Raw genomic sequence first — 57,671 nt, forward strand, 5'->3', positions numbered from 1 at the left:
CAACAGGCATAAGACGAGCCGGCTTGAAGGTTGCTTTTTAACCTTCCAGACGGATTGACTTATGACCCCGAGCCGATGGCACCTGGAGCTAGACACCAAAAATCGAGTTCAAAATTTTTCACAATAGAAAACCCCACCTTTAGTCAGAAACATAAAGGTGGGGTTTTTACTTAATTACATAAATTCTGCTACTAATTTATTAAACTTTTCCTCGCTCAATTCAAGATCTGAATGAACTAGTGGTGTTTCACTGTAGCCATATACGAGTTCTTGATAAGACTTTTGTTCTTTATTCTGATAAATCAAGCCTGTTACAAGCCCATTATGCTCCATTAGCGTTTGCATTGCTTGCATACGGTTATTTGGATCATAATTCTCAACATCACTTAATTTCGTTAGGTTTTCTTTAAACCAATCATATGTGTTTACCTTATTATAAGTAACACAAGGACTGAAGACATTGATTAAAGAGAACCCTTTATGATTGATTCCAGCTTCAATAAGAGCTGTTAAATCCTTTAGGTCTGTAGAGAAACTTTGAGCAACAAATGTTGCACCAGCTGTTAAAGCCATTTCCATTACAGATAAAGAAGCCTCTATTGATCCCTGTGGAGTACTCTTTGTTTTGAACCCTACATCGCTTCGCGGAGAAGTTTGTCCTTTTGTTAAGCCATAGATTTGGTTATCCATAACAATATAGGTAATATCAATATTACGTCTAATCGCATGAATTGTATGACCCATACCAATTGCAAATCCGTCCCCATCTCCACCAGATGCGATAACAGTTAGGTCACGGTTCGCCATTTTCACACCTTGAGCAATCGGTAGTGATCTTCCATGAATTCCATGGAAACCGTATGAGTTAATATAACCAGATATACGTCCAGAACAACCAATTCCTGAAACAACAGCTAAATTATCAGGCTCTAACCCTACATTTGCAGCTGCACGCTGAATTGCGGCTTGTACAGAGAAATCACCACATCCAGGACACCAGTTTGGCTTCACATTATTACGAAAGTCTTTAAATGTTGCCATCTTTAGAACAACTCCTTACACTTTGTGTGAATTTCATGAGGTATGAACGGATTACCATCGTATTTTAAAAGATTGATAATCTTTTCCGCATGACCTACATTCATTTTCATTATGTTAGCGAGCTGACCTGTAGCGTTATTTTCAACAACTACCACCTTTTTTGCTGATTGCATGAGTGGTAAAAGTTCATTTGTCGGGAATGGATGCAATAATCGAATATGTGCGTGGTTGGCTTTTATACCATCCTGCTCTAATCTTGTCATTGCTTCCTCAATTGTTCCACGAGTAGAATTAAAACCTACAATTAATACATCAGCTTCTTCGTATTTCGCATTCTTGTGAACCGGTGTATCAAATTTAATATTATCAAGCTTTCTTAAACGTTTATCCATCTGTGCATTACGATTTGATGCACTCTCAGAAGGCTTACCTGATTCATCATGTTCAACACCAGTTACATGGTAGATTCCATTTTTCGTACCTGGAACAATACGAGTTGAAACACCATCTTCAGTTACTTCAAAACGCTTAAAGTAATCTTTATTTGGGTTGTCTGGCAATTCAGGATTTAAATCTAACTTACCTCTTCGAATTTCAATCTTGCTATAATCCAATGGTTCTACAGTCTGTTTTCCAAGTGAAAGCTGTAGATCTGTTAAAAGGATTACAGGACATTGGAATTCCTCTGCAATATTAAATGCTTCAACTGCATCATAAAATGCTTCTTGAACAGTACTTGGTGCCATAACCACTTTTGGAATTTCACCGTGTGTACCATAGATCATAGCCATCAAATCGGATTGCTCCTGTTTCGTAGGTAAACCTGTACTTGGGCCCCCACGTTGAGTATCGACAATGACAAGTGGAGTTTCAGTAATACCAGAAAGACCAATTGCCTCCATCATTAATGAAAGTCCCGGACCAGCAGATGCAGTCAATGTTCTAACTCCCGCATAATTACCACCGATTGCCATTGTACAGGCAGCAATTTCGTCCTCTGTTTGAATAACAGTTCCACCAAATTCAGGTAACTTTTTAATTAAGTATTCCATAATTTCTGATGCAGGTGTAATAGGATATGCTGGCATAAAACGTGCGCCACCAGCTAAAGCACCCATTGCGATTGCATCATTACCAATCATGAACATACGTTTTTTTCCATCTGCTTTTTCAAGTTGCATCGTTTGAATAGTTTCGCCAAGTTGGTTCTTTAAATAGTCTGCTCCACTTTTAATGGCTTCCATATTTTTGTCAACAACTTGCTGACCTTTGCGGCCAAAAATCTCTTTAACTACTTCTAAGTATACATTGATATCTAAATCTAATAACGCGCTAGAAGCACCTACAGCAACCATGTTTTTCATTAAAGATGTTCCAAGGTCACTGGCGATTTCTGTAAATGGAACCGCATACAAGCTTGCTTTTGAATCGTCTGATATTGAAGGATTGAATTTAGAATCCGCGATGACTACTCCGCCTTCACGTAATTCATGAGAATTAACATCAATTGTTTCTTGGTCAAAAGCTACTAAAATATCAAGGTCGTCTGATATTGAACGAACCTGTGTTGTACTTACTCGAATCTTATTGTTCGTATGTCCACCTTTAATACGTGATGAGAAATGACGGTAACCGTATAAATAATAGCCTAACCGATTAAGTGCAATGGAAAAAATTTCCCCTGTACTTTCAATTCCTTCCCCTTGTTGTCCTCCAACTTTCCATGAAAGTTGATTGATCATGACTTACACCCCTTTGGAATACGTTCATTGTATGGTTTATGTTTTCTACGTATTAAGTGTAGCACTTTTTCAACTAAATCTCTAGAAATTAATCTGAGTAAACTGATGTGTATACTTAAACATCACTTTGCATTGAAATATCTTAAAAGTGATTTGTTGAAGATGTACTAAACGCTTTCAATTCTAGACCTAAAAAGTGAAAAAAGCAACCCTTATCCATCATTTTATGACACTTTCATGAATATTTTTTTGTTTTTTTTGATTTTTATAACTAATTTATTTTTTTATTATTTATAAATACAGCTTTAACAAAAAAAAGTACCAGGTTGTCCTTGTTTGACAACTCGATACTTAAAGATTTAATGGTTGAACCAACAGAAAATATAGTGGTTAAGCAATCATCATTTATCGTGGTTCTACAATAAGCTTTATAGCTGTTCTTTCTTCACCATCGATGAGAATATCCGTAAACGCAGGAATACAAATTAGGTCGACTCCACTGGGTGCTACGAATCCTCTTGCAATCGCTACTGCTTTTACTGCTTGATTCAATGCACCTGCTCCAATCGCTTGGATCTCGGCGTTCCCTCTTTCACGTAACACACCAGCAAGTGCACCAGCTACAGAGTTAGGATTAGATTTTGCTGAAACTTTTAATATTTCCATTCCTAATTTCCTCCTTGTTTTCTACAGTATATAGTGAGTTTGTTGTTATTAGAACCCTAAAAAGTTTAATGATTCCACTCATACTATATTCACTAGGTGTTGGGTGTATTCCTGCTTGTTCCAAATATTTTCCTAAAAATTCAAAATCATTTTCGTTGTTTAATCAAAGAAAGGATTATCATCATTGATTAGGATTCTCTTTATTGAAGTTGCATGACCATTTTTATTATCTATATCGATTATTACACCATTTAGTTGGGCTCTTCCTTCGACAACATCGAACCTGACAGGAAGAGATGTAATAAATCTTTTTAGAACAGCTTCTGGATTCACACCTAAAATACCATCATATGGGCCTGTCATCCCTACATCAGTTATATACGCTGTCCCCTCATCTAATATTCGATTATCCGCCGTTTGTACATGTGTATGGGTTCCTACAACTGCTGAGACACGTCCATTTAAATACCAACCCATTGCTTGCTTTTCGCTTGTCGCTTCAGCATGAAAATCAACAAAGATGAATTGAGTTCTCTTTTTTGCTTCTTCGATGAGTTTGTCTGCTTTCTTAAAAGGGCAATCTATAGGTGATAAAAAGGTTCTTCCTTGTAAGTTAATAATTGCTAGTTCCATCCCATTTTGCTTACAAAACATCATTCCTTGACCTGGTGTTTCCTCGGGGAAGTTCGCTGGCCTTACCATATATTTTGCATCATCAATAAATTCAAAGATTTCCTTCTTATCCCATGTATGGTTTCCAAGTGTTACAGCTTGTGCTCCACTTTCTAAAAACTGTCTATATATTTTTTCGGTGATTCCTTTACCGCTTGCCGCGTTCTCACCGTTAATTATTGTAAAATGTGGCTGATACTTGGCTTTAAGTTTTGGCAAGTACTCTGACACCATATCACGCCCTGGAGAACCTACTACATCTCCTATAAATAGTATTTTCATAAAAAAGCTCCTTTTTAATTTTCTATGCTATAGTTTTACATACTTTTGGTTAATAGGCAATTGTTAGTAACATATGTAAGATTCAATATTTACACAAAAAAAAGGGGGTCATAATGACCACCTTTTATTTTGCATATTCAACAGCTCGCGTTTCACGGATAACTGTTACCTTTATGTGCCCTGGATAGTCGAGTTCTTCCTCTATACGTTTTCGAATATCACGAGCTAAGCGATGTGCTTCTAGATCATCAATCGCATCTGGCTTAACTAATATTCTGACTTCACGTCCAGCCTGAATAGCAAAAGATTTTTCTACGCCTTCATACGACTCAGAAATCTCTTCTAGCTTCTCTAAGCGACGAATATAATTTTCTAAGGTTTCACTTCTTGCACCAGGTCTTGCGGCAGACAAGGCATCTGCTGCAGCCACTAGAACAGCAATGATTGATGTAGGTTCGAAGTCTCCATGATGGGAGGCAATACTATTGATAACAACCGGGTGCTCTTTATATTTTGTTGCGAGCTCAACACCAATTTCAACATGACTACCTTCAACTTCATGGTCTATCGCTTTACCTATATCATGGAGAAGGCCAGCTCGGCGGGCTAATGTTACATCTTCTCCTAGTTCAGCAGCCATTAATCCAGCTAAGAATGCTACTTCTGTTGAATGTTTTAGAACGTTTTGTCCATAACTAGTTCTGAATTTTAATCGTCCTAAGATTTTAATTAAATCTGGATGAAGACCATGTACACCAACTTCAAAAGTTGTTTGTTCACCGACTTCACGGATATACTCATCTACTTCACGTCTTGCTTTTTCAACCATTTCCTCAATACGTGCCGGATGGATACGTCCATCTTGTACAAGCTTATCTAGAGCTATTCTAGCTGTTTCTCGTCTTATTGGATCAAATCCTGAAAGAATTACTGCTTCTGGTGTATCATCGATAATTAAATCAATCCCTGTTAACGTTTCGAGTGTTCGAATATTACGCCCTTCTCTTCCTATAATTCGACCTTTCATCTCATCATTAGGTAAGTTAACAACAGAAACGGTTGTTTCTGCGACATGATCTGCCGCACATCTTTGTATTGCAAGTGAAAGTATTTCCTTCGCCTTTTTATCAGCTTCTTCCTTTGCACGACTTTCAGCATCTTTAACCATATAAGCAACATCATGAGCAAGTTCGTTTTCAACACGCTCAATAATGATTTGTCTCGCTTGTTCACGAGTAAGGCTAGATATTCGTTCTAGTTCAGCCTGTTGCTTGTGTACCATCTCGTCCACTTTGCTTTCCATCTCTTCAATATGCTGTTGTTTTTCGTTAAGAGAATTCTCTCTCTTTTCCAACATGGATTCACGTTTGTCTAGAGTTTCATCTTTACGATCAAGATTCTCTTCTTTTTGCATTAATCGATTTTCTTGTTTTTGGAGTTCGCTTCTGCGATCACGAATGTCTCGTTCTGCCTCTGTACGAAATTTGTGAATTTCATCCTTTGCCTCTAATAATGCTTCTTTCTTTAGTGAATCTGCTTCACGATTTGCATCATCAATGATCTGTTCTGCAGCACCTTTGGCACCAGCAATCTTAGTTTCTGCAATGGATTTACGAACAAAAAAGCCAACAACTGCACCGACGATTAGGCCAAGCAGAGTGGAGATGATTCCTGTAATAATGGTTTCCATCATGTCACCTCCTCTTGCTATGAACTTTTTCTTGCTAGATCAAAATGTCGGCATGTACATTGTTACATCAGTTTCAACATACAGCACAAAGGCTTGTTTAGCGAATAGAAGATGTTATTATGTCTTCTATACGGCAATGGTTTTCGGTACTACCTTCTTATTAGGGAAAAAATTACCGAGATTTCTTTTTACGTTTTAATTCTAACAAAATGTAAAATATACATACTAATTGTAAATGTGTGAAAATTTATTGTCAAGGCCTGTCGCATCCGCTGTTACTTTTATTTGGAAATTAATACATGATAATGAGTTTTATCTAGTATTTTCCCTAAGAAAAGTCGAAGCTGATGGAGCTAGACATCAAAGCTAAGCTACTATTTTTAAAAGGCTGTTTTCGTATAAATTGATGCTTTTAAAGCCGCAGGCTGAATACACTCCGCGTCCGGCGGGTGACCAGTGAGCCCGCAGGAGTCTACGTGTCATCCTGCTTGTATCTACCATTTCAATACTTTATGTCTAAAACAACAAAATTTGCGAAAAGAGCTTTTTAAAAAAAGAGACACGAAAAATCGTGTCTCTTTTGAAATATCAGTCTAGTAAATTTAATTCATCTTGTCCTTCATCAACTGGCTCTGCAACATCTTGATCAAGACCGTGATGTTTGCGGATTTGTTCTTGAATTTCTTTTCTAAGAACAGGATTCTCTTTTAAGAATTGTTTAGCATTTTCACGCCCTTGACCTAAACGCTCTTCATTGTATGAGTACCATGAGCCACTCTTTTGAACGATATCTAAGTCAGAACCAATATCAATGATTTCACCTTCTCTTGATATTCCTTCACCATACATAATGTCCACTTCAGCCACTCTAAACGGAGGAGCAACTTTGTTCTTAACGACTTTAATTTTAGTTTTATTACCAACAATATCGTTTCCTTGCTTAAGCTGTTCCGCACGACGAACTTCCAAACGTACTGATGAGTAGAATTTCAGTGCACGACCACCAGGTGTTGTTTCTGGGTTCCCGAACATAACTCCAACTTTTTCACGAATTTGGTTAATAAAGATTGCGATCGTTTTCGATTTGTTAATCGCACCTGAAAGCTTACGTAGGGCTTGAGACATTAAACGAGCTTGTAATCCAACATGTGAATCACCCATCTCCCCTTCAATTTCAGCCTTTGGCACTAATGCAGCAACTGAGTCAATAACAAGAATATCTACAGCACCACTTCGAACAAGTGCTTCTGCAATTTCAAGAGCTTGCTCTCCTGTGTCAGGCTGTGATAAAAGTAATTCATCTATATTAACTCCAAGCTTTTGTGCATAAACTGGGTCCAATGCATGTTCTGCATCAATAAATGCAGCTTGTCCGCCGTTTTGTTGTACTTCAGCAATCGCATGTAGTGCTACAGTTGTTTTACCAGAGCTTTCTGGGCCATAGATCTCGACCACTCGACCTCTAGGATAACCACCGACTCCTAATGCAACATCCAGTGCTAGTGATCCACTTGGAGATGTTGAGATTTTACGGTCAGTTTGTTCTCCTAGCTTCATGATAGAACCTTTACCAAACTGCTTTTCTATTTGTTTTAAAGCCATTTCTAAGGCTGCTTGACGATCGCTCACTTTATTTCCTCCCTTTTTCTTTGAAACTATTAATACTATAACTTGTTTCGTCTCATTTGCCAAGTAAAAAGTCGAACACTCATTCGTTTTTTTGACCACCAGTTTATGGTTAAATCCAAAGTTTATTCCTTCAAAATTTAATAATAACTGATTACTAGTAGTTAAAAATGATATTTTTAACATTGTCCCAGCTAATGTGAAAGGGACAGAGTTTTATTAGCATCTGTCCCTTCCTCATTAATTTAGTTCTCTTTGAATATAATAGAAGCCGTACTTGACAGAGCGGGATCTAATTCCAGATCTAGTTCCTGCTAATTTTAATGAGAATACTTTAGTTGGCAAATCTTTAATAGCAAGTCCAATATAAACAGTCCCTACAGATTTACCCTCACTCTCATCAGGCCCTGCAACTCCAGTAAAGCTTATCCCAATATCAGAGCCAACAATACTCTTTACATTTTCCGCAAGTGATTTTGCACAGGCCTCGCTAACAGCTCCATCTGTCTCAAGTATTTTTTTGTTTACTTGTAGAACTTTTTCTTTTACTTCGTTAGAATAGCAAACAATTGATCCTGAAAACACTTTAGAAGCGCCCGCTATATTTGTTAGTTCTTGTGAAAATTGACCACCTGTTAGGCTTTCCGCACTTGCAATAGTCAACTTCTTTTCAATCATTATCTTCATTGCTTCCTCGACAAGTGATGAATCCTCATAGCCGTATAGGAATTCTCCAACACGATCCGTAATCTTCTCTTCTAACTGATCCAAAAGTACCTTCGTATGTTCCAATGACTTATGCTTCGCTGTTAATCTTAAAGTCACCTCACCATCTGAAGCTAAAGGTGCGATAGTTGGATTTGTTTGCTGATCAATTAAATCTACGATTTCCGTTTCTAGACTTGACTCACCAATTCCAAAGAACCGAAGGACACGAGAATCGATATGTTCAATTTCTCCAAGCTGCTTTAAAAGATAATCCTGTCCATATGAAATAAACATAGGGTTCATTTCTTTCGGCGGACCAGGAAGTAGCATATAGGTAATGTCATCAACTTGAATTCCCATACCTGGTGCCATTCCATAATCATTTTGAAGTACTGTTGATCCTTCTAAAATTAATGCTTGTTTTTTATTATTTTCTGTCATTACACGGTCCACTTGTTTAAAATATTGTTCAATCCCCTGTAATGCATAATCATCACTAACTAGTCTTTTGTCTAAGAGGTTTGCAATTGTTTCTTTTGTTAAGTCATCTTTTGTTGGGCCTAATCCACCAGTAAAAATGATTAATTCCGATCGCTGTTGAGCAACCTTAATGGCTTGAGTTAAACGATTTGGATTATCACCAACCACTGTATGGTAATAAACATTTACCCCTATTTCTGCAAGCTTCTTTGACAGGAATTGAGCATTGCTATTTACAATCTGTCCAAGAAGCAGTTCAGATCCTACCGCAATAATTTCAGCATTCATAAGTTGCACCTCCCCAGTCGTGCTTTTCTGCTATTTGTGATCTATAAACACATCTTTATTTTTTGCAAAATAATCCCAACCAGATACAACTGTAAAAATAACTGCTATCCAAAGTGCGATTATATCGAAAGGAATAGATAGAAAAGCAAAAGGGAAATTATGAAGAAGCAGGACGGAAATCGCTACTACTTGTGCCCACATCTTAATTTTGCCTAACATTTTCGCAGCTGACACTTCACCTCGTTCTGCAATCAAAAGGCGTAATCCTGTAACAGCAAATTCCCTCGTAATGATAACTATAACCATCCATGCAGGAACAGAACCTAATTCAACAAGAACGATTAGTGCTGCTGAAACTAAAAGTTTGTCGGCTAAAGGATCTAAAAATTTCCCAAGATTAGTCACTAAGTTATATTTGCGCGCAATATAACCATCGACCCAATCAGTTGCAGATGCAAATATAAAGATAATGGCACCGATAAGGTGGGCTAAGGGTATTTGCATCGATGCAATATTTACATCACCCCATGAAAATAAATCGAGCATGACGATGATAAATATAGGAATTAAAAAGATTCTAGCAACCGTTATTTTATTTGGTAAATTCAATTTTACAACCCCCGCGAATACTTGTCTTGAGTTTATTTATATATGTGATAATACACGTAAAAATGAAAAAAAGCCATAAATAGCTATGACTTTTTCTTCATTTATTCTTGTGTAGGAGTAAAAAGGATTGTAATACTTTGCTTTACTTCATCTTTGGGTTCTATTGGATATTTGAATGGCTCACCATTAATCGCTAAAGATGTATCTAATGTTCTTCCAACATTGAATATAACCTGTGACTCATTCGTGAAATCGAATGTTTGAGTTTGTCCGTCTCTCATCATATCATAGTAGAAGCTATTCCCTAGTTGATTTTTAATATCTAACCATGTCTCTCCCCCACTACTAACCGAAACATCAACAGTAAACTTATCTGTGTTCTCTAATTTATAAGTTGCAGCACTTCCTGAAGACTCAACTAAAGAAAGAGTATAAGCTGGAGCTTGATCTACCTTGTCTTCCTCTGTCACTTCTTCTACTTGCTCTGTGTCTTCTTCAGGTGCCTCATCATTTGTCCCCTCATTTGTATCTACTGCGGTTTCGTCAGGAGGTATTTTGTCCGTTTCTTGATACTCTGACTCTTCTCTAGTTGCTAGCTCAGTTTCTTCAGGGGTTTGTGCTACATCATATTTTTGAAATAACCACCATGCTGTAAAAAGGCCACCTACAATGAATAATGACACTAGTAAAACTGGAACCATCTCAAGAATCTTTGAACCTCTTGCAGATATTTGTCTCTTGCTGCGAACCCTTGATAACTGATCTGGAAGTTGTTCATTCGTTGTAGTTGGAATTTCACTCTTATATTCTTCAAAAAGTTCTTCAGGATTTAGGTTTACTGCCTCAGCGTATTGCTTAATGAATGCCCGAACATAAAACTTTCCAGGCATTACTGAGTAGTTACCTTCCTCAATTCCTACTAAGTAACGTTTTTGAATTTTTGTGATTCGTTGTAAGTCCTCTAAACTAAGCTTTTGACTCTCTCTTGTTTCTTTTAACCGTTGCCCTAGTTCCGTCAAATATTAACACCTACCAATACTAAAAATCGAATCCTGAAAAATCTGACCCTGAAAAAAGCTGTTGATCATCTATTAATTCGTATGTGATTTCTTCACCGGGATTATTACGAAGTTCAATAATATAGTCAAAATCCTCTAGCGTATATTCAGAGTTCCTTACAAATACATCTGGATGCTCCACCACTTTTACAGCTGGTAATCTCATGATTTCCCTTACCAATTGCCAATGTTTTTCCGAGGCTCTTTTTGTGGAAACAATTCCATCAATAATAAACAAATTATCTTCATTATATTCATCCTCGATCAGTTGACTTCTAATTGTTTGTTTCAAAAGTGTGGAAGAGACAAATAACCAACGTTTATTTGCACACACGCTTGCTGCAACAACAGATTCGGTTTTACCTACCCTTGGCATTCCTCTAATACCGATGAGCTTATGTCCTTCTTGCTTATAGATTTCAGCCATAAAGTCAACCAATAATCCTAATTCATCACGAACAAACCTAAATGTTTTCTTATCATCCGCATCCCTTTGAATATATCGACCATGCCTTACCGCAAGACGATCTCTTACCTTAGGCTCCCTAATCTTTGTAACAGTTATGTTATCCATTGTATTTAAAATTGATTCAAGTCTTTCAATTTGTTCATTGTTATCACAAAGCAATAATAAACCACGCCTCATATCATCTACACCATTAATTGTAACAATATTGATGGACAACATTCCTAATAACGATGAAATATCACCAAGTAATCCTGGACGGTTTTTATGTATTTCGTATTCTAAGTACCATTCTTTTTTTCCCATAATTTAACCATCCCCTTACTAAGAATAGACAAGAACCTCCAATAATTTACCTATATTTCTATAATAAAACATTTTAAAAGGTAATGAAAGGGTGAAGGGGTATTTAACGTAAAAAAAAGAGAGGGATTACCTCTCCTACTAACTTTAAATTTAGTTCAGGGTATGAAAAGAGGAAAATCCTCCTTACATTCCATTCCCTTCATCTTTAACTAATTTAACCATCATATTTGCAATAGCGTGCTGTTCCTCTTCAGAAGCCACATGCCAAAGGTCTGCAAGTACTTTTTCTTGAGCATTTTTCGGCTCAACTTGAGTAGAAAGGTATTCCCCTAATTGATAAGCTAAATCAGAGATTACGTTTTGATCCATTCCTTCTTTTTGAGCTTGATGCAAACGATCACCTAAAAAATCTTTCCATTGTTCAAAATTATCTAAGACAGACATAAAATGACCCTCCTTTTTTGATAATACAGTGTATAGTTTGCCAAACTCGCTCTAAATTATACTTGTTTTAAATGTGGCATTTTTATTACATTTAACAGTACCAACCACCATTTACTGATATAACTTGACCTGTTATATATGAAGCTTTATCTGAAACGAGAAACCCTACCGATTCAGCAATCTCTTCAGGTCGACCTAGTCTTCCCATTGGAATCTCCTCTTTCAGTGCGTTTTTTTCTTCGCTTGAGAACATATTTAGCATTGATGTGTCAATGGCTCCTGGTGCAATTGCATTTACACGAATTCCGCTTAAAGACACCTCTTTGGCTAAAGCCTTGACAAATGTATTTTGACTTCCTTTAACCATCGAATATAGAACCTCACAAGATGCACCAGTTATTCCCCAAATGGAAGTAATCATGATGATGTTTCCATTTTTGTTTGCAATCATATTGGGTAATAAGCTTTTTATTAAAATAAAAGGACTCGTTGAATGCAAGGTAATCATTCTGTTCACATCGTCATTGGACATATCATTTACAAGTCCAAAAAAACTATTACCCGCATTATTTACAATCGTCGTAATAGGATGTGATATTTGTTCAAGTAGTTGTGACACTCCTTGAATTTTTGATAAATCTGCTTGTACAATATGTATTGATTGATTTTCAGTTTGACAGCTGGCTTCAAACACCTTCAAATCATCCACGTTTGTATGGTAATGGAGATATAAAGAATATCCTTGATTATATAATGTTCTTGCAATACTTATTCCAATTCCACCACTTGCACCTGTAATTAATGCGTACTTTTCCATTGATACATCCATCCTTTATCTTAAAACAAAATAATTGACCTCCTCGAGTATCGAGCAGGCCAATTATCAAGTCTCCTTACTGTTACTGTTTTGGGACAACATGACATTCTGTAAAAAATTGCTCTTCAAAAGACTGATTAGCTACTTCTTGAATTTCTTTTATTGTGAGTTTTTCCAAGACTGGAACAACCTCAAACAAATCCATATCATTAAAGGCATACCTTGTAAATTGGTTCGCGATAAACTCAGGGGAGTTAATTGAGCGCAAGAACGCTCCAATTTTCTTCTTTTTGGCTCGATCTAATTGCTCTTCACTTACATTAAAGGTCTTTGCATCTAGTAAGACTTTCTTTAGTCTAGATGCTAATGCTTCAGGGTCAGATGTGTCTCCTCCTACGATAACAAAACCAAATCCAGATTCTTCGGTATAATCATATGAGAATGTCTCATCAATCAGTCCATCATTATAAAGACCTTCATAGACATCAGAGCTTTTTCCAAATAAAATATCCAAAATAATATTTAACGATAACTCATGTCGCAACAACTCTTCCCCAGATTTGTTCGGGTTGTGAGCCTTAACCCCTACAAGACATTTTGATGACTGAACATTCATTTGTAGAACCTGTTTCTTTTCAGCCACTTCTGCTTGCTCTTCATCAAATTTCCGTTCAATTTCTGACTGTTCTTTATAGTCCTTCTTTTCTTGGTTTGTGCGAACAAACTCCATAATTTTATCTGGTTCAACCGGTCCAACAATAAAGAGAAGCATATTGCTTGGATGATAGAAAGTTTCATAACACTCATAAAGCATATCTTTTGTGATCTTTGAAATTGAGTCAACTGTCCCTGCAATATCGATTTTGACGGGGTGATTTTTAAACATATTCTGTATGACACCAAAATACAGTCTCCAATCAGGATTATCATCATACATATTAATTTCTTGACCAATAATACCCTTTTCCTTTTCAACTGTTTTCTCTGTGAAATATGGACTTTGCACAAAATCAATTAATGTTTCTAAATTTTGTTCAACATTAGATGTGCTTGAAAACAGATATGCTGTTCTCGTGAAGGAGGTAAACGCATTTGCGGATGCCCCTTGTTTACTAAAATCCTGAAAAACATCGCCGTCTTCTTTTTCAAAAAGCTTATGCTCTAAAAAATGAGCAATTCCATCTGGTACCTTAACCATTTCATTTTTTCCGTGCGGAACAAATTGATTGTCAATCGATCCATATTTCGTTGTAAAGGTAGCATATGTTTTATTGAATCCTTTCTTTGGCAGGACATATACATCTAAGCCATTTGGGAGCTTCTCGTAATATAATTCCTCTTGTAATTGTTCAAACGTTATTTTACTCATTATTCAGTTCCCTCCAAACCTGCTAAGAAATAGACTGTATCTAATTCTACCTTTTTAGCTACCTGAACAATCTCTTCTTTTGTGATGGCTTCTATACCAGTTAACCATTCCTCAAGTTCACGTTTTTCCTTTGCTACGACATTATGATAAAGGACTTCAACAATTCCTCTTGAGGTGTCCATTGTTTCTAACAACTGATTCTTTATTACGGCTTTCGTTTGACTGATATCTTCCTCTGAAAAATCTCCCTGTTTCATTGCTTCCATCTGTTCCTTAATAATGGTTACAGCTTTGTTATAATTTTCAAATTCAATTCCAGACATCACCATTAAAATCCCTTTATGACTCTCCACTCGTGATGCTACGTAATAAGCAAGACTCTCCTTCTCACGTACATTAAGGAATAATTTCGAATGAGAAAAACCACCGAAAATGCCATTAAACAGTTGCAGGGCATGATACTCCTTATCATTAAAAGTAACATTTGTACGATAACCAATATTTAATTTTCCTTGTTTAACATCTTCTTTATCGATTACTTCATTTACTTTAGAAATCTGTTTCCTTGTGTGAGAAAATGACCGATCTATATGTTCTCTCTTGGTGAAAGGAAAAGACCTTTCGATTGAAGGAAGGATTTGGTCCACTTTGATGTTACCTACAATATAAATATCTATTTCATCTTCATTTAGCATTTTTTGATAATATTTAAATAATGAAGCAGCACTTATTTCTTCAATATCTTCAATGCGGCCATTCACATGAAGATGGTATGGTTCATCTTTACACATCTCCTGTACAAGACGAAGATTCGAATATCTCATCTTATCATCATAAACGGCTTGAATTCTTTGCTTTAGGCTTCGTTTTTCCTTATCAACAGTTGATTGTTTGAATGTCCCATTTTCTAGAACTGGGGAAAATATTACACCCGAAAGTAAGTCAATTGCCTTATTTAACAATGGGGTTTGATCAGATAAATAAATTTCATTGGCAATTTCCATCTTAAAGGAAATAACATGATACTCACCTTTTTTAGATACATCTACAGAAAGAGATGCTCCATATAATTCGTCTAAATAACTTCTTAATGCAGTGGAGGAAGGATATTTTTCTGTCTCGCTTTCCAATACATATGGAAGCAATGCACGTTGTGTCACATCTTCTTCTTTCAATGGAGCCAAAAATTTAACGATAATTGTATTGGTCTTATACTTTTCAGTTTCAATGGTATGAAGAGTCATGCCATTAAGTACATGTTCATGCTTTGTTAATAACAAACTAATTCCTCCATTTCTAATCTTGGTTATGTATCTATAGCTTTTAACTAATTACAATGAAATAAACCTTTAAAATCACTATAACCTTAGATAAACAATATTATCAAGCAATGGGTACCTTGAGATAAAAAAAAGAACCCTATAGTTAGGGTCCTCTCTTCGTTTATCTTTTTCCTTTAATGTATGGTGTACCAACAGCTTTTGGCGCTTCAGCACGTCCAACAAATCCTGCTAAGGCTAAGATTGTCAAAACATATGGTATGATTGTTAAAATAACATTTGGGAAATCCTGCAAAAATGGAATTTGACCTCCAATTACACTTAGTGATTGTGCTAATCCGAAAAACAAGGCAGCTCCAAGTGCACCAAGTGGATGCCATTTACCAAAGATCATCGCCGCTAATGCTAAGAATCCTTGTCCTGAAATTGTACCTGCAGCAAAGTTTCCGGCGATAGATGTAGCATAAACTCCTCCACCTAAGCCAGCAAAAATACCTGAAATAATGACTCCAGTATAGCGCATTCTAGTTACATTAATACCCATTGTATCAGCAGCCATCGGATGTTCTCCAACAGATCTTAGTCTTAAACCAAATGGGGTCTTATATATAATGTACCAAGCAATAAATGCAATTAAGATTGCAATGAACGAGGTAACTGGTACCATCGTAAAAAACAGTTTTCCTACTACTGGTATATCAGATAAAACAGGTATATTTATTTTGTTAATTCTATAATCAATGAAATCCGTTTGTCCTTTGTTATAGATCTTCTTCACTAGGAAGATCGCAAGTCCTAGTGCTAAAAAGTTAATAGCTACACCACTAACAGTTTGATCTGCTCTTAACGTAACACTTGCAACTGCATGAAAAAGTGAAAATACTCCAGATGCAATAGCAGCAACAAGTATACCAATCCAAGGAGAAGCTGCTCCAACTGTATCTTGGATAAGCAATGTAGTTATAATGCTAGAAAATGCACCAAAGACCATTAAACCTTCTAAACCAATGTTAACTACACCAGAACGTTCACTAAACACTCCTCCTAAAGCTGTTAAAATAAGAGGGGCAGCCGTATACAATGTAGCAGGGATAATAATTGCTAATATAGCCAGTATATCCATATTATTTTCCCTCCTTACGTAAACGAGTTAATAAAACCCTGATGATATAGCTTGATGCAACAAAGAAAATAATTAAAGCTATTACAATGTCAATTAATTCAGGAGGAACATTGGCATTAAAGCTCATTTGAGGAGCTGCCGTATTTAGTCCACCAAATAGGGCTGCTGCTACAATGATTCCAAATGCATTATTTGCTCCGAGTAAAGCTACGGCAATCCCATCAAATCCGGTTCCCGTAAACGAGGAAAGAACGGTCATATTTTGAAAAGTACCCAATCCTTCCATTGCACCTGCTAATCCACCAAACGCTCCCGAGATCACCATTGAAAGAATGATGTTCTTCTTTACACTCATCCCTGAGTAAGCAGAAGCATGTTGATTAAGACCAACTGCGCGCAATTCGAATCCTTTTGTCGTTCTTTCAAGTAAGTACCACATAATAATAGCCGCTATAATTGCAACAATAATTCCATAATGCAAACGAGAATTAGATGTGATACTTGCTAAGAATTCAGAAGCTAATGATGCAGATTCTTGAACCTTAAATGATTTTTCATTCCCTGCATATAGAAATCTTTTAATTAAATCCGCTGTCACATAAAGGGCAATATAATTCATCATGATTGTCACAATTACTTCATGTACTTTAAAGTAAGCTTTTAATAGTCCAGGTACTAGTCCCCATATTGCACCAGCAATCGCAGCAGCAATAATTGCCAAAGGGATATGAATGATTGAAGGAAGATTAAGAGCATATCCAACCCACACAGATGCTAACCAACCTACTAACAGCTGGCCTTCAACTCCAATATTAAATAACCCTGTCTTAAACGCAAATCCAACTGCTAGTCCTGCTAATATAAGGGGTGACATGGCACGAATAGTCTCCCCAATCGCTCTTGGACTTCCAAATACCCCATTCCATAACGCTTCATACCCTTTTACAGGATCATATCCCCCAAGTAGCATAATGATAGCACCCGCTATCATGCCGAGTATTGTGGCTAATACAGGAATGAGGATGTTTATAAATTTGTCATTATGTAAGAGCCTCTGCATTATGACACACCTTCTCTTTCTTTCTTACCGCCGGCCATTAATAAACCGAGCTCTTGCTCATTAGTTGTTTTTGGATCAACGATATCGACGATTTCACCTTCATATATAACGGCAATTCGATCACTAACATTCATTACCTCATCAAGTTCAAGCGACACTAACAGTACTGCTCTTCCTTTATCACGTTCTTCAATTAACTTTGAATGAATAAATTCGATCGCGCCTACATCAAGCCCACGTGTCGGTTGTGCAGCGATTAATAAATCTGGGCTGCGGTCAACCTCTCGGGCAATTATAGCCTTTTGTTGGTTACCACCAGATAAAGCACGAGCATGCGTTTGCTCTGATGGAGTTCTTACATCAAACTCTTTAATCAGTCTTTTAGCTTGTTCGAAAATATTAGAAAAATTTAAAATACCAAATTTTGAAAATGGCTCTTTATAGTAAGTCTGTAAAACGATATTTTCTCCAACTGTAAAATCTAATACTAATCCATGCTTATGACGATCTTGAGGTATATGTCCAACCCCAGCCTCAGTAATTTTTCTTGTTGACTGGTTCATTATTTGCTTATCATTTAATTTAATAGAGCCAGATTTAGCTTTTCGTAACCCTGTAACCGCTTCAATTAATTCAGTTTGTCCGTTTCCATCCACACCTGCAATTCCAAGAATTTCTCCAGCTTTTACTGTTAGTGATAAATTCTTAACACTTGGAATATTCCTAGCATCATGGACAATAAGATTTTCAATAACTAGCACATCTTTACCAGGTTTTGAATCTACTTTTGCAACGCTAAAATTTACTTCTCGGCCCACCATAAGTGATGCCAATTGATCCTCATTAGTTTCAGAAACATTAACTGTACCAATTCCTTCACCCTTACGAATGACCGTACAACGATCACAAACTTCCATTATTTCTTTAAGTTTATGAGTGATTAAAATAATGGATTTACCCTCATTAATTAAACGCTTCATTATTTGAATGAGCTCTTTAATTTCTTGTGGTGTAAGTGCACCAGTAGGTTCATCAAAAATTAAAATTTCGGCTCCGCGATATAATGTTTTCAGAATCTCAACACGTTGTTGCATTCCAACTGATATATCTTCAATTTTCGCATGTGGGTCAACTGCTAATCCATATTTTTTTGATAGCTCTGCAATTTCATTTGCTGCCTTATTAATATTGATCGTACCATTTTTAGTTGGTTCACTACCTAGAATGATATTTTCTGTTACCGTAAAATTTTGTACGAGCATAAAATGTTGATGCACCATTCCAATTCCAAGGTCATTTGCAACATTTGGATCGGTAATCTTTACAGGCTGTCCCTTTACTTTAATTTCCCCTTTTTCTGGCTGATATAGGCCAAAAAGAACATTCATCAAAGTTGACTTTCCTGCTCCATTCTCACCAAGAAGCGCATGAATTTCACCTTTTTGCACTTGCAATGTAATATTATTATTGGCAACAATACCTGGGAATTCTTTACGAATGTTATTCATTTCTATAACATATTCCACTTCAAAATCACTCCTAAAACATAGGTAAAAAGCATTGCATTGCTATTAAAAGCAAAGGCTAGTAGTTTTCCACTAGCCTTTGGCATAAACGAGCCTTACAATGAACCTTCGTATTCAGCGTACTCTTCGTCAGTTTGTGGAACTTCAATTTCGCCGCTTAGTATTTTTTGTTCATATTCTTTAATTTTGTTAATTGTATCTTCAGTTAAGTTGGTCGTTGTTGGAGCAATTCCAACTGCACCTTCTTCAATACCGAATACAGTTTCTTTACCACCAGGGAAGTCTCCACCTAATGTTTGTTGTGCCATTTCATATACAGCAACATCAACACGCTTAATCATTGAAGTTAATGTTACATTTTCAGGCATACCTTCTTCATGTTGGTCACGGTCAACTCCGATTACCCAAACATCTTGTCCATTTGCTTTACGGTTTTTAGCTTCTGTGAATACACCGTTACCAGAACCACCAGCAGCATGGTAAATAATATCAACTTGTTGTTCATACATAGAAGAAGCAATTGTTGTTGCCTTTGCTGCATCGTTGAAATCTTCAACATATTGAGCAACGATTTCGATTTCTGGATTTACAGCTTTAACACCAGCTTTAAAACCACTTTCAAATTTCTTAATTAGCGGAGAATCTACTCCACCAACAAATCCAACTTTATTCGTCTTAGTATGTAAAGCAGCTGCAACACCTACTAAAAACGAACCTTGGTGTTCTTTGAATGTAACGTTTGCAACATTATCTAACCAAACAGTATTCCAATTCTCATCAGATAGTAGGCTATCAATTAGAACAAATTGTGCATCAGGAATTTGCTCAGCTGTTGTTTGAACAGGATCTTCTAATAAGAAACCTGCAGCAATCGTTAAATCAAATCCATTTTCAGCAAATTGAGTTAAGTTAGGAATATACTCAGACTCAGCTCCTGATTGAAGATAGCGATATCCTTCACCTTCAGTAAGACCTCTCTCTTCACCAAACTTCACTAAACCTTCCCAAGCAGATTGGTTGAAAGATTTATCATCAACTCCACCTGTGTCAGTTACAAGACCTGCTTTGAAGTCAACTGTTTCAGCTGGTGTATCGCCACCATTATCAGTACCTGCGTTTTCCTGCTCATCACCTGTACCACATGCTCCAAGAATTGTACTTGCAGCTAAAACAAATGACATTGCAAAACCAAATTTACGTTTTCTCATTTTACTTGCCCCCTAAAAAAATTTAAATTAATGAATTTCTAAAAAGAAGTTACTTAATTTGTTCACCTCCTTAAAATGCACCATTTAACTGATTTTTATTATATTCGTTTTCGAACTACATGAAAATCAAACTTGTCTGCTTTAAAATAGTTCAATGAGTATAATATTGGTTTATCGTCTTGATCAAAGTGCATTTGTTTAAGAACTAATAAAGCCGTTTCTGGTTCACAATCTAGTATAGGTGAAATTTTTTCATGGTAGCCAAGTGGTTCAATATGGGTTATTGCATATGTAATATTTCGGCCAGCCTTTTTGTTAAGATAATCGAGTAAAGACTCTTCCTCATGAGAAAAACTAGTTGGAAGCACATGGCTTAGTATTTTATCGATGCAATAAATAACAGGTTCACCATTTGCTGTTCTAACTCGTTCAACCATGATGATTTCATCTTGGCTGTCACAGGAAAAACGCTTTAAATCTTCATCCGATGCACTATTCACAATAGAGGATAGAAAAATGGTCCCCGGAGTCATACCAGCTTGGAGAATCATATCAGTCACACTATTAAGTTGTTCAATACCTGATGTGAATAAAGGTTTTGCATTCACAAAGGTACCTACTCCATGTCTTCTAACAACAATATTTTCTTCCTCAAGGATTCTCAGAGCTTCTCTTAATGTTGCTCGGCTCACTCCTAGATTTTTGGCTAGATCAAACTCAGAAGGAAGCTTTTCCTTCTCTTTGTAAATTCCGTTGTCAATGTCATTCTTAATTCGATCTATTACTTGTAAATATAAGTGCCTATTGTCTAACTTAATGGACATTTTTCTGTTCCTCCGTATAATTGTAAAAGACATCAGACCTCTGATGTTAGACAAATTATTCCTAATCGAAATTAGCATATCACTTTTTTAGTGAGAAATAAATAAGAATTTCGGAATATGTCGAAAAATAATTATACAACCACTTTTTTTAAAGGCAAAGTTTCAATCTAATAGAGTCTATTAGAGAAAAAAAGAAAAAACAAAATAAGAACAGGGAGTTACCCCTATTCTAGTTATGTTCCAACATCTTCATTTTGTGAGGTTACTAAAACCGTTCTTGGTTTACTACCTTCATATGGGCCAACTATACCTCTTGCCTCCATAGCGTCTATTAATCTAGCTGCCCGAGTATACCCGATTCTAAAGCGTCTTTGTAACATTGATACAGATGCAGTTTGCATTTCAAGAATCAATTGAACTGCCTCTTCAAATAAGTTATCCTCTACTTCTTCAACAACCTCTGAGGTTTCTTGAGGTATCATCTCTTCTTGATATTGTGCTTTTTGCTGAGCGATCACAAAATCAACAATTTCTTCAACTTCATTGTCAGATAGGAATGCACCCTGTACACGAACAGGTTTTGAAGCACCAACAGGAAGAAACAGCATATCCCCTCTTCCTAGGAGTTTCTCAGCACCTCCCATATCCAAGATTGTCCTAGAGTCTGTTTGTGACGAAACACTAAAGGCAATCCTAGAAGGGATATTTGCTTTAATTACACCCGTGATTACATCAACAGATGGTCGCTGTGTAGCAATAATTAGATGAATTCCTGCTGCTCTAGCCATTTGAGCTAAACGAGTAATTGAATCCTCAACATCTGAAGAGGCAACCATCATCAAGTCAGCAAGCTCGTCCACAATAACCACAATATAAGGCAAGGATGGTTGTTTTGCTTCTTCTATTTCATTATGGCGTTTTATATAATCATTATATCCTTCAATATTTCTAGTCCCACTATGAGAAAATAACTCATATCTGCGTTCCATCTCATTCACTACTTTTTTCAATGCTTGAGATGCTTTTTTTGGATCTGTGACAACCGGTGCAAGCAAATGTGGAATCCCATTATACATATTCAATTCAACCATCTTAGGATCAATCATCATCATCTTAACTTCATGAGGTTTCGCCCTCATAAGTACACTTACAATAATTCCATTAATACAAACACTTTTCCCGCTCCCGGTAGCTCCAGCTACTAGTAAGTGAGGCATCTTGTTAAGTTCAGCTAAAACAGCCTCACCAGAAATATCTCTTCCAAGTCCTATTAACAATTTTGAATCAGGTCGATCATTTTCTTTTACATCTAGAACCTCTCTTAACGACACCATTGCCACTTCCATATTTGGCACCTCAATACCTATTGCTGATTTTCCAGGAATAGGTGCCTCAATCCGGATATCTTTTGCAGCTAAGGCAAGTGCAAGGTCATCACTTAAGTTAACAATTTTGCTTACCTTGACACCAACATCTGGATATACCTCATATTTTGTTACCGCAGGTCCTAGATGCACTTTTGTTACCTTTGCTTTTACTCCAAAACTTTGGAATGTTTTTTCTAACTTGCGTGCATTGGCATAAATATTTTCATGCTCTGAACTTTGATTATTTGGCTTAGGTGGGCTCAATAAGTCTATTGGAGGTAATTCATAGGCTGTGTTCTCTACTTCAGTGAAAGTAATCGGCAGTATTTTCTCTGCTGGATCTTTCTCATCTAGAACTTCTTTTTTCTCTACCTCTTTACTAGTTTCATTCTCATATACACGGTCTGCAAAATTAGAGATTATGGGAGGAACAGCCTCAGACTCTTGGAAAGAAATCGTTTCTTCAAACTCCTCAAGTTCTGTGTCATTACTAGCGACTTCTTTTTCTTTAGACGGCTGCTTCGAATCGTTCTTTGTTTTTTTCTCCTTAATCTTTTTCCCAGCATTCACCTTCCAATTCTTCACATCATCGATAAATGAGAACCATTGGTCTCTAACGAAGGTCAGAACTGGTAATGTGATTTTCATGACTGTCTCATTAAGTGATTTCCCAGTAACAAGAATAACTCCTATAACAATCAAAAATACAGAAATCATTTTTGTACCTGCTTCATCAAATAAATAGTAAGAAGCAGCAAAAAGGATTGCTCCAATCATTCCCCCACCAATATCATCAGTACTCGTTTCTCCAGCCTGCTGTTCCCAGAATAAATCAAATGTATTTATTATGACACTAGGCTGAACAAAACTTCCGTCATTGGATAAGAGCTTGAACAATGTAACATGACTTAATAATAGAATGGAGCTTGTAATTAAATAAATCCCTAATAATTGCCTATTAATCAATTTAGGCCACTCGCGCTTCCATATTAGATATAGAGAGATGATTAAAAAGCCTAATAAGCCTAATATTGCCCATTCACCTATAAAAAAACGGAAGAAACTATCAAGAATTTCTCCAACAGTACCCAGCCTAGATAACCCTATGCAGGTTATTGCTAAGAGAACTAAACCTATTAGCTCGAATTTCAATGTACTCTTCCAATTATCTTTTCTTTTATTACTTCTTTTCTTTTGCTTTGCCATTTAATCACCCTGCTTTTAATCATGCTATCTATGTAGATCAATATAAAGAAGAAGAAAGCAGCCAAAGATTTGGCTGCTACTCATGTCTTTTCATTAAATTATATCATATAAACGACAAAAAGTAAGAAGTTATCTTTTAATCAATTGGCAAAGTAATCCTGCACCCTGGTGTGAACTGTTCGCACAAGTAATCCTGAGGGTCACTACTCATTACACGTACAACATAATGTTCACCAGGTGCTTGTTCATTCACTAGAATTGGTACTCCACTCATGTTAATGAGTTTTTGCTTTTGATAATCTTCTTCGTTTGGTGGATAGATTAATTCATCTGGCATGATTGAATATAGGGTCATTGTAGCATCTGCCCACTTTCATTTGTATTACGGGCTTCTATTAATTCATTTAATTTTTTTATGGCCTGTCCTACCCCGCCAACTTCATTCATCAGCCCATATTTCACTGCATCTGAGCCGACTACATTCGTACCTATATCTCTTGTTAGATTTCCTTTGGAAAACATTAATTCCTTAAAACGCTCCTCGGTAATATTCGAATTTTTAGTTACAAAATTCACAACCCTTTCTTGCATCTTATCTAGATATTCAAAAGTTTGTGGCACCCCTATTACAAGACCCGTTAATCGAACAGGATGTATAGTCATCGTTGCGGTTTCTGCTATATAAGAATAATCACATGATACTGCAATTGGTACTCCAATTGAATGCCCTCCGCCTAAAACAATTGAAACGGTCGGCTTAGATAATGATCCTAACATCTCGGATATCGCAAGTCCTGCTTCAACATCTCCACCTACAGTGTTTAATATAACTAATAATCCTTCAATTTTCGGATTTTGTTCAATCGCCACAATCTGCGGAATCACATGTTCATACTTTGTTGTTTTGTTTTGTGGAGGTAATTGAATATGACCCTCAATTTGTCCAACAATTGTTAAACAGTGTATTTTAGTATCTGCAGATAATTGAGGTACATTAGTCTGACCTAACTGTTGAATTTTTTCAATTAGGTTTGATCCTTTGGATTCGTTCCCTTTATCTTGTCCCTCTTCCGTTTGCTCACTCGCTATGTACTGATTTTTATCCATAAGTATCCCCTTTCAAGCGATAGTCTCCTATTATTATTAACGAGTAATCCACTAAACATTCTCTTATACTAAATAACAAAGAAAAAAAGAGTTGATCATTGATCAACTCTTAAAGCTTATTTAGACTATTTGATAATGCATTTCGTTCTTGTTCAGTGAGAGGAATTAACGGAAGTCTTACTGAACCCACATCAAGTCCCTTTAACTGTAGTGCCGTTTTAACCGGTGTAGGACTTGGAGCATTAAATAATGACTTCATAATTGGTAACAAGCGTTGATGCTGTTTTGCAGCCTCTACTACATTGCCTTTTTCATATAATGAGATCATTTCCTGCATCTGATTTCCCATAATGTGCGAAGCAACAGAGACTACCCCTTTCCCACCAATTGAAAGAATTGGTAAAGTTAAGCCATCATCTCCACTATATAATACAAAGTCATCTCCTACATTTGCCAGTATCTCAGTCATTGCATTCAAATCACCACTAGCTTCTTTGACTGCTACAATATTAGGTGATTTTGATAATCTTACGATTACATCTACAGAAATATTAACGACTGATCTACTAGGTATATTATAAATCATTACAGGGAGGGACGTACTCTCAGCAATCAATTTAAAATGCTGATAAAGACCTTCCTGACTTGGTTTATTATAATATGGAGCAACAAGCATAATTGCATCAACACCGGCATCTTGAGCTTTTTTTGTCAATTCAATTGAGGCATATGTGTTATTACTGCCAGTTCCCGCGATTACAGGTATTCTTCCATCTACGACTTGAACCACATGTCGAAAAAGGGCAACTTTTTCTTCAGATGAAAGGGTTGGAGATTCCCCAGTAGTCCCAGCTACCACTAAAGAATCTGTACCATTTTTTATCAGATAATTGACTAATTGTGTAGTTTTAACAAAATCTATATTCCCTTTACTGTCAAATGGGGTTACCATTGCAGTGGATACTCTACCAAACTCGATCATGACACTTACACTCCTAACAATTGATTATCTATTGGGTTGGTTCAACAGGTTTTTCGGAAAGTTGGAATGCTGTATGCAAAGCATTAATTGCTTTATGCATTTCCTTTTGTTTAACTAAAACCCAAATAGTTGTATGGCTATCAGCAGATTGGAGGATCCCGATACCTTCTTTTGAAAGTGCTGAAACAATTTTAGCAGTCACCCCAGGAACTCCATTCATTCCTGCACCCACAGTGGATACTTTTGCACACTCTCTTGTAACGGTTGGCTGATACCCTAAAGCCTCAAGAACATTTATTGCCTTATCTGTTTTATCACCAGCAACAGTATATACTACACTTGTCGGGGTGATATTGAAGAAATCGACACTAATTTGTTCTTTTGCCATGGCTTTAAAAACTTCTGTCTGGACATTATATTGACCTTTTTTGGCTTGAACTTTAATTTGTGAAACATTTGATACATGTGCAATACCAGTAATAATGCGCTCGTTTACATCTGTACCTTTATTTTCATCTTTGGTAAGACTTGTTACAAGTGTACCAACAGAATTAGAATAGGTTGAACGAATTCTAATAGGTACCTTTGCTTTCATCGCAATCTCAACTGCACGGGGATGAATTACTTTAGCCCCTTGATAAGCCATATTACAAATCTCAGTATATGTTACAGAAGTAAGAGGTCTAGCGTCCTTCACAATCCGAGGATCAGCAGTCATTACACCTTCTACATCAGTGAAGATATCGATCCACTCAGCCTGAACAGCAGCTCCAATCGCAGCAGCTGATGTATCACTACCACCACGACCTAATGTCGTCACATCTCCAAATTCATTTACACCTTGGAAACCTGTTACAACAACCACTTCGTGTTCGTCAAGTGCCTGTAATAGTCTTTCACATTTCATTTCAGTAATTTTTGCATTTGTGTAGTCGTTATTTGTTCTAAATCCTGCTTGTGCACCATTAAAAGCTGTGGCACGTATTCCATTCTTGTTTAACAAATTCGTAAAGACTACACTTGAAATTAATTCACCACAAGACATGAGCATATCCATTTCTCTCAAGCTTAATGTTGTTTTATTGGCATCAACAAGACTTAGTAATGTATCTGTTGAATATGGATCACCGTCTCTGCCCATTGCAGAAACGACAACAACTATTTTGTGGCCATCAGCTATCGCTTTTTGAATATGATTCTTTGCTAAATCTCTTGTTTGTTCATCCTTAACAGATGTTCCGCCAAATTTTTGGACGATTATACTCATTTAATTAAACACCCCGTAATAGATGTCATAGATGAATGGCTAGAAAGTAGATGAGTTCCCACTCTCATGCCATTATCTCGTTGTATTCTTAGTTCTTTCACTATGTGATGTTATTTAACTAATCCTAGCTTTATTAAGCTTTCAGCTATTTGTACTGAATTCCATGCAGCACCCTTAAGAAGATTATCTGATACAACCCACATGTGAAATCCTTTATCGTTATCTAAATCTTTTCTTATTCTTCCGACAAATACATCATTTTTACCTACACAATGAGCAGGCATTGGATATACTTGGTTTGCAGGATCATCTTGTAATGTTACACCTGCAGATTCTTTTAATAAGCTCTTTAATTGTTCAGAACTTACTCCATTTTCTAATACCTCGAAATACACAGACTCAGAGTGACCTGTTTCAACCGGTAATCTTACACAAGTAGCTGCTACCTGAAGGTCTGGCATTGACATAATCTTCTTTGTTTCATTAATCATTTTCATTTCCTCAAAGGTAAAACCATTATCCTGAAATTTATCAATTTGTGGAATCGCATTAAAAGCAATTTGATAATGCTTCTTATCCCCTTTGACTGGTAGAATCTCTGGGTTAATTTCCTTACCTTCAAGTATTGCTTTGCTTTGATCTTTCAACTCATTGATAGCTGCTGCTCCAGCTCCAGAAACAGCTTGATAGGTAGAAACAATTACCTTATTCAACCCATAAGATTTTCTAACAGGCTCTAGCGCCACTACCATTTGAATGGTAGAACAATTTGGATTGGCAATTATGCCATTGTGAGAATGAAGTGCATCTTCATTTACTTCAGGAACAACAAGTGGAACGTTCTCATCCATTCGAAAAGCACTGGTATTGTCTACAACAATTGCTCCACGCTTAACAGCCTCTGGTGCCATCTCTTTAGAGATATTACCACCAGCACTAAATAAAGCAATGTCCACGCCTTCAAATTTGTCTGGAGTTGCTACTTCTACAGTAATCTCTTGCCCGTTAAAAGTAACAACCTTCCCTGCAGATCTTTCAGAAGATAAAAGTGTAAGTTTTCCAACAGGAAAACCTCTAGATTCTAATGTACGAATCATTTGTTGACCAACTGCGCCAGTTGCACCAAGCACTGCTACGTGAATACCATTTGTTTTTGCCATGTTATTTTTTACCCCCAATTTATATATCATTTTTAGATTTAATTTTGTACATTACTTCGTAAAGGAGCATTCTTCCTCAGGAGCTTGATTAAATCTAGTTAGAATGAAGAATCTATTATTTTTAAGTAAAATTGAATAACTATTATTTTAACACATTTACGTAGTAAAGAAGAGAAGAATTTTCTCATTTTTCTCCTCTTCTTATTTTATCAGTTGAGAACAGGATTAGCTATCACGAAATTTCTCAATAATTACCGGTTGTATTTGTCTTCCCTCTATAGCTGCAATCACTGTATCTTGTAGCAATTCCATTCTAGCAACCATTGAATTAGGTTTTTTGTCAGGTGCATCTTGACCAAACGGGATAAAATAGACATTTTTTGTAGACATTAGACGCATTAAGTTTACTCCATTTAACCCAAGAGCATCATTCGTGGAAATTCCCAATACAACTGGATTCAAATTACGTAGAGTAGCTTTGGCCGCCATTAACACTGGAGATTCTGTCATAGCATTCGCAAATTTACTCATTGTGTTTCCTGTTAGTGGAGCAATCACCATACAATCTAAAGGCAGTTTAGGACCTAGTGGCTCAGCACCAACAATTGAGTCTATGACTTTATTACCTGTTACCTCTTCGAGCTTCTTAACCCAATCCTCACCTTTACCAAATCTAGTATTTGTAGCTTTTACGGTATGAGATACAACAGGTCTTACATCTGCACCCGCATCTACAAGCTTTTGTATTTCAGGTAAAACCGCATCGTAGGTACAATGAGAACCTGTTAATCCAAAACCAATTCGTTTCCCTTTAAAATCCATTATGCATTCTCCTCTCTATGTTGTAGTAGCTCTAATAGGAGTTGAGACATTACATTTGCAATGATTTGACCTGCTGTTTTCGGTGCGACAATCCCGGGCAAACCAGGAGCTAGTAAAGCTTTAATTCCCCTTTTTTCTGCATATCTAAAATCCGTACCACCTGGTTTTGATGCAAGATCTACAATTAACGTGTGAGGTGGCATTTTCGATATCACAGAAGAGGTTACAATATGATGTGGAATGGTATTAATACACACATCAATGTCACACACTTCTTTATCTAATTCTGAAAGATGGAATGGTGTTAACCCCATTTCTTTAATTCTTGCAATATGTTCTGTTTTTCTAGCCCCAACCTTCACATGTGCACCTAGTGCTGCAAAGGTTCTCGCTACACTCATTCCAACACGACCGAGTCCTAACACAATTACATTAGAATCATGAATGGTGATGTCAGTATGTTGAATGACCATCATAATTGTTCCTTCTACAGTTGGAATCGAATTATAAATAGCCACATCATCTCTTTCAAACAATTTAACTAATTTTCGATTGGTCGAACTCACGATTCCTTCTAGATATGAATTACTAATCCCTGAAAAAACAGTGCAATGTTCTGGTGTATTTGCAAGTATCTCTTCGGATAACAGTACTTTTTCATTTGAAAATATTGTATCTACTAGCCCTTCGGCATTAGTGCCAGGCACTGGTAGAATAATCGCATCTACAGTAGAAAAATCCACTTCATCCATTTGCTCCTTTGAAGCTCCGGTAAAGCCGTGATCTAGTTGATCGAAACCAATTAATGATAATTTTGCATCAAGTTCAATTAACTTCCTAACGACTTCCAATTGGCGTGCATCTCCACCTATAATTGCTACATGCAAACCCGTCAACATTCTATTCACCTTCTTTTTAATAACTTAAAAAGTCACTACTTTATCAAAAAACTAAACGATATTGTTTCATTTTAACTATGTCGAATTAACTCTTACTCTTTCATCATATGTAATGGAATCTAATGGGTGAATAGAAAAAAAAAGACCCTAAACTCAGGATGATTAGGTCAATAAAAAAAGCAATCGAGAAGCTCGACTGCTTTTTTCTAATAGCTGTTTTCATATAGATTGTTGTTTTTAAAGTCGCAGGCCGAATACACTCCGCGTCCGGCGGGTGACCAGTAGCCTCCTCGTCGCTGTTGCTCCTGCGGGGTCTCACTTTGGCCACTGGTCCCGCAGGAGTCTACGTGTATTCAGCCTGCTTGGTACTACCTTTTCAATGCTGTCTAAAACAACAACTTAGATGAAACAGCCTTTCTTATTTATTTGTTTTGTTCTGATGATAATTCCTCTGGAATATCAATTATTATCATGTCTGTGCCTATCTTCTTAATATGACTCCAAGGGACTCGAACTTCGTTTCCTTGTTTTTTTAGACCAAACCACTTTAATGAAGGAATTATTAATGCATTAATTTGTCCAGTCTGCTCATTAATTTCAAGATCGGTTTGTCCTAGTACTCCAAGTCTTTCGGCACGTTTAACATCAACAATTTCCTTACCACCTAACTCACTTAATCTCATGTTACCACTCCTTCACATTCCTTACTACATTGTATGGAGTAGTCCTATAATTAGAAGTGAAATTAGTGTAATAAATTAAATAATAATACTTTTCGGTAATTCCTCGTTCGGACTGATAAGTGCAACTGAATAAGTGTCTGTAAAAATTTGATTTGTAAGCTTATTAACACCTTCCTCATCAACACCATTAATCAAATCAATCATCTCATCTAACGTTCTATGCTTCTTAAGAAGTAGCTCATTTTTACCGTTACGGCTCATTCTACTATTTGTACTTTCCAGACTCAACATTAGATTACCCTTCATTTGCTCTTTACTATTTTTCAACTCTTTCGTCGTGATCCCTTCTTTCTTCAACTGTGAAAGAGTATCCATAATCGTTTCAAAGAGTGTATCTAATTGGTTAGCACCTGTACCGCCATAGATCGTAAGAAGTCCATTATCCTGGAATGATGAGTGGTAAGAAAATACTGAATAAGCTAGACCTCGTTGTTCTCTGACCTCTTGGAAAAGACGGCTGCTCATACTGCCACCTAAAATATTATTAAGTACAATTAAGTTGTAGATATCTTTATCTCCAATTTGCAACCCATTATAGCCAATACACAAATGAGCTTGCTCGGTTTCTTTCTTCTTCATAATATTGTTTTTATGAAATGATGGTGGAGCATATTCCTTCTTAGAATGCTCTGATGAATATGATCCAAAATATTGTTCGATCTCTTTTATAAAGCTTTCATCGATATTACCAGCAACTGAAACGACTACATTATCTGGTGTATAGTACTCATTCATATATTGACGTAAGAGGTCACTGTTAAAAGCATTTAGAGTCTCTTCAGTCCCTAATATCGGATAGCCTAATGGGTGGTTTTCATAACAAGCTTTGCTTAATAAATCGTGAACAATATCATCTGGTGTATCTTCATACATTTTAATTTCTTCAAGAACTACATTTTTTTCTTTAGCCAACTCTTCTTCGACAAATGTTGAATTAAAAAACATATCAGCTAATGTATCTAATGCAAATTTAGAATGCTCATCTAATACCTTTGCATAATAACATGTATACTCTTTAGATGTGAAGGCATTAACTTGGCCTCCAATGCTATCAAATGATTCAGCTATTTCTCGAGCCGTGCGTGTTTTAGTACCTTTAAAAAACATATGTTCAAGAAAGTGTGAAACCCCATTATTGAGCTCATTTTCACTTCTAGATCCAGTACCAATCCAAACCCCTATCGCAACTGAACGAACAGTAGGTATATTTTCTAAAACAACTCTTACACCATTTTGGCATGTATATTTCTTAATCAAAGAGCCTTCCTCCCGTCTTATTTAGCACTCACCATTGATGTTTTAAAATATGAGTAGCTCCCTTTTACTTGTTTATGACACGGTCTTCACTTAATAATGTTGACACATTATGGATAATATATTCTTTTTGTTTAATTGAAAGGATTAGAGTTTCTAACGCTTTTGCAGTTGAAGAGGTTGGATGCATCAAAATAAGAGCACCTGGATGCACCTTACCCATTACTCTCTGAACAAGTACATGGGGTTCAGGACGTTGCCAATCAATGGTATCCACACTCCACATAATTGTTTTCATCCCTTGATTTGCGGCAATTTTCACCACTTCATCTCTATAGTTCCCAGCAGGTGGAGCAAAAAGACTTGGCTTTTCACCAGTTGTAGCTTCAATTACATCATTCGTTTTTGACAATTGATCGACCACCGATGATGATGAAAGGGTTTTTAAATTGGGATGTGTATAAGAATGGTTTCCAACCTCATGTCCCGCTGAAACAATCATTTTGGCTAAGTCTGGATTTTCCTTAACCCATCTCCCCTCAAGAAAGAATGTTGCCTTAACTTTATGCTTTTTTAATGTTTCAAGCATATCTGGTATGTACTCATTTCCCCAGGCAACATTTATTAAGAAGGAAACCATCGGCTTTTCAGGGTTTCCACGGTATATAGCCTCAGGGGGTAAATCATCTAGATGTACTTTTGGTGACACTTGTTTGTAAACAAGTTTATGCTCATCAAATTTGTTCGATTTTTTCATCTTTTTATAAGACGCATCAACATCTACTTTTAGACCGTTATAACCAGGTGTTGCTTTCCATACTTTATTAATTTCAGCATCAATAGGTTCTTTTTCATAGGCCTTAGCTTTCTCATCGATCTCTTTATATAAGGCATCAATTTGCTTTGATACAGTTTCACTATCATCTTTTAAATCACTTATATAATTAGAAGTATATGGATTCTGAGTCGTACTTATAGATATTAAGAAAATAAATAAAAACGCAATAAATTGTATGTATGTTCTTTTCATCACAGCTCCCCCTTTATACTACAATTATGTGTATAAGGGACAAGGTAGAACTCGTTCATGTAAAATCTAAATAGAAATATGTTTCATATTATCGTTTACAGGAGCCGTAATCTTTTACAAGTGCGAAAAAAAAGCCCGGTTGACCAGGCCCTTTCTTTTACTGCTCTTGTTTTTCTTTTTCCTGTTTAAGTACAGCTTTTCTTGATAAATTTACTCGTCCTTGTTTATCAATTTCAGTAACCTTAACTAGTATCTCGTCACCTAGAGAAACAACATCTTCAACTTTTCCGACACGTTCCTCAGCCAATTCAGAAATATGAACTAAACCATCTTTTCCATTAAAGATCTCAACAAATGCACCGAATTTTTCAATTCGTTTTACTTTACCTAGGTACATTTGTCCAACTTCAACTTCTCGAACAATGTCTTCAATGATTTTTTTAGCTTTGCTAATCATCTCTTCATTAATAGATGAAATAAAGACTGTACCATCTTGTTCAATATCAATTTTTACACCAGTCTCTTCGATAATCTTATTGATTTGCTTACCGCTAGGCCCAATAACATCTCTTATCTTGTCTGGATTAATTTTCATTGAAACAATTTTAGGTGCGTACTTAGATAATTGATTTCTAGGATCTTGTATCGTGCTAAGCATTGATTCTAAGATCTCTTTACGGCCAATTTTCGCTTGTTGTAATGCTTCTTCAAGAATCTCTCTTGATAGCCCATCAATTTTAATATCCATTTGTAGTGCAGTAATACCCTTTGAAGTACCTGCCACTTTGAAATCCATATCACCTAGGTGGTCTTCCATTCCTTGGATATCAGTAAGAACTGAATAATGTTCGCCAGATTTCACTAATCCCATTGCAATACCAGCAACAGGAGCCTTAATAGGCACACCAGCATCCATCATTGCAAGAGTACTTGCGCAGATACTAGCTTGTGAAGTTGAACCATTTGACTCTAGTACTTCCGATACTAAACGAATTGTGTAAGGGAAGTCCTTCTCAGACGGGATGATAGGCTCTAATGCTCTCTCACCTAACGCACCATGACCAATTTCACGGCGTCCTGGTCCTCTCATTGGTCCAGTTTCTCCCACACTAAATTGTGGGAAATTATAATGATGCATAAAACGTTTTGATTCTTCAATTCCTAAGCCGTCTAGGATTTGAACATCACCTAACGCACCAAGGGTACAAATACTAAGTGCTTGGGTTTGTCCACGTGTAAATAATCCTGAACCATGTGTTCTTGGTAATAATCCTACTTCAGAAGACAGCTGTCTTATTTGATCAATTTTTCTGCCATCTGGGCGGATCTTTTCGACAGTAATAAGTCTACGAACTTCCTCTTTAACAAGCTTGTACAAAATTTCTTTAACTTGTTTAAGAGTACTATCATCTGCTTCTTGCTCTTCAAACTTCTGAATAACCGCAACTCTTACTTCATTAATAGCAGCTTCTCTAGCATGTTTCTCAACCACCTGAACTGCATCTGTAAGATCTTTTTCAGCCATTTCTCGGATTTGGTTTTCAATATCTTTATCTAATTCATAAAGCTTTATTTCTAACTTTTCTTTGCCAATCTCAGCAACAATTTTTTCCTGGAAGGAAATTAATCGCTTAATTTCTTCATGACCAAACATGATTGCTTCAAGCATCGTTTCTTCTGAAACTTCATCTGCTCCCGCTTCAACCATGTTAATTGCATCCTTTGTGCCAGCAACTACAAGGTGAATATCACTCTTTTCAAGCTGCTCAACTGAGGGATTTATAACAAATTCGTTATCGATTCGACCAACTATTACTCCAGAGATTGGCCCGTCAAAAGGAATATCTGATACGCTTAATGCAAGTGAAGAACCAAACATTGCAGCCATTTCTGAAGAGCAGTTTTGGTCCACACTCATTACAATACTTATAACTTGAACTTCATTACGAAAACCATCCGCAAATAAAGGTCGAATAGGTCGGTCAATAAGACGACTTGCTAAAATTGCTTTTTCACTTGGTCTACCCTCACGCTTAATAAATCCACCAGGGATCTTACCAACTGCATATAATCTTTCCTCATAATTCACTGTTAATGGAAAGAAATCTAAGTTTTTTGGTTCTTTTGAAGCTGTAGCAGTACTTAGAACGACTGTTTCACCATATCGGACCAAGACCGCACCGTTTGCCTGTTTTGCCAGTTGTCCAATTTCAACTGTAAGCTCACGGCCTGCCCAGTTCATGGAAAAATGCTTTTTACCTTGTTGATCCATGTTTTTTCTCCTCTCGTATGTAAAAATTTCAATAGAAATTTATTGTCCATATTCATTAGTATGTATTTTTAGTATGAACTATATTATTTAATGATATCATTAGAATTCGTGTATGTAAAAAATTGCTATAATTTTAATAGATTTTATTGCTAATAAAAAAGCGGGAATTATCCCGCTTTCTGTAAGTTATCTACGTAAACCTAATCTATTAATAAGGTCACGATAACGAGTTACGTCTTTGTTACGTAAGTAAGTAAGTAAGTTACGACGCTTACCAACCATCTTTAAAAGACCACGACGTGAATGATGATCTTTCTTGTGAGTACGTAAATGATCGTTCAAGTTATTAATTGATTCTGTTAGGACAGCGATTTGAACTTCTGGAGATCCAGTGTCGCTCTCGTGAGTTTTAAACTCACTGATTAGTTCATTTTTACGCTCTTGTGTGATTGCCATCCTATTCACCTCCTCTAATATAATCCCCTATTACCGAGCAGACGTTGGTGATTCGTCTTGCCAAGCAATGGTTCTATAACACGTTTATAAGAATAACTCTTTTTATGATAAAAAGCAAGTCTCTTCCCTTATTTTTTCAAAATAGGTGATTGCCTCATCTTTATCTTGTTCGATTCTTTTTATTAAATCAGTGATATTATTAAATTTCTTCTCTGCCCGTATTCTTTTATACCACTCGACGATTACTTCTTCACCATAAATCATTTCACTAAAGTTAAAGATATGAACTTCTATTGATTGAACTTTTTCATCATGATTAAAAGTGGGCTTGTAACCAATATTACACACGCCATTATACCAAGTTGAATTCACACGGATTTTAACTGCGTATACTCCTGTAGTTGGAATGAGGTAATCAGAATTAGGGCGAATGTTTGCCGTTGGAAAACCAATCGTTCTCCCTCTTTTATCACCATCAACAACCACACCTCTGAATGAGTATGGTCTAGCTAATAGGAATGGAAGCTTTTCAACTTCCCCCTTGTTAACTAATTCTCTAATAAAGGATGAGCTAATTTTAACCTCATCAAACACAGTTTGCTTGTTAATCGTCGTTTGAGTGAATTCATTTCGCGAATGAAAAGGCATTGTCTCCATTGATCCTTTACCCATTTTTCCATATGAAAAATCAAAACCAGCACATATATGTTTCACATTTAGTTCAATAATGTATTGATCTACAAATTCTTGAGGTAATAAATTGGCAAACTCTTGAGTGAATTCGACTATATATAATCGTTCCACTCCTAAGTCAGCAATCAGCTGCTGTTTTTCTTCTAGAGGTGTTAGGTAATAATTAATCTTTTTATCCCTCCCAAGCACCACGGAAGGATGGGGGTCAAAAGTCATTACTGCACTTTCGTACCCTTCTGACTTTGCTTTTTCTATTGCTGTTTTTATCACTTGTTGATGGCCTAAATGAACACCGTCAAAATAACCAAGTGCTAGAGAAGTTTCAGGAAGTTCTTCTTTCTTTAATTGATGAGGGTGTCGAATTCGTATTATTTTCATCTATTGTCACCTTTTCTCATGTTTAACGAAGTGCTACTGTGTTGTTACAAGAACCTTTATAGGCTTCATTAAATGAGGTTTTGATTGATGTTGTGCATATATTGCTATACATTTATCATTTTGATCAATGATACAGATTGGTTCATCCAGAACATCCTTTAATTCAGTTGGGATTTCAAGAACTGCACCATTCAAAACTTTTACTGCTAATGTATCATTAATCGCAAATTTCGGCAAATGAAAGAGCGCACTTTCAATTGATTGTAAACTTTCTTCTATGTTAGATCCTTTTATCTTTTCTTCAATTTCTTCAAATGTTAAGCATTGATCAAGAGTATATTTTCCAGAAGCTGTTCTGATTAGACTAGACATGTGGGAAGGATAACCTAATGCTTCACCAATCATGACAGCTAATGTGCGCACATAGGTCCCTTTACTGCATGTTACACGGAATTTAAAAGAAACTTGGTTCCCCTCAAAGGTTTCTCTCTCATCTAATAAAACGAACTCTTTAATAAAAATCGTTCTAGAAGGTCTTTCCACTTCTATCCCTTGTCTCGCATATTCATATAGACGCTTACCATTTACTTTAACTGCAGAGAACATAGGGGGTGTTTGCACAAGCTCACCACACATCGATTGTAAGACCTTTTCGATTTCACTCCTATTTATAACTCTGTCTATATTTTTTTTACTAACAATCTCGCCTGATGCGTCCTCAGTTGTTGTTGAGAACCCAATCGTTACTTCCCCTTCGTATGTTTTTTCTGTAGCCGTTATGTACTCTACAATCTTTGTTGCTCGTCCAATACAAATTGGTAGGACTCCTGTCACATCTGGATCTAGAGTGCCTGTGTGTCCAACTTTTTTCATTTTAATTAACTTTCTAACTTTAAACACACAATCGTGCGAGGTCATTCCTTTTGGTTTGTTTAGTAGTAAAATACCTTCCATTGTTTCATCCCTCCATTAATGATATGTAATATGAAGATGAGGCTGTCCATGGGACAGCCTCACTTTGTTATTCTAGATTTGATTGTCGGTTTAGCTCACTCAGTAAACTTTCTATACGATTACCATAATCTATTGATTCATCAAATTCGAATTGAATTTCTGGAATCTTACGCAAACGGATTCGTTTACCGATTTCAGTACGAATAAAGCCCTTAGCTTTTGCTAAACCCTTTAAAGTATTTTCTCTTTGTTCGTTATCACCAAGTACAGATATAAAAACCTTCGCCTGCTGAAGGTCTCCTGTTACTTCAACATCAGTTACAGTTACAAATCCAATACGTGGATCTTTAATCTTTCGCCCGATGATATCACTAAGTTCTTTCTTCATTTGTTCTCCGACGCGCGTAGGTCGAATACTCATTATCATCACCTCGTTTTAAAGCCACTCAAATTCTGTTACAGCTCTTTCAATTTCAGGAAAAGAATCAATAAGTTTTAAGCAATTATTTAACTCTTTTTCCAATGATTGTCTACTTGAAGAAACTGTAACAATCGCAATTTTGGTGCGTTGCCACGTATCTTGAAAGTCAATTTCAGAAACAGAGACATTGTATCTCTGTTTGAGACGTGTAAGGATTCTTTGAAGAACAGCTCTCTTATCTTTTAAAGAGGCTGCATCATAAATCATGCACTCACACTCAACGAGTCCAATCACTTACGATCAATTTCTTCCATTATGAATGCCTCGATAACGTCCCCTTCTTTAATATCATTAAATTTGGTTATTGTTATACCACATTCGTAATTTTGTGCAACTTCTTTTACATCATCTTTGAATCTCTTCAGTGTATCAATTTCACCTTCAAAAATGACAACACCATCTCTGATAACACGGATTCCACTATCACGAGTAATCTTCCCATCAGTCACATATGAACCAGCAATTGTCCCAATCTTTGATACTTTAAAGGTTGTTCTAACTTCAGCTTGACCGATCACTTTTTCTTGATATTCTGGATCAAGCATCCCTTTCATTGCTGACTCAATTTCTTCGATCACTTTATAGATAATACGATGTAATCTAATGTCTACATCTTCAGCTTCTGCTGTACGTTTAGCATTTACATCTGGACGCACATTAAACCCAATTACAATTCCGTTTGAAGCAGAAGCTAAGATGATATCTGATTCTGTAATAGCACCTACACCAGTATGGATGATCTTAACTTTTACACCTTCGACATCAATTTTTTGTAATGAAGCGGCTAATGCTTCTACAGATCCTTGAACATCGGCTTTGACGATTAAGTTAATCTCTTTCATTTCACCTTGTTTGATATGTTCAAAAAGGTCATCAAGGCTTACTTTAACTTTTTCTCCACGTTGTTCCACAAGTTGTTTTGATGCACGCGCTTCTCCAACTTGACGGGCTTTCTTTTCATCTTCAAATACCATGAAAAGATCTCCTGCATGCGGTACATCATTCAAACCTGTAATTTCAACTGGTGTAGATGGACCAGCTTCTTTCACTCGACGACCCAAATCATTAACCATTGCACGGACACGGCCAAAAGTATTACCTACAACGATTGGATCACCAACTCGTAATGTACCGTTTTGAACTAGAAGTGTAGCTACTGAACCTCTACCCTTATCAAGTTCCGCCTCAATTACAGTACCTGTTGCTTTTCGATTAGGATTTGCCTTATATTCTTCAACTTCGCTAACTAAAAGAATCATCTCAAGAAGTGTGTCAATACCTTCTCCAGTTAATGCTGAAAGTGGAACAAAGATCGCATCCCCACCCCATGCTTCTGGAACTAATCCATGTTCTGTTAATTCCTGCATAACACGATCAGGGTTTGCAGTTGGTTTATCCATCTTATTCACAGCTACTATAATCGGTACTTCAGCTGCTTTAGCATGATTAATTGCTTCAACAGTCTGAGGCATAACACCATCATCTGCAGCAACAACTAGTACAGTTATATCTGTTACTTTTGCTCCTCGAGCTCTCATCGTTGTAAATGCAGCATGACCTGGAGTATCAAGGAATGTAATTTTTTTACCGTTGTCAACAACTTGGTATGCACCAATATGTTGAGTGATTCCACCTGCTTCTCCAGCAGTTACTTTTGTATGACGAATAGAGTCAAGTAATGTTGTTTTACCATGATCAACATGCCCCATGATTGTAACAACTGATGGGCGTTCAACTAAATCTTCTGGATTGTCTTCTGATAAATAACCTTCAAATTGTGTTAGTTCAAATACAATCTCTTCTTCAACAGGCACACCGTATTCACCAGCAATTAATTCAATTGAGTCTTTATCTAACTCTTGATTAATTGTAGCCATCACACCAAGCATAAATAGCTTTTTAATAATTTCAGACGGTTCTTTTCCAAGAGCCTTTGCTAATTCACCAACTGTAAGGGAACCACTAAATGTGATTTTTTCAGGCAATTTTTTTTCAGGCTTTGGTTGTGTAAATTGCTGTTGCTGTTTGTTATTATTTTGCACATTTTTTTGCGGTTTATTTTTCTTATTATTTCTATTTCTGTTATTGTTGTTATTATTGTTGTTTGGATTATTATTGTTAAAGGTCTTTTTTGGTTGATTTTCAGCCGGACCTTTTTTGGCTTCTGTACTTTTAGGTGCATCATTCTTCTTATTATCTTTAGTCACATTATTACCTGCACTTCCACTTACATTTGGCTTTTCTGTTTGAACAGTTTTACTACTATTTTTCTCTAACTTGGCCAGAACATCATCTTCTATTGTTGCCATATGATTTGAAACCTCGATATCCATCTCTTTTAGTCTTGAAATTACTTCCTTACTAGAGATATTGTGTTTTTTTGCAAATTCATAAACGCGCATTTTACTCATATGTTCACCCCCAAATAAATTAATCGAGCAGTAACATCAATTTATTTGCAAAACCGATATCTGTAACAGCAACAACCACCCTGGCATCCTTTCCGATCGCGGACCCAAGTGTATAACGGTCGTTTACAGTTCGCAGCGGTATTTTATAATAGCTGCTTTTATCATTCACTTTTTTTGCAGTATTGTTTGATGCATCTTCAGCTAAGAGAACTAGTTTCGCTTCCCCGTTTCGAATAGCCTTTATAACAAGTTCTTCACCTGAGATGAGCTTTCGTGCTCGATTGGCAAGACCTAAAAACGAAACCCATTGACTTTTATTATTCATGACTGATTCTCTTCACTAGTTAATTGAAGTAATTCCTCGTAAAGTGAATCATCAATTTTAACTTTTAAATGGTTTGCTAAAATGTTTTTCTTTTTAGCTAGCAAAATTAAGTCTTTATCAAGACTTATATATGCGCCCCTGCCCGATTTTTTACCTGTAAGATCAATAGATACTTCTCCTTCTTTTGACCTTACAATTCGAACTAACTCTTTTTTGGGCCTCATATCACCACTAGCAATACACTTTCGCAACGGTATTTTTTTCTGACCTACCATTTAATTCACCTCTCACTCAATTTCTTCTAGGTTCAAATTGAATGACTCTTCTTCTTCATCATCTAAATCATCATAAAAGGTAGAACCTTCTCTTGGATAAATCCCAAGTTGTTCAGCTTCTGTTTGACTTTTTATATCTATTTTCCAACCAGTTAACTTAGCAGCTAATCTAGCATTTTGCCCTCGCTTACCAATTGCAAGTGAAAGTTGATAATCTGGAACAATCACGGTTGTTCCTTTATCATCTTCATTTACGGTAACATCAAGTACTTTAGATGGACTTAAAGCATTCGCAACGAAAACAATTGGATCATCAGACCATTCAACAATGTCAATTTTTTCACCTTTTAATTCATTTACAATTGCTTGTACTCTTTGTCCCTTTGGACCAACACATGATCCGACTGGATCTACTTCAGTGTTATCAGAATGCACAGATATTTTAGATCGATCTCCTGCTTCTCTTGCTACAGACTTTATTTCGACAGTTCCATCATAGATTTCAGGAACTTCTATTTCAAATAATCTCTTTAATAAACCAGGATGTGTTCTAGAAACAAAGATTTGAGGTCCTTTTGTTGTTTTTTCAACTTTTGTTATGTAAACCTTAATCCTGTCATGTGGTTTATATCTTTCATTTGGCATTTGTTCATTTGCAGGTAGAAGGGCTTCAATCTTACCTAAACTAACATAGATAAACTTTGAGTCTAGGCGTTGAACAATACCAGTCATAATATCTTCTTCTCTGTCAATAAATTCCGAATAAATTACGCCTCGTTCTGCCTCTCTAACTCGTTGTGTAACAACTTGCTTAGCAGTTTGAGCTGCAATTCTTCCGAAATCCTTAGGCGTAACTTCAATTTCAATTACGTCATCAACCTGATAATTCGGATTAATTGACCTTGCCTCTTCAACAGAAATTTCAAGTCTTGTATCATATACTTCTTGAACTACATCTTTTCTTGCAAATACACGCATAGTACCTGTAGCAAGGTTTAAGTCAACCCTAACATTTTGTGCTTGATTAAAATTTCGTTTATACGCAGATATTAAAGCAGCTTCTATTGCTTCAATAATAATATCCTTGCTTATTCCTTTTTCTTTTTCAAGCAGTGTTAAAGCATCAAATAATTCACTACTCATTAGTTTTCTAATCCCCCTTTAGACAAAAATATGCATTATATCAGTCTATTTATCATACTTACCATTAATTAAAAGTGACAGCAAGTCTTGCGCTAGCGACCTTTTCATAAGGTATTTCAACCGTTTTTTTTCTCGTTTTGATCATAATAGCGATTTTTATTGCTTTTCCGTCGAATTCAGTTAATTCACCTTCGAATTCTTTTTCTCCATCTATAGGCTCGTATGTTTTAACATACACCTGTTTTCCAATCGCCTTTTCAAAGTCCTTGTCCTTTTTCAAAGGGCGCTCCGCTCCTGGAGATGAAACTTCTAGGAAATAGTTATATGGAATCGGGTCTGTCTCATCAAGTTTTTCACTTAACTTTTCACTTACCGTTCCACAATCTTCAATATCGACTCCAGTTTCAGAGTCAATAAAAACTCGAAGAAACCATTCTTTTCCCTCTTTTACATATTCAACGTCCACCAATTCAAGGTTGAGTGGTTCTAATATAGGTTGAACCATTTCTTCAACAACCTCTGTAACTTTTTTACTCATACTATACCTCCTTACATTTAAGGATCATTTAACATACATCCTTAATATTAATCTTAGTATTAGCACATATGCTAGAGAATTAATCTCTTTAACAACGATCGCAAAGAAAAAAACATCCTTTAGGTAAAAACACCCTGCTTTAAGAGCAGGGGAGAGTGTGTATACTAGCTAATTAAGTATGTATGAATAAGTAACATAAACAAACGATACTAAAAAGACCCCTAATCAAAACGAAAGAGCGGGTTTCCCCACTCTTCACCAACAATTATACATATCATTTCCATAAAAACTATATCATAACCACTATTTTTATGCAAATAAAAAGAATAGTGTAGACTTCTTAACGTGATGTCTAACAAGCAAGTTTTTTATATAAATTGTTTAAATAAATCTGTTCGTAAACTGTGTTACTATTCAACAAACATAGTAGTCAATTTACACTCCAGATGCGATCTTTCCTTTCCAATCGACTTAGCACCACCTATAATGTTCGAACAGACAACACTCTTATAGAAAAGATCATTGTTTAGAATAAAGATAGTTGATTTTTATCAGGTAATGCTTCTAAACATCCATGGTTTTCGAGAAACTCAATGATCGTTTTTGACACTTTCCCTCTTTGTTGTAAATCCTCTTTTGATAAGAATTCACCATGTTCTCTTGCTTTCATAATGTTAATTGCAGCATTCGTTCCGAGTCCAGGTATCGCATTAAATGGCGGAATCAATGTATTTCCATCAATAATAAATTGTGATGCATCTGAACGATATAGATCAACTTTTTGGAAAGAATAACCTCTTTCACACATTTCAAGCGCAAGTTCCATTACAGTTAACAAATTCTTCTCTTTAGTTGATGCATCTAGTCCTTTAGCGTTAATTTCCTCTACCTTTGATTTGATAGTTGCTGACCCTCTTGACATCGCATCTACATCAAAGTCATCTGCCCTAACAGAAAAATAAGCCGCATAATATAACAAGGCATGATGCACTTTGAAATAAGCAATCCTTACAGCCATTAAAACATATGCAGCTGCATGTGCCTTAGGGAACATATATTTAATCTTTAAACATGAATTTATATACCAATCTGGAACGTCGTTTTTCTTCATTTCTTCTATAAATTCATCAGATAATCCTTTACCTTTACGAACAGATTCCATAATTTTAAAGGCAAGAGATGGGTCAAGACCTTTATAGATTAAATAAACCATAATATCATCACGACACCCGATAACTTCACTTAACGTACATGTTCGATTGTGAATCAGTTCTTGAGCATTCCCTAACCACACGTCAGTTCCATGAGACAGTCCTGAAATTTGAACAAGCTCTGAGAAGGTAGTTGGTTTTGTATCCTCAAGCATTTGTCTTACGAACCTTGTCCCAAATTCAGGGATTCCCAGCGTACCTGTTTTACACATAATTTGATCTGGTGTAACTCCAAGTGATTCTGTTCCACTAAAAATCTTCATTACTTCAGGATCATCAGTAGGAATCGTTTTCGGATCAATTCCACTCAAATCCTGTAACATACGAATAACAGTTGGGTCATCATGACCTAATATGTCAAGTTTTAACAAATTATCATGGATAGAATGGAAATCGAAATGAGTTGTTTTCCATTCTGAGCTTGAATCATCTGCTGGGAATTGTATCGGTGAGAAATCATAAATATCCATATAATCTGGAACTACTATGATCCCTCCAGGATGCTGTCCAGTTGTTCGCTTAACACCAGTACATCCAGAAACTAAACGATCGACCTCTGCATTACGCATTTGCAAATTATGATCATTAGCGTATCCTTTTACATAACCATACGCTGTCTTTTCAGCAACTGTCCCGATTGTACCTGCCCGGTACACATAATCCTCACCAAATAGTACTTTTGTATAGTTGTGTGCTCGAGGTTGATATTCACCTGAAAAGTTTAGATCGATATCCGGAACTTTATCTCCTTTAAATCCTAAGAACGTTTCAAAAGGAATGTCATGTCCGTCTTTTTTATAAGCAGAACCACAATTTATACAATCTTTGTCTGGTAAATCAAACCCTGAACCTACTGACCCATCATTAAAGAATTCTGAATGCTGACAACTTGGACAAACATAATGTGGAGGAAGTGGATTAACCTCGGTTATTTCGGTCATTGTTGCAACCAGAGATGAACCTACTGACCCACGAGAACCTACTAGGTATCCATCATCAAGTGACTTTTTAACTAGCTTATGGGAAATCAAGTAGATTACTGCAAAACCATGACCAATAATACTTTTAAGTTCCTTTTCTAGCCTTTGTTCCACAATCTCCGGGAGTTCCTCACCATATATGTTACGCGCCATCGTATAGCTAAGTTCTCTTACTTCTTCATCAGCACCCTCAATTTTAGGTGTATACAAATCATCCTTGATCGGTTTTATCTCATCTATTCTATTAGCAATTTCCTGCGTATTAGTGACAACAATTTTTTTTGCTAGACCTTTATCAAGGAATGAAAAACATTCTAGCATTTCATCTGTAGACCTAAAATGAACTTGTGGCAAACTGTGGCGATTTAATGGATTTGCCCCACCTTGAGAACCAATTAATATCTTACGAAACATATGGTCATTTGGATCCAGGTAATGAACATTTCCGGTTGCAACGACAGGTAAGTTAAGTTTTTCTCCTAAAGAAATGATTTTACTGATGATTTCTTTTAGGTGGGTATTATTCTTAACAAGTTCTAACTCTATTAGATGTTGATAATTAGCAGGTGGTTGTACTTCGAGATAATCATAAAAACGAGCAACCTCTTCAACCTCTTCTGGCGACTTTTGCATCATCCCTTCAAATACTTCACCTTTGTCACATGCCGAACCAACTAATAAACCTTCACGATGCTTTTGCAAGACTGACCTAGGAAGGCGAGGTACTCGATAAAAGTAATTCATATGTGAGATTGAAACTAGTTTAAATAAGTTCTTCAATCCAACTTCATTTTTAGCAAGCAATGTTACATGAGATGGACGAGATCTTTGGTATGCATTTCCTGCCCCCATATTATCATTAAGTTGGTCATGGAATTGAATATCCTGTTCTAATGCATCCTTCAAAAGTTTGGCTAGTAAATAGCCTGTCGCTTCTGCGTCATATATCGCTCTATGATGCTGAGTAAGATTAATATCAAACTTTTTACAAAGTGTATTTAATCTATGATTTTTGAATTCGGGATATAAGAACCTCGCTAATTCGAGGGTATCAATGACAGGATTAGATGCCTTACCTTTTCCTATTTTCTTGTACCCTACGTTTAAAAATCCCATATCAAAGCTCGCATTATGTGCAACAAGGATGTCATCTTCAGCCCATTCGGCGAATCGCTTTAATACATCCCCAATTTCAGGAGCATTTCTAACCATGTCATCTGTAATACCTGTTAATTCAATTGTGGTCGCAGAGAGTGGATGATGCGGATTGGCAAATGCCTCAAAACGATCAATAATCTCACCATTTTTCATTTTTACAGCAGCAAGTTCGATAATTGAGTCATAAACTGCAGATAATCCTGTTGTTTCCACGTCAAAAACAACAAAAGTATCGTCAGCTAGAAGACGATTTTGTTCATTATAAGCGATTGGTACGCCATCATCGACTAAATTAGCTTCAATCCCATATAAAATCTTAATACCATGTTTTTTACCAGCTGAATAAGCTTCAGGGAATGATTGAGCTACTGCATGATCAGTAAGAGCAATCGCTGGATGACCCCATTTTTTTGCTTGTTCTACTAATCTACTAACTGAAGTAACAGCGTCCATCTGACTCATCGGTGTATGCAGATGTAATTCAACACGTTTTTCATCTTCTTTGGCAAAGTCTAAGCGTTCTTTAGGCTTGATTTCATTAATATCATTTGCCATCATCACTAAATCTCTTACAAATGTATCGTTTTGAATTCCACCTCTAACCTTTACCCACATTCCTTTTTTAACTAATTGGAGGAGATTGACATCTTCTTTATCTCTTGAAAACATTTTTACTAATAGTGAATCCGTATAGTCTGTAATTTTAAATGTCAATAATGTTCTACCACTTCTAAGTTCTTTCGTTTCAGCATCAAAAATATATCCTTGCAGGGCTACACGTTTTTCCTCATCATTAATGGATTTGATTTCTCTAAAGTCGTCATCATCCTTAATTGTATAACCAATGGTAAGTGGTCCGGTTTGGACATGTTCTGAATCTTTCTTAGATTCACTCATCATCATTTCAACTGCTGCTTGCTTTCCTTTTTGCTGGTCCTCTTGTAGTTTTTGAGCTAAAAAACTCTCATATTCTTGTTGGTTCGTATCGACATTTGCTTCTACCTGTAAAGCGGGAAAGCCGAATTGCTGGTAGATATCAGTAAGTGTTTGTGCATACTTCTTCTTAAACGCCATTGCTTCTGTATCATTTCTAGTCGTAATAACCAACTTAATTCCTTGCAAGCTTGGCTTTTGATTATTTAACAATGATAATAATAGTGGTGAGATGCCTTGCATTTCTTCTAAACAAAGTGACCAGTATCCTTGGACTAGTTCCTCTGTATATTCTTTGTCTATTGTATTTATCTTAAAAGAGACTGCTGCTATATGAGAAAATTTCTTTACTAATTGAGCAGAGAAAAGTTGAAATACATCTGACGGTAATATTTTGGGGAGTTGAAAAATAAAATGCCAGGATTTTTGCTCACGGTTAATTTGAAGCTTTTCAATCCCTGCTCCTTCAAAATACTTCACCATTGCATCTTCTGTTACTTCAATCTGCTGAAGTAAGATTTGTAATCTTTCTTTTTGCTCTATTAATAAATCACTCATATTTTTCCCCCCTTTAACATGTTAAGGGCTAATTAAGGAGAGTTTTTCTCCTATAATTAGCCCTCTTCATTCTTTTTTTAAAAAAGTCATTTTGTCTACTTTCTATTTTACTACAAAAGTAGAAATTGTCTCGACAAGTTTTTCAAAATTGACTTCCAATGTTTCCCCTGTTTTCCTAATCTTTATTTCAACGATGTCTTCACTTGCTTTTTTCCCCACTGTAATTCTAACAGGTAATCCCATTAAATCAGAATCAGCAAACTTAACTCCTGGTCTTTCATCTCTATCGTCATATAATACACTAATGTTATTTTCTTGTAATAATGAATAGATACGATCAGCTAACAACCTCTGATCCTCTTTCTTTGCATTGATTGGAATCACATGTGCTTCATATGGCGAAAGATTCGTTGGCCATATCAAGCCGTTCTCATCATTAAATTGTTCAGCAACAGCCGCAAGTGTGCGTGAGACACCAATCCCATAGCATCCCATAATCATTGGTTGTGATCGCCCGTTTTCATCTAAAAAAGTTGCATTCATAGCTTCACTATAACGTGTACCTAATTTGAAAACATGTCCAACTTCAATTCCTTTTGCGAACACAATTTTTCCTATCCCATCTGGAGAAGGATCTCCCTCTTGGATAAATCGTAAATCTAAAAATTGTTCAACTGAGAAATCTCTTCCTGGATTAACTCCAGTAAAATGAAAATCTTCTTCATTCGCTCCACAAACACCATTAATTATAGATGAAACTGCTTGGTCAGCTATTACTTCAACCTCTTCACTCTTTGTAGCTACAGGACCGATTGAACCGATTGAACACCCAAGAACCAGCTTAGTTTCTTCAGGTGATGCTAGCTCAACTGAGCCTGCATCATAATAATTCTTAAGTTTCACATCATTCACTTCATGGTCACCACGTACAACAACCAGTACATACTTTTCATCTACTTTAAATAAAAGTGATTTTAAACATTTTGTTTCGTCTACATTCAAATATTCAGAAACCTCTTGAATTGACTTTTTCCCGACTGTTTCAACCTTTTCAAGCGATACTAGATCCTCTTCACTTTTATGATAAGTTGCTACCACTGGGGCCATTTCAATATTCGCTGCATAATTTGACTCGTCTGAATAGGCGATTGTGTCTTCCCCAACATCTGATAACACCATAAACTCATGTGTATCTTTTCCACCCATAGCTCCAGAGTCAGCAATAACAGCCCTGAAATTCAGTCCACAACGAGAAAAAATATTGGAGTACGCCTGAAACATTTTTTCATATACTTCATCCAAACTTTCTTGAGAAGCATGGAAAGAATAAGCATCTTTCATTATGAACTCTCTTCCACGTAACAGTCCGAACCTTGGACGTTTCTCATCTCTAAATTTGTTTTGGATTTGATACAATGAAAGTGGTAACCTTTTATAAGATTTTACTTCATCCCTTACAAGGCTGGTAATCACTTCTTCATGGGTAGCACCTAGTGCAAATTTACGGTCATGACGGTCATTTAGACGCATCAATTCTGAACCATACGTGTACCACCTGCCAGACTCTTGCCAAAGTTCAGCTTGCTGAAGAGCAGGCATTAGTAATTCAACTGCTCCTGCTCTTTCCATTTCTTCACGGACAATAGTTTCTATCTTTTGTAACACCTTTTTAGCTAATGGTAGGTAACTATATACCCCACTTGCATTTTGGCGTATAAAACCAGCCCTAAGTAAAAGTTGATGACTTTTTATGTCAGCATCTGAAGGTGTTTCTCTAAGTGTTGGTATTAGCATCATACTTTGTTTCATCTAAACGCACCTCTTATAATATATGTTTACCAATTTCAAAACCGCTTTGTTCATTCTATATTCTAGACTGGAATATTGATTGATTTTACAGGAAAAACTTTTGAATATCATTCCAAGTGACTACAAGCATTAATAACATTAATAATGCAAAGCCAACAAAATGAACCATTCCCTCTTTATGACGATCTATAGGTTTTCCTCTCACTGCTTCTAATGCAAAGAACATAAGTCGTCCACCATCAAGTGCCGGAATCGGTAATAGGTTCACAATTCCAAGATTAATACTTAAAATAGCTGCCCACTTCATCAAATAATAGATACCTGATTGAGCGACCGTATCAGTTGATACATAAATCCCTACAGGTCCAGAGAGCATATCAATCGAGAATTGACCTGTTATTAGTTTCCCAAGCCCAAACAAAATTTCTTTTGTCCATAGATATGTTTCGGTGAAACCACTTTTGACTGAAGCAACAACAGATTTTTCTACTGGACCGTACACACCAATAATACCAATTGTTTCATCACCTAGCTGCTGTGTTTTAGGAGTAACAGCAACATCCAGCACTTCTGTTTCACGTTTTACTGTAAAGTCTAATTCAGTTTCTGGGTTTTCACGAATAATTGTGACAATATCCTGCCAGGTATTTACACCTTGACCCTCGATTTCTTGTACAATATCACCTTCCTTTAACCCTGATTCAATTGCTGCACCGTCTTCAGTTAGTTTGCCTAACTTAGGTTCATTAACAGGTGTTCCCTGTAGAAGACCAATTACTATGAAAACAAAAAATGCCAAGACGAAATTCATAAATGGCCCAGCTGCAATTGCTAAAGTCCGTTGGCTTAAAGTTTTTGAAGCAAATTGACGATTATAAGGTGCAATTTGTGTTTCTTGTTGATCAACAACAAAGTATGCTTCATCGCTTATTTTAAAGTGCTGAAGAACTTCCTCATTACCTGCCTCATATCCCGACAAGTACATTTCGTGTTCTAAATCAGCACTTTCAACTTCAATAATTCTTGCATCGGGATATTTATCTTTATTGTTTATGATAATTTTATTAGCATTACCCCGTGAATCAAATAATAGGCCCACATTATAACCTGGTTTTACATCAATCATTTCTGGATCTTCTCCAGCCATTCTTACAAATCCACCAAGAGGTAATAAGCGAATGGTGTAAACTGTCTCTTGCCGTTTAAAAGAGAATACTTTTGGTCCAAAGCCAATGGCAAATTCTCTGCAAAGAATACCTGCTCTTTTAGCTAATATTAAATGTCCTAATTCGTGAAAAAAAACAAGCGCTCCAAAAATAACGATAAAGGCTATAACAGTTTCCACATGTCTAACCACCTTTGATTTTTATTTAGACTATTTTGATAAAAAAAGTAACTATTACAATTTAGTCAAATATTCTTTCACTAAATTAGTCACATAAATTCTTGTCTCTTGATCAACCTGTTCAATTGTTTCAAGATTAGGCTGCATGATAGCTGTGTGATATTCCAATGCTTCTTCTACCAATTCGTCAATGCGCAAAAATGAAATTGAACCATTTAAGAATGAGGCTACAGCGACTTCATTTGCTGCATTTAATACAGTCGGCATTGTACCACCGATTTTACCAGCAGTGAATGCTAAATCTAAACTCCGATAACGCTTAAAGTCGACCTGATTAAAATGAAGCAAACCAATCTCAGCTAAATTCAATTTTGCTGACTGCTGTCTTTTAAAACGGTCTGGGTAAGTTAATGCATATTGAATTGGCACTCTCATATCTGGTGTGCCTAATTGTGCAATTACACTACTATCATGAAACTCTACTAGAGAATGAATAATGCTTTCTTTATGTAATAGAACATCTATCTTATCATATGGGACATTAAATAACCAGTGAGCTTCAATGACCTCAAGGCCTTTATTCATCATTGTTGCAGAATCGATTGTTATTTTAGCTCCCATACTCCAGTTCGGGTGGTTTAACGCTTGTTTAACGGTTACACCTTTTAATTCATCTCTCGTTTTGTCCCTAAAACTGCCGCCTGAAGCTGTTAAGATAATTTTTTCAACATTTTTGGCTTTTTCACCTTGTAAGCATTGGAAAATAGCTGAGTGCTCACTATCTACTGGTAATATGTCAACATTATGTTCGTCAACAGCTTCCATTACAAGATGTCCTGCAGTAACAAGCGTTTCCTTATTTGCCAAGGCAATTGTTTTTTTGGCTTCTATTGCTTTTAAGGTCGGTTTTAAGCCAACACTACCTACAACGGCATTCAATAAAACAGAACTATCTTGATGAATCGCAACTTCAATTAAACCTTCTTCCCCATGTACAAAACGAATGTCTCCCGTATATTCTGCCTTAAGCCTCTCGCAAGCCTCTTTCGTTTTGACGGAAACTACTTTTGGGTGGAATTGGGAGATGATTTCACGAGTTTTTTCTAAATTATCACCAACTGACATTGCAACTAATTCTAGTTCAGTTGAATGGTCTCTTATAACATCTAATGTTTGCTGACCAATTGAGCCGGTTGCTCCTAATAAACTTACTTTTTTCACAGACTCACTCCCTGATGCTTGACTCATTTTTTAGGATAAAATTAACAGTAGATAATAAAGGATTGGTAAAGCAAATAACCAACTATCAACCCGGTCTAAGATACCACCATGTCCTGGCAGCAACTTACCTGAATCTTTTACATCATAATGTCGTTTTAATGCAGACTCTACCAAATCTCCTAATTGCCCAAAGACTGATAAGAAGATTGTTACAATTACCAATTCCACAAACGTTAATTCTAGAGTAACAAATGTAGTATAAATAAGTGCAACAATAATAGCGACAAAGATCCCACCTAATGATCCCTCAATCGTTTTGTTCGGACTAATATCAGGCCATAACTTTCGTTTACCAATCGCTCGTCCAATAAAATAGGCACCAGAATCAGTTGCCCATACAACAATGAGAGCAAAGAATATGTAGTTTAACCCTAAATCCAATCTCGTTTCAATAAGGTAGTAGAACCCCAGACCGATATAGATCGTTGTCAAACTTACAAAACCAACATCATCAAATGTAAATTTATTCTTTGTAACTACTGTATATGATAAAAACAGTAAAACTGCTAGTAAAGCTAACTCAATTTTTGTTAACCCCATATCAGTTATTACATAAGAGTATTCCTTTGGTAACAGAAATATCCATAGCAATAATGTCGATAAAACCCCTGGAAATGAAAATATTGGTATGTTCTTCATTCTAAGCAATTCAAAAATTGCAATGGTTGCCATTAGAAAGGTTAGGACAGTAAACGCTAACCCTCCTATATATACAATTGGAAGAAAAACTGCCGCAGCTGCAATTCCAGTTATTATTCGTTGTTTCATTTCAAAATCATCACCTTTTATATTCCTCCGAATCGACGTCCTCTTTTTTGATAGGCAGTAATTGCTTCAATTAAATGGGCTTCACTGAAATCCGGCCATAAAACATCCGAGAACCAAAATTCTGTATAAGCTAACTGCCATAACATGAAATTACTAAGTCTCATTTCTCCGCTTGTTCGAATCAGTAAATCCGGATCTTTTAAACCGCTGCTCATTAAGTAAGTAGAAAACAACTCTTCACTTACATTGCTATCTATTTCGTTATTTTTGTAATCAATCATCATTTCTTCAATAGCACTTAGTATTTCTGATCGACTTCCATAATTGAGTGCGAAGTTTAAGATCATTCCAGTATTTCCCTTTGTTTCTTCTACGGCCTTTTCTACGGCATTTAAAGTATGTGAGGGTAATTGAGTTTTATCTCCCATAATCCTCACCTGAATGTTTTCTTCAATCAGTTCTGGTAGGAATGTACTAAGAAATTCCTCAGGTAACCTCATTAAATAGTTAACTTCATCCTTTGGTCTTTTCCAATTCTCTGTTGAAAATGCATAAACAGTTAGAATGCCTACTCCGAGATTACTCGCAAGTTTTGTAACTTTTTTTACAACCTTCATTCCTTCATGATGACCCGCTGACCTTGGGAGTGCACGTTTTTTTGCCCACCTACCATTCCCATCCATGATAATAGCGATATGCTCTGGTATCGGGCCTTCTGAACTCACATCTTTATTTATGGAATTCGACTTATTCATCCAGTCTTTTACTATTTTTAACATAAAACTAGTCCTCCATCACACTAAAATCAACTAACTAGTAATGTTTGATTTTATTTAGTCCCCACAATCAGCTAGTAGACAGTATTAACAAAAAAACCCCCTGTAAACATTAGAGGGTCTTTTACAATATATTGTACAGTGAAATGGATTAGACTTCCATGATTTCTTTTTCTTTTTCTTTTGCCACTTGGTCAACCTTAGTGATCGAGTCATCCGTAAGTTTTTGAACATCTTCTGAGAATCCTCGTAATTCATCCTCGGTAATCTCACCATTTTTCTCCAATTTTTTCAAATCGTCGTTTCCGTCTCTACGGATATTTCTAACTGCAACTTTTGCTTCTTCAGCATATTTCTTCACTACTTTTACTAGCTCTTTTCGTCTTTCTTCAGTTAAAGCAGGGATAGCAATTCTAATAATTGATCCGTCATTTGAAGGGTTTAGACCTAAATCCGACTTTAAAATTGCTTTTTCAATATCACCAAGAGCTGTTTTATCATAAGGTTGAATAACTAGCATACGTGCCTCAGGAACATTAATAGAAGCTAGTTGGTTAACTGGTGTAGGTGCACCATAATAGTCCACCGTAATTTTATCTAATAGTGAAGGAGTGGCTCTTCCTGCACGAACACTTGCAAGTTCACGCGAAAATGCTTGAATTGCTTTATCCATTTTTTCTTTCACTTGGTTTAATGTAGCCTTTGCCATTGTTTATTTCCCCCTAACGATTGTTCCGATATTTTCACCGACAACTGCTCTCTTAATATTCCCCTTTTCCATAATTGAAAAGACAATTAAAGGAATATCATTGTCCATACATAATGATGAAGCAGTGGAATCCATAACTGCTAAACCTTCTTTGAGGACATCTAGGTAAGATAATGTCTCATACTTCACTGCAGTGGAATCTTTTGATGGATCTGCAGTATAGACTCCATCAACATTGTTTTTCGCCATGAGAATGACATCTGCTTCGATTTCTGCTGCTCTTAATGCTGCAGTTGTATCTGTTGAGAAGTATGGGTTACCTGTGCCAGCTGCAAAAATCACAACTCTCTTCTTCTCTAGATGACGTATAGCTTTTCTTCTTATGTAAGGTTCTGCAACTTGACGCATTTCAATCGATGACTGTACTCGGGTTTGAATCCCTAAATTTTCAAGACTATCTTGAAGTGCTAATGAGTTCATAACTGTTGCGAGCATTCCCATGTAATCAGCGTTCGCACGATCCATGCCCATTTCGCTTCCAATTTTCCCGCGCCAAATATTTCCGCCACCAACAACTACTGCAACTTCAACATCTAGTTCCGCTATTTCTTTTACTTGCTCAGCAACAGATTGTATGACTGCCGGATTAATCCCAAAGCCAGCTTCACCAGCTAATGCTTCTCCACTAAGTTTCAGAACTACACGTTTATATTTAGCGTTACTCATAATTACCTCCATATTTTAAAGATAGGGAACACTGCATGTGTTCCCTATCTTTGTTTCAAATAGATTTACATATATCTTAGCACAGCACAACTGCTTTTTATTTCTTAACTTGATTCATTACTTCTTCAGCGAAATTGTCTTGACGCTTCTCGATACCTTCCCCTACTCCGTAACGAACGAAACTAGAAACAGTAGCACCTTTAGATTCTACAAATTGGCGAACTTTTAAATCTGGATTTTTAACAAATGTTTGATCTAATAAACAAATGTCTTCGAAATATTTGCTGATTCTTCCTTCAACCATTTTTGCAACAATCTTTTCTGGCTTACCTTCATTTAATGCTTGTTGAGTTAACACTTCACGCTCACGCTCAGTTTCTTCTTGTGAAACTTGGTCACGGCTAATATATTTAGGATTTACTGCAGCAATATGCATTGCAACATCTTTTGCAGTTGCTTCATCAGTTGTACCTTCTAATACAGTTAGTACACCAATACGTCCGCCCATGTGAAGATATGCTCCGAAAGCAGCATTATCACCTTTTGATGAAACAACAAAACGACGTAGTGTAAGCTTCTCACCAATTTTAGCAATTGCAGAGTTGATGTATTCAGAAACAGTTGACCCGTTATCCATTTTTTGCTCTAATGCTTCTTCAACTGAAGCAGGTTTGTGTTGTAGCAAGAACGTTGCAAGGTCTTTAACTAGTACTTGGAAACCTTCATTCTTTGCAACAAAGTCAGTTTCAGAGTTAACTTCAAGTAATACTGCATTATTACCTTCAACTTGAATAAATGTAGTTCCTTCTGCAGCAATACGGTCTGACTTTTTCGCAGCTTTAGCAATTCCTTTTTCACGAAGATAGTCAATTGCTTTTTCCATATCCCCATCAGTTTCAGTTAGTGCTTTTTTACAATCCATCATTCCCGCACCAGTTTTTTCACGTAGTTCTTTTACCATTTGGGCAGTTACAGCCATTGTTATTTCCTCCTTAAGAATCTTATTATGTACTATTAGACAAGTCATATCATTCAAATCATGTATTGCTAGTATGACAATGTAGGTTAGAAATTATTGAACTTTCGTCCTTACTCTTTAAAAAAAGGTGATAAAAGGCATATCCCTCTTATCACCTTTCGCTCATTAAGCAGAAGTTTCTTCACCTTGTTTAGCTTCTAGAATTGCATCTGCAATCTTAGCAGTTAGAAGTTTCACAGCGCGAATTGCATCATCGTTTGCAGGGATTACATAATCAATTTCATCCGGATCACAGTTTGTATCAACGATACCAACAATCGGAATATTTAATTTGTGTGCTTCTGCAACAGCAATACGCTCTTTACGAGGGTCAATGATGAATAAAGCATCTGGTAATTGCTTCATATCTTTAATTCCGCCTAGGAATTTTTCTAAACGGTCAAGCTCTTTATTAAGTTGTACTACCTCTTTTTTAGGTAATACTTCAAAAGTACCGTCTTCACGCATTCTTTCGATATCTTTTAAACGCTTAATACGCTTTTGGATTGTTTCAAAGTTAGTTAATGTACCACCTAACCAACGTTGGTTAACGAAGTACATACCTGAACGTTCAGCTTCTTCCTTCACTGAGTCTTGAGCTTGTTTTTTAGTACCAACAAATAACATAGTACCACCATTTGCTCCAAGCTCTCTAACGAAGTTATAAGCTTCTTCAACCTTCTTCACTGTTTTTTGAAGATCGATGATGTAAATTCCGTTACGCTCTGTAAAGATGTAACGCTTCATTTTTGGGTTCCAACGACGAGTTTGATGACCGAAGTGAACACCAGCTTCAAGCAATTGCTTCATTGAAATTACTGACATTTTTTGTTTCCTCCTAATGGTTTTTCTTCCTCCGCTTAAATCATGTTCAAACAAAACTATCAAAGATAGCACCATTGTTCAAATCAATAAGCGTGTGTATTAACACCAGAAAATAATATAACACACCTGAATATGACAATCAAGAAAAATATTATCTATTTTTGACGAAATTTTAATAAAAGCTCGATTTCAGTCTTGCCTCTATTGAGTGTTTTAGCGATTTCCTCGATCGTTGCCCCTTCACTTTCCATCGAAATAATCTTATCCAATAATAATTTTTCGGAGGTTATAGGAGCAGTTGATTTTACCTTCTCCTTATCCTTCACCTCTATTTTAGGTGGCTCTATGTCAGTGTACTCAGGTAATAAATCCTTCAGATCGGCCTCTGAAATCGTTTGTTCGATCATTGAGAAAGGTAGATGTTTTGGACTAGACATTTGATCTTCCTCTTTTACTGTATGTATGACACTTTCTTTCTGAACGCTTTGGTTATTACTCACCGATTGTTCTTGTTTTTTCTCCAATT

52 protein-coding genes (1 of these 52 running past the window's edge) are annotated in these 57,671 nt (G+C 36.3%); all 52 read right to left on the reverse strand.

What is annotated here, in order from left to right:
• Positions 1–174: 174 nt before the first annotated feature.
• The gene (locus BLQ56_RS03825) at positions 175–1,041 is read right to left on the reverse strand and encodes a 2-oxoacid:ferredoxin oxidoreductase subunit beta (RefSeq protein WP_090850133.1); all 867 of its coding nucleotides are present in this window, start codon (positions 1,039–1,041) and stop codon (positions 175–177) included.
• Between the two features lie 2 nt (positions 1,042–1,043).
• A complete protein-coding gene (locus tag BLQ56_RS03830; RefSeq protein WP_090850135.1) occupies positions 1,044–2,783 on the reverse strand; it encodes a 2-oxoacid:acceptor oxidoreductase subunit alpha in 1,740 nt (579 codons plus the stop codon).
• 405 nt (positions 2,784–3,188) lie between these two features.
• On the reverse strand, positions 3,189–3,449 hold the full coding sequence (gene spoVS, locus BLQ56_RS03835) for a stage V sporulation protein SpoVS (protein ID WP_009330666.1): 261 nt from the start codon (positions 3,447–3,449) through the stop codon (positions 3,189–3,191).
• Between the two features lie 159 nt (positions 3,450–3,608).
• Positions 3,609–4,403 carry a TIGR00282 family metallophosphoesterase gene (locus tag BLQ56_RS03840; protein ID WP_090850137.1) on the reverse strand — a complete coding sequence of 265 codons (795 nt, stop codon included), beginning with the start codon at positions 4,401–4,403 and terminating at the stop codon, positions 3,609–3,611.
• A gap of 124 nt (positions 4,404–4,527) precedes the next feature.
• The gene (gene rny / locus BLQ56_RS03845) at positions 4,528–6,093 is read right to left on the reverse strand and encodes a ribonuclease Y (RefSeq protein ID WP_090850140.1); all 1,566 of its coding nucleotides are present in this window, start codon (positions 6,091–6,093) and stop codon (positions 4,528–4,530) included.
• A gap of 588 nt (positions 6,094–6,681) precedes the next feature.
• Entirely contained in the window at positions 6,682–7,722 is a 1,041-nt protein-coding gene (gene recA / locus BLQ56_RS03850; RefSeq protein WP_090850142.1) for a recombinase RecA, read from the reverse strand.
• Positions 7,723–7,959: 237 nt separating this feature from the next.
• The gene (locus tag BLQ56_RS03855; RefSeq protein WP_090850144.1) at positions 7,960–9,195 is read right to left on the reverse strand and encodes a competence/damage-inducible protein A; all 1,236 of its coding nucleotides are present in this window, start codon (positions 9,193–9,195) and stop codon (positions 7,960–7,962) included.
• Between the two features lie 30 nt (positions 9,196–9,225).
• Entirely contained in the window at positions 9,226–9,804 is a 579-nt protein-coding gene (pgsA, locus tag BLQ56_RS03860; protein WP_090850146.1) for a CDP-diacylglycerol--glycerol-3-phosphate 3-phosphatidyltransferase, read from the reverse strand.
• A gap of 101 nt (positions 9,805–9,905) precedes the next feature.
• Positions 9,906–10,823, reverse strand: coding sequence for a helix-turn-helix domain-containing protein (locus BLQ56_RS03865; RefSeq protein WP_090850148.1), 918 nt, complete (start codon positions 10,821–10,823; stop codon positions 9,906–9,908).
• A gap of 19 nt (positions 10,824–10,842) precedes the next feature.
• Complete coding sequence (locus BLQ56_RS03870; protein WP_090850150.1) at positions 10,843–11,634, reverse strand: DUF3388 domain-containing protein; 792 nt, start codon at positions 11,632–11,634, stop codon at positions 10,843–10,845.
• Positions 11,635–11,817: 183 nt separating this feature from the next.
• The gene (locus tag BLQ56_RS03875) at positions 11,818–12,078 is read right to left on the reverse strand and encodes a DUF3243 domain-containing protein (protein WP_090850152.1); all 261 of its coding nucleotides are present in this window, start codon (positions 12,076–12,078) and stop codon (positions 11,818–11,820) included.
• A 91-nt stretch (positions 12,079–12,169) separates the two neighbouring features.
• Positions 12,170–12,895 carry an elongation factor P 5-aminopentanone reductase gene (gene ymfI, locus BLQ56_RS03880; RefSeq protein ID WP_090851265.1) on the reverse strand — a complete coding sequence of 242 codons (726 nt, stop codon included), beginning with the start codon at positions 12,893–12,895 and terminating at the stop codon, positions 12,170–12,172.
• An 82-nt stretch (positions 12,896–12,977) separates the two neighbouring features.
• Positions 12,978–14,264, reverse strand: a complete 1,287-nt coding sequence (gene yfmH / locus BLQ56_RS03885) for an EF-P 5-aminopentanol modification-associated protein YfmH (protein WP_090850154.1) — start codon at positions 14,262–14,264, stop codon at positions 12,978–12,980.
• Positions 14,264–15,508, reverse strand: coding sequence for an EF-P 5-aminopentanol modification-associated protein YfmF (gene yfmF, locus BLQ56_RS03890; protein WP_090851267.1), 1,245 nt, complete (start codon positions 15,506–15,508; stop codon positions 14,264–14,266). The genes yfmH and yfmF overlap by 1 nt, the downstream gene beginning before the upstream one ends.
• Positions 15,509–15,707: 199 nt before the next feature.
• Positions 15,708–16,667, reverse strand: a complete 960-nt coding sequence (locus BLQ56_RS03895) for an ABC transporter permease (protein ID WP_090850156.1) — start codon at positions 16,665–16,667, stop codon at positions 15,708–15,710.
• 1 nt (position 16,668) lies between these two features.
• The gene (locus tag BLQ56_RS03900; protein ID WP_090850158.1) at positions 16,669–17,727 is read right to left on the reverse strand and encodes an ABC transporter permease; all 1,059 of its coding nucleotides are present in this window, start codon (positions 17,725–17,727) and stop codon (positions 16,669–16,671) included.
• Positions 17,727–19,253, reverse strand: a complete 1,527-nt coding sequence (locus BLQ56_RS03905; RefSeq protein WP_090850160.1) for an ABC transporter ATP-binding protein — start codon at positions 19,251–19,253, stop codon at positions 17,727–17,729. The genes BLQ56_RS03900 and BLQ56_RS03905 overlap by 1 nt, the downstream gene beginning before the upstream one ends.
• A 95-nt stretch (positions 19,254–19,348) precedes the next feature.
• On the reverse strand, positions 19,349–20,461 hold the full coding sequence (locus tag BLQ56_RS03910) for a BMP family lipoprotein (RefSeq protein ID WP_090850162.1): 1,113 nt from the start codon (positions 20,459–20,461) through the stop codon (positions 19,349–19,351).
• 98 nt (positions 20,462–20,559) lie between these two features.
• Positions 20,560–21,285: a GntR family transcriptional regulator gene (locus BLQ56_RS03915; protein WP_090850164.1), complete on the reverse strand. Its 726-nt coding sequence runs from the start codon at positions 21,283–21,285 to the stop codon at positions 20,560–20,562.
• 233 nt (positions 21,286–21,518) lie between these two features.
• Complete coding sequence (locus BLQ56_RS03920) at positions 21,519–23,858, reverse strand: FtsK/SpoIIIE family DNA translocase (RefSeq protein WP_090850166.1); 2,340 nt, start codon at positions 23,856–23,858, stop codon at positions 21,519–21,521.
• Between the two features lie 136 nt (positions 23,859–23,994).
• Positions 23,995–24,213 carry a YlzJ-like family protein gene (locus BLQ56_RS03925; protein WP_090850168.1) on the reverse strand — a complete coding sequence of 73 codons (219 nt, stop codon included), beginning with the start codon at positions 24,211–24,213 and terminating at the stop codon, positions 23,995–23,997.
• Entirely contained in the window at positions 24,210–24,965 is a 756-nt protein-coding gene (locus tag BLQ56_RS03930) for a ClpP family protease (RefSeq protein ID WP_090850170.1), read from the reverse strand. Before BLQ56_RS03930 ends, BLQ56_RS03925 begins: the two co-directional genes overlap by 4 nt.
• Before the next feature lie 109 nt (positions 24,966–25,074).
• Positions 25,075–25,947: a 4-hydroxy-tetrahydrodipicolinate synthase gene (gene dapA, locus BLQ56_RS03935; RefSeq protein WP_090850172.1), complete on the reverse strand. Its 873-nt coding sequence runs from the start codon at positions 25,945–25,947 to the stop codon at positions 25,075–25,077.
• A gap of 28 nt (positions 25,948–25,975) precedes the next feature.
• The gene (gene dapG / locus BLQ56_RS03940) at positions 25,976–27,214 is read right to left on the reverse strand and encodes an aspartate kinase (protein WP_090850174.1); all 1,239 of its coding nucleotides are present in this window, start codon (positions 27,212–27,214) and stop codon (positions 25,976–25,978) included.
• A gap of 110 nt (positions 27,215–27,324) precedes the next feature.
• Positions 27,325–28,374 carry an aspartate-semialdehyde dehydrogenase gene (gene asd / locus BLQ56_RS03945; protein WP_090850175.1) on the reverse strand — a complete coding sequence of 350 codons (1,050 nt, stop codon included), beginning with the start codon at positions 28,372–28,374 and terminating at the stop codon, positions 27,325–27,327.
• 225 nt (positions 28,375–28,599) lie between these two features.
• Positions 28,600–29,196, reverse strand: coding sequence for a dipicolinate synthase subunit B (locus BLQ56_RS03950; protein WP_090850176.1), 597 nt, complete (start codon positions 29,194–29,196; stop codon positions 28,600–28,602).
• Positions 29,196–30,095, reverse strand: a complete 900-nt coding sequence (dpaA, locus tag BLQ56_RS03955; protein ID WP_090850178.1) for a dipicolinic acid synthetase subunit A — start codon at positions 30,093–30,095, stop codon at positions 29,196–29,198. Before dpaA ends, BLQ56_RS03950 begins: the two co-directional genes overlap by 1 nt.
• 422 nt (positions 30,096–30,517) lie before the next feature.
• Positions 30,518–30,778 (reverse strand): YlmC/YmxH family sporulation protein, encoded by a 261-nt coding sequence (locus BLQ56_RS03960; protein WP_090850180.1) that lies wholly within the window; start codon positions 30,776–30,778, stop codon positions 30,518–30,520.
• Between the two features lie 75 nt (positions 30,779–30,853).
• Positions 30,854–32,095 carry a M16 family metallopeptidase gene (locus BLQ56_RS03965; RefSeq protein ID WP_090850182.1) on the reverse strand — a complete coding sequence of 414 codons (1,242 nt, stop codon included), beginning with the start codon at positions 32,093–32,095 and terminating at the stop codon, positions 30,854–30,856.
• 64 nt (positions 32,096–32,159) lie between these two features.
• Positions 32,160–33,122, reverse strand: a complete 963-nt coding sequence (locus BLQ56_RS03970; RefSeq protein ID WP_090850185.1) for a polysaccharide deacetylase family protein — start codon at positions 33,120–33,122, stop codon at positions 32,160–32,162.
• A 157-nt stretch (positions 33,123–33,279) separates the two neighbouring features.
• Complete coding sequence (gene pnp / locus BLQ56_RS03975) at positions 33,280–35,394, reverse strand: polyribonucleotide nucleotidyltransferase (RefSeq protein WP_090850187.1); 2,115 nt, start codon at positions 35,392–35,394, stop codon at positions 33,280–33,282.
• A 186-nt stretch (positions 35,395–35,580) separates the two neighbouring features.
• Positions 35,581–35,850, reverse strand: a complete 270-nt coding sequence (gene rpsO, locus BLQ56_RS03980; protein WP_090850189.1) for a 30S ribosomal protein S15 — start codon at positions 35,848–35,850, stop codon at positions 35,581–35,583.
• 102 nt (positions 35,851–35,952) lie between these two features.
• Positions 35,953–36,921, reverse strand: coding sequence for a bifunctional riboflavin kinase/FAD synthetase (gene ribF / locus BLQ56_RS03985; protein WP_090850191.1), 969 nt, complete (start codon positions 36,919–36,921; stop codon positions 35,953–35,955).
• 33 nt (positions 36,922–36,954) lie between these two features.
• The gene (gene truB / locus BLQ56_RS03990) at positions 36,955–37,875 is read right to left on the reverse strand and encodes a tRNA pseudouridine(55) synthase TruB (RefSeq protein WP_090850193.1); all 921 of its coding nucleotides are present in this window, start codon (positions 37,873–37,875) and stop codon (positions 36,955–36,957) included.
• 67 nt (positions 37,876–37,942) lie between these two features.
• On the reverse strand, positions 37,943–38,296 hold the full coding sequence (gene rbfA, locus BLQ56_RS03995; protein ID WP_090850195.1) for a 30S ribosome-binding factor RbfA: 354 nt from the start codon (positions 38,294–38,296) through the stop codon (positions 37,943–37,945).
• Between the two features lie 15 nt (positions 38,297–38,311).
• Complete coding sequence (locus BLQ56_RS04000) at positions 38,312–38,590, reverse strand: DUF503 domain-containing protein (RefSeq protein ID WP_090850197.1); 279 nt, start codon at positions 38,588–38,590, stop codon at positions 38,312–38,314.
• Entirely contained in the window at positions 38,587–40,767 is a 2,181-nt protein-coding gene (infB, locus tag BLQ56_RS04005) for a translation initiation factor IF-2 (RefSeq protein ID WP_090850199.1), read from the reverse strand. Before infB ends, BLQ56_RS04000 begins: the two co-directional genes overlap by 4 nt.
• A 19-nt stretch (positions 40,768–40,786) precedes the next feature.
• Positions 40,787–41,092 (reverse strand): YlxQ family RNA-binding protein, encoded by a 306-nt coding sequence (locus BLQ56_RS04010; RefSeq protein ID WP_090850201.1) that lies wholly within the window; start codon positions 41,090–41,092, stop codon positions 40,787–40,789.
• Positions 41,089–41,367, reverse strand: coding sequence for an RNase P modulator RnpM (rnpM, locus tag BLQ56_RS04015; protein ID WP_090850203.1), 279 nt, complete (start codon positions 41,365–41,367; stop codon positions 41,089–41,091). Before rnpM ends, BLQ56_RS04010 begins: the two co-directional genes overlap by 4 nt.
• A gap of 12 nt (positions 41,368–41,379) precedes the next feature.
• Entirely contained in the window at positions 41,380–42,510 is a 1,131-nt protein-coding gene (nusA, locus tag BLQ56_RS04020) for a transcription termination factor NusA (RefSeq protein WP_090850206.1), read from the reverse strand.
• A gap of 64 nt (positions 42,511–42,574) precedes the next feature.
• On the reverse strand, positions 42,575–43,048 hold the full coding sequence (gene rimP / locus BLQ56_RS04025) for a ribosome maturation factor RimP (RefSeq protein WP_090850208.1): 474 nt from the start codon (positions 43,046–43,048) through the stop codon (positions 42,575–42,577).
• A 526-nt stretch (positions 43,049–43,574) separates the two neighbouring features.
• On the reverse strand, positions 43,575–47,888 hold the full coding sequence (locus BLQ56_RS04030) for a PolC-type DNA polymerase III (RefSeq protein ID WP_090850210.1): 4,314 nt from the start codon (positions 47,886–47,888) through the stop codon (positions 43,575–43,577).
• A gap of 102 nt (positions 47,889–47,990) precedes the next feature.
• The gene (locus BLQ56_RS04035) at positions 47,991–49,697 is read right to left on the reverse strand and encodes a proline--tRNA ligase (RefSeq protein ID WP_090850212.1); all 1,707 of its coding nucleotides are present in this window, start codon (positions 49,695–49,697) and stop codon (positions 47,991–47,993) included.
• 85 nt (positions 49,698–49,782) lie between these two features.
• A complete protein-coding gene (rseP, locus tag BLQ56_RS04040; RefSeq protein ID WP_090850214.1) occupies positions 49,783–51,042 on the reverse strand; it encodes an RIP metalloprotease RseP in 1,260 nt (419 codons plus the stop codon).
• 54 nt (positions 51,043–51,096) lie between these two features.
• Positions 51,097–52,263 carry a 1-deoxy-D-xylulose-5-phosphate reductoisomerase gene (locus BLQ56_RS04045; protein ID WP_175490185.1) on the reverse strand — a complete coding sequence of 389 codons (1,167 nt, stop codon included), beginning with the start codon at positions 52,261–52,263 and terminating at the stop codon, positions 51,097–51,099.
• Positions 52,264–52,293: 30 nt separating this feature from the next.
• Complete coding sequence (locus tag BLQ56_RS04050; protein ID WP_090850218.1) at positions 52,294–53,091, reverse strand: phosphatidate cytidylyltransferase; 798 nt, start codon at positions 53,089–53,091, stop codon at positions 52,294–52,296.
• Positions 53,092–53,108: 17 nt separating this feature from the next.
• Positions 53,109–53,846: an isoprenyl transferase gene (locus BLQ56_RS04055; RefSeq protein WP_238457192.1), complete on the reverse strand. Its 738-nt coding sequence runs from the start codon at positions 53,844–53,846 to the stop codon at positions 53,109–53,111.
• A 172-nt stretch (positions 53,847–54,018) separates the two neighbouring features.
• On the reverse strand, positions 54,019–54,576 hold the full coding sequence (frr, locus tag BLQ56_RS04060) for a ribosome recycling factor (RefSeq protein WP_090850222.1): 558 nt from the start codon (positions 54,574–54,576) through the stop codon (positions 54,019–54,021).
• Positions 54,577–54,579: 3 nt separating this feature from the next.
• On the reverse strand, positions 54,580–55,302 hold the full coding sequence (gene pyrH / locus BLQ56_RS04065) for a UMP kinase (RefSeq protein WP_090850224.1): 723 nt from the start codon (positions 55,300–55,302) through the stop codon (positions 54,580–54,582).
• A 97-nt stretch (positions 55,303–55,399) separates the two neighbouring features.
• Complete coding sequence (tsf, locus tag BLQ56_RS04070) at positions 55,400–56,281, reverse strand: translation elongation factor Ts (RefSeq protein ID WP_090850226.1); 882 nt, start codon at positions 56,279–56,281, stop codon at positions 55,400–55,402.
• A 165-nt stretch (positions 56,282–56,446) separates the two neighbouring features.
• Positions 56,447–57,145: a 30S ribosomal protein S2 gene (gene rpsB, locus BLQ56_RS04075; RefSeq protein WP_090850228.1), complete on the reverse strand. Its 699-nt coding sequence runs from the start codon at positions 57,143–57,145 to the stop codon at positions 56,447–56,449.
• 155 nt (positions 57,146–57,300) lie between these two features.
• On the reverse strand, positions 57,301–57,671 hold the 3' portion of the coding sequence (locus BLQ56_RS04080; protein ID WP_090850230.1) for a hypothetical protein. It continues 220 nt past the right edge of the window; only the last 371 of its 591 coding nucleotides appear in the window; the start codon falls outside the window, past its right edge; the stop codon is at positions 57,301–57,303.

It is taken from the genome of Litchfieldia salsa, from assembly GCF_900104555.1.
GTDB classification, from domain to species: Bacteria; Bacillota; Bacilli; order Bacillales; family Bacillaceae_L; genus Litchfieldia; species Litchfieldia salsa.

Excerpts from the sequence above, each read along its gene's own strand:
- BLQ56_RS03825 (WP_090850133.1), bottom strand. The coding sequence starts at position 1,041 with ATGGCAACATTTAAAGACTTTCGTAATAATGTGAAGCCAAACTGGTGT.
- BLQ56_RS03830 (WP_090850135.1), bottom strand. The coding sequence starts at position 2,783 with ATGATCAATCAACTTTCATGGAAAGTTGGAGGACAACAAGGGGAAGGA.
- spoVS (WP_009330666.1), bottom strand. The coding sequence starts at position 3,449 with ATGGAAATATTAAAAGTTTCAGCAAAATCTAATCCTAACTCTGTAGCT.
- BLQ56_RS03840 (WP_090850137.1), bottom strand. The coding sequence starts at position 4,403 with ATGAAAATACTATTTATAGGAGATGTAGTAGGTTCTCCAGGGCGTGAT.
- rny (WP_090850140.1), bottom strand. The coding sequence starts at position 6,093 with ATGGAAACCATTATTACAGGAATCATCTCCACTCTGCTTGGCCTAATC.
- BLQ56_RS03855 (WP_090850144.1), bottom strand. The coding sequence starts at position 9,195 with ATGAATGCTGAAATTATTGCGGTAGGATCTGAACTGCTTCTTGGACAG.
- BLQ56_RS03870 (WP_090850150.1), bottom strand. The coding sequence starts at position 11,634 with ATGGGAAAAAAAGAATGGTACTTAGAATACGAAATACATAAAAACCGT.
- BLQ56_RS03875 (WP_090850152.1), bottom strand. The coding sequence starts at position 12,078 with ATGTCTGTCTTAGATAATTTTGAACAATGGAAAGATTTTTTAGGTGAT.
- ymfI (WP_090851265.1), bottom strand. The coding sequence starts at position 12,895 with ATGGAAAAGTACGCATTAATTACAGGTGCAAGTGGTGGAATTGGAATA.
- yfmH (WP_090850154.1), bottom strand. The coding sequence starts at position 14,264 with ATGAGTAAAATAACGTTTGAACAATTACAAGAGGAATTATATTACGAG.
- yfmF (WP_090851267.1), bottom strand. The coding sequence starts at position 15,508 with ATGACTCTTCATACCATTGAAACTGAAAAGTATAAGACCAATACAATT.
- BLQ56_RS03895 (WP_090850156.1), bottom strand. The coding sequence starts at position 16,667 with ATGGATATACTGGCTATATTAGCAATTATTATCCCTGCTACATTGTAT.
- BLQ56_RS03900 (WP_090850158.1), bottom strand. The coding sequence starts at position 17,727 with ATGCAGAGGCTCTTACATAATGACAAATTTATAAACATCCTCATTCCT.
- BLQ56_RS03910 (WP_090850162.1), bottom strand. The coding sequence starts at position 20,461 with ATGAGAAAACGTAAATTTGGTTTTGCAATGTCATTTGTTTTAGCTGCA.
- BLQ56_RS03915 (WP_090850164.1), bottom strand. The coding sequence starts at position 21,285 with ATGTCCATTAAGTTAGACAATAGGCACTTATATTTACAAGTAATAGAT.
- BLQ56_RS03920 (WP_090850166.1), bottom strand. The coding sequence starts at position 23,858 with ATGGCAAAGCAAAAGAAAAGAAGTAATAAAAGAAAAGATAATTGGAAG.
- BLQ56_RS03925 (WP_090850168.1), bottom strand. The coding sequence starts at position 24,213 with ATGACCCTATATTCAATCATGCCAGATGAATTAATCTATCCACCAAAC.
- BLQ56_RS03930 (WP_090850170.1), bottom strand. The coding sequence starts at position 24,965 with ATGGATAAAAATCAGTACATAGCGAGTGAGCAAACGGAAGAGGGACAA.
- dapA (WP_090850172.1), bottom strand. The coding sequence starts at position 25,947 with ATGATCGAGTTTGGTAGAGTATCCACTGCAATGGTAACCCCATTTGAC.
- dapG (WP_090850174.1), bottom strand. The coding sequence starts at position 27,214 with ATGAGTATAATCGTCCAAAAATTTGGCGGAACATCTGTTAAGGATGAA.
- asd (WP_090850175.1), bottom strand. The coding sequence starts at position 28,374 with ATGGCAAAAACAAATGGTATTCACGTAGCAGTGCTTGGTGCAACTGGC.
- BLQ56_RS03950 (WP_090850176.1), bottom strand. The coding sequence starts at position 29,196 with ATGGATTTTAAAGGGAAACGAATTGGTTTTGGATTAACAGGTTCTCAT.
- dpaA (WP_090850178.1), bottom strand. The coding sequence starts at position 30,095 with ATGTTGACGGGTTTGCATGTAGCAATTATAGGTGGAGATGCACGCCAA.
- BLQ56_RS03960 (WP_090850180.1), bottom strand. The coding sequence starts at position 30,778 with ATGAGATTAAGTGAGTTAGGTGGTAAGGAAATTGTTGATGTTAAACGT.
- BLQ56_RS03970 (WP_090850185.1), bottom strand. The coding sequence starts at position 33,122 with ATGAAAAGAACATACATACAATTTATTGCGTTTTTATTTATTTTCTTA.
- pnp (WP_090850187.1), bottom strand. The coding sequence starts at position 35,394 with ATGGATCAACAAGGTAAAAAGCATTTTTCCATGAACTGGGCAGGCCGT.
- rpsO (WP_090850189.1), bottom strand. The coding sequence starts at position 35,850 with ATGGCAATCACACAAGAGCGTAAAAATGAACTAATCAGTGAGTTTAAA.
- ribF (WP_090850191.1), bottom strand. The coding sequence starts at position 36,921 with ATGAAAATAATACGAATTCGACACCCTCATCAATTAAAGAAAGAAGAA.
- truB (WP_090850193.1), bottom strand. The coding sequence starts at position 37,875 with ATGGAAGGTATTTTACTACTAAACAAACCAAAAGGAATGACCTCGCAC.
- rbfA (WP_090850195.1), bottom strand. The coding sequence starts at position 38,296 with ATGAGTATTCGACCTACGCGCGTCGGAGAACAAATGAAGAAAGAACTT.
- infB (WP_090850199.1), bottom strand. The coding sequence starts at position 40,767 with ATGAGTAAAATGCGCGTTTATGAATTTGCAAAAAAACACAATATCTCT.
- BLQ56_RS04010 (WP_090850201.1), bottom strand. The coding sequence starts at position 41,092 with ATGAATAATAAAAGTCAATGGGTTTCGTTTTTAGGTCTTGCCAATCGA.
- rnpM (WP_090850203.1), bottom strand. The coding sequence starts at position 41,367 with ATGGTAGGTCAGAAAAAAATACCGTTGCGAAAGTGTATTGCTAGTGGT.
- nusA (WP_090850206.1), bottom strand. The coding sequence starts at position 42,510 with ATGAGTAGTGAATTATTTGATGCTTTAACACTGCTTGAAAAAGAAAAA.
- rimP (WP_090850208.1), bottom strand. The coding sequence starts at position 43,048 with ATGAGTAAAAAAGTTACAGAGGTTGTTGAAGAAATGGTTCAACCTATA.
- BLQ56_RS04030 (WP_090850210.1), bottom strand. The coding sequence starts at position 47,888 with ATGAGTGATTTATTAATAGAGCAAAAAGAAAGATTACAAATCTTACTT.
- BLQ56_RS04035 (WP_090850212.1), bottom strand. The coding sequence starts at position 49,697 with ATGAAACAAAGTATGATGCTAATACCAACACTTAGAGAAACACCTTCA.
- BLQ56_RS04050 (WP_090850218.1), bottom strand. The coding sequence starts at position 53,091 with ATGAAACAACGAATAATAACTGGAATTGCAGCTGCGGCAGTTTTTCTT.
- BLQ56_RS04055 (WP_238457192.1), bottom strand. The coding sequence starts at position 53,846 with ATGAATAAGTCGAATTCCATAAATAAAGATGTGAGTTCAGAAGGCCCG.
- frr (WP_090850222.1), bottom strand. The coding sequence starts at position 54,576 with ATGGCAAAGGCTACATTAAACCAAGTGAAAGAAAAAATGGATAAAGCA.
- pyrH (WP_090850224.1), bottom strand. The coding sequence starts at position 55,302 with ATGAGTAACGCTAAATATAAACGTGTAGTTCTGAAACTTAGTGGAGAA.
- tsf (WP_090850226.1), bottom strand. The coding sequence starts at position 56,281 with ATGGCTGTAACTGCCCAAATGGTAAAAGAACTACGTGAAAAAACTGGT.
- rpsB (WP_090850228.1), bottom strand. The coding sequence starts at position 57,145 with ATGTCAGTAATTTCAATGAAGCAATTGCTTGAAGCTGGTGTTCACTTC.